The organism is Phaeodactylibacter sp. (assembly GCF_022763345.1).
GTDB lineage: Bacteria > Bacteroidota > Bacteroidia > Chitinophagales > Saprospiraceae > Phaeodactylibacter.
Map to the genome: position 1 here is coordinate 1 of NZ_JALEGS010000017.1, position 57671 is coordinate 57671.

Annotated in this window: 47 protein-coding genes (1 of these 47 running past the window's edge); 31 read left to right on the forward strand and 16 right to left on the reverse strand. The window is 53.7% G+C overall.

The annotated features are described in order from the left end of the window. Nucleotides 1-120: 120 nt before the first annotated feature. From MRY86_RS03950 to MRY86_RS03970, 5 genes are all read left to right on the forward strand, one after another. Nucleotides 121-1248, forward strand: a complete 1128-nt coding sequence (locus MRY86_RS03950) for a DUF3524 domain-containing protein (protein WP_293567016.1) — start codon at nt 121-123, stop codon at nt 1246-1248. A gap of 21 nt (nt 1249-1269) precedes the next feature. Then, on the forward strand, nt 1270-2079 hold the full coding sequence (locus MRY86_RS03955) for an alpha/beta fold hydrolase (RefSeq protein WP_293567015.1): 810 nt from the start codon (nt 1270-1272) through the stop codon (nt 2077-2079). Next, nucleotides 2079-2774 carry a PrsW family glutamic-type intramembrane protease gene (locus tag MRY86_RS03960; RefSeq protein ID WP_293567014.1) on the forward strand — a complete coding sequence of 232 codons (696 nt, stop codon included), beginning with the start codon at nt 2079-2081 and terminating at the stop codon, nt 2772-2774. Before MRY86_RS03955 ends, MRY86_RS03960 begins: the two co-directional genes overlap by 1 nt. Nucleotides 2775-3000: 226 nt before the next feature. After that, complete coding sequence (locus tag MRY86_RS03965; protein WP_293567013.1) at nt 3001-3783, forward strand: Rpn family recombination-promoting nuclease/putative transposase; 783 nt, start codon at nt 3001-3003, stop codon at nt 3781-3783. Nucleotides 3784-3900: 117 nt separating this feature from the next. Next, nucleotides 3901-4206, forward strand: coding sequence for a hypothetical protein (locus MRY86_RS03970; protein ID WP_293567012.1), 306 nt, complete (start codon nt 3901-3903; stop codon nt 4204-4206). A gap of 95 nt (nt 4207-4301) precedes the next feature. On the opposite strand, the gene MRY86_RS03975 is transcribed toward MRY86_RS03970, so the two are convergent. The 4 genes from MRY86_RS03975 to MRY86_RS03990 all read right to left on the reverse strand — a co-directional run bounded on the left by MRY86_RS03975 (nt 4302) and on the right by MRY86_RS03990 (nt 8496). Further along, complete coding sequence (locus tag MRY86_RS03975; RefSeq protein WP_282784545.1) at nt 4302-5129, reverse strand: DUF6089 family protein; 828 nt, start codon at nt 5127-5129, stop codon at nt 4302-4304. A gap of 191 nt (nt 5130-5320) precedes the next feature. Beyond that, a complete protein-coding gene (locus MRY86_RS03980; protein ID WP_293567011.1) occupies nt 5321-7204 on the reverse strand; it encodes a CocE/NonD family hydrolase in 1884 nt (627 codons plus the stop codon). Between the two features lie 41 nt (nt 7205-7245). Further along, nucleotides 7246-7914 carry an HAD family phosphatase gene (locus tag MRY86_RS03985; protein WP_293567010.1) on the reverse strand — a complete coding sequence of 223 codons (669 nt, stop codon included), beginning with the start codon at nt 7912-7914 and terminating at the stop codon, nt 7246-7248. 126 nt (nt 7915-8040) lie between these two features. Continuing rightward, on the reverse strand, nt 8041-8496 hold the full coding sequence (locus tag MRY86_RS03990; protein ID WP_282784538.1) for an excisionase family DNA-binding protein: 456 nt from the start codon (nt 8494-8496) through the stop codon (nt 8041-8043). A gap of 119 nt (nt 8497-8615) precedes the next feature. Between MRY86_RS03990 and MRY86_RS03995 the strand changes: the two genes are divergently transcribed. After that, a complete protein-coding gene (locus tag MRY86_RS03995) occupies nt 8616-9674 on the forward strand; it encodes an alkane 1-monooxygenase (RefSeq protein ID WP_293565633.1) in 1059 nt (352 codons plus the stop codon). A gap of 13 nt (nt 9675-9687) precedes the next feature. On the opposite strand, the gene MRY86_RS04000 is transcribed toward MRY86_RS03995, so the two are convergent. After that, nucleotides 9688-13101, reverse strand: coding sequence for a HAMP domain-containing sensor histidine kinase (locus MRY86_RS04000; RefSeq protein ID WP_293565631.1), 3414 nt, complete (start codon nt 13099-13101; stop codon nt 9688-9690). 59 nt (nt 13102-13160) lie between these two features. Beyond that, complete coding sequence (locus tag MRY86_RS04005; RefSeq protein WP_293565629.1) at nt 13161-14012, reverse strand: dienelactone hydrolase family protein; 852 nt, start codon at nt 14010-14012, stop codon at nt 13161-13163. 154 nt (nt 14013-14166) lie between these two features. Here MRY86_RS04005 and MRY86_RS04010 point away from each other — a divergent pair, with 154 nt between their 5' ends. From MRY86_RS04010 to atpG, 9 genes are all read left to right on the forward strand, one after another. Further along, the gene (locus tag MRY86_RS04010) at nt 14167-16167 is read left to right on the forward strand and encodes a dehydrogenase E1 component subunit alpha/beta (protein WP_293565627.1); all 2001 of its coding nucleotides are present in this window, start codon (nt 14167-14169) and stop codon (nt 16165-16167) included. Between the two features lie 202 nt (nt 16168-16369). Beyond that, nucleotides 16370-21013 carry a gliding motility-associated C-terminal domain-containing protein gene (locus tag MRY86_RS04015; protein ID WP_293565625.1) on the forward strand — a complete coding sequence of 1548 codons (4644 nt, stop codon included), beginning with the start codon at nt 16370-16372 and terminating at the stop codon, nt 21011-21013. A 245-nt stretch (nt 21014-21258) separates the two neighbouring features. Further along, nucleotides 21259-23862: a transglycosylase domain-containing protein gene (locus MRY86_RS04020; protein ID WP_293565623.1), complete on the forward strand. Its 2604-nt coding sequence runs from the start codon at nt 21259-21261 to the stop codon at nt 23860-23862. Between the two features lie 364 nt (nt 23863-24226). Next, complete coding sequence (atpB, locus tag MRY86_RS04025) at nt 24227-25510, forward strand: F0F1 ATP synthase subunit A (protein ID WP_293565621.1); 1284 nt, start codon at nt 24227-24229, stop codon at nt 25508-25510. Nucleotides 25511-25547: 37 nt separating this feature from the next. Beyond that, a complete protein-coding gene (gene atpE, locus MRY86_RS04030) occupies nt 25548-25739 on the forward strand; it encodes an ATP synthase F0 subunit C (protein ID WP_044217773.1) in 192 nt (63 codons plus the stop codon). 119 nt (nt 25740-25858) lie between these two features. Further along, nucleotides 25859-26380: a F0F1 ATP synthase subunit B gene (gene atpF, locus MRY86_RS04035; protein ID WP_282784062.1), complete on the forward strand. Its 522-nt coding sequence runs from the start codon at nt 25859-25861 to the stop codon at nt 26378-26380. Nucleotides 26381-26431: 51 nt separating this feature from the next. Then, on the forward strand, nt 26432-26998 hold the full coding sequence (atpH, locus tag MRY86_RS04040; RefSeq protein ID WP_293565617.1) for an ATP synthase F1 subunit delta: 567 nt from the start codon (nt 26432-26434) through the stop codon (nt 26996-26998). Between the two features lie 54 nt (nt 26999-27052). Continuing rightward, nucleotides 27053-28657, forward strand: coding sequence for a F0F1 ATP synthase subunit alpha (gene atpA, locus MRY86_RS04045; RefSeq protein ID WP_293565615.1), 1605 nt, complete (start codon nt 27053-27055; stop codon nt 28655-28657). A gap of 55 nt (nt 28658-28712) precedes the next feature. Continuing rightward, a complete protein-coding gene (gene atpG, locus MRY86_RS04050; protein WP_293565613.1) occupies nt 28713-29615 on the forward strand; it encodes an ATP synthase F1 subunit gamma in 903 nt (300 codons plus the stop codon). Nucleotides 29616-29743: 128 nt separating this feature from the next. Here atpG and MRY86_RS04055 read toward each other — a convergent pair whose 3' ends face one another. Further along, complete coding sequence (locus MRY86_RS04055; RefSeq protein WP_293565611.1) at nt 29744-30295, reverse strand: DUF192 domain-containing protein; 552 nt, start codon at nt 30293-30295, stop codon at nt 29744-29746. A gap of 213 nt (nt 30296-30508) precedes the next feature. Here MRY86_RS04055 and MRY86_RS04060 point away from each other — a divergent pair, with 213 nt between their 5' ends. Beyond that, nucleotides 30509-30730, forward strand: coding sequence for a hypothetical protein (locus MRY86_RS04060; protein ID WP_044217759.1), 222 nt, complete (start codon nt 30509-30511; stop codon nt 30728-30730). Then, nucleotides 30720-31118 (forward strand): hypothetical protein, encoded by a 399-nt coding sequence (locus MRY86_RS04065; protein WP_282784070.1) that lies wholly within the window; start codon nt 30720-30722, stop codon nt 31116-31118. The genes MRY86_RS04060 and MRY86_RS04065 overlap by 11 nt, the downstream gene beginning before the upstream one ends. 156 nt (nt 31119-31274) lie before the next feature. On the opposite strand, the gene MRY86_RS04070 is transcribed toward MRY86_RS04065, so the two are convergent. The 3 genes from MRY86_RS04070 to MRY86_RS04080 form a co-directional block, all read right to left on the reverse strand. Continuing rightward, complete coding sequence (locus tag MRY86_RS04070; protein WP_293565607.1) at nt 31275-32399, reverse strand: efflux RND transporter periplasmic adaptor subunit; 1125 nt, start codon at nt 32397-32399, stop codon at nt 31275-31277. A gap of 20 nt (nt 32400-32419) precedes the next feature. Next, nucleotides 32420-36706 (reverse strand): CusA/CzcA family heavy metal efflux RND transporter, encoded by a 4287-nt coding sequence (locus tag MRY86_RS04075; protein WP_293565606.1) that lies wholly within the window; start codon nt 36704-36706, stop codon nt 32420-32422. Nucleotides 36707-36772: 66 nt separating this feature from the next. Further along, the gene (locus tag MRY86_RS04080; protein WP_293565605.1) at nt 36773-37147 is read right to left on the reverse strand and encodes a hypothetical protein; all 375 of its coding nucleotides are present in this window, start codon (nt 37145-37147) and stop codon (nt 36773-36775) included. A 287-nt stretch (nt 37148-37434) separates the two neighbouring features. Between MRY86_RS04080 and ribA the strand changes: the two genes are divergently transcribed. The 7 genes from ribA (at nt 37435) to MRY86_RS04115 (ending at nt 42890) form a co-directional block, all read left to right on the forward strand. Continuing rightward, complete coding sequence (gene ribA / locus MRY86_RS04085; protein WP_293565604.1) at nt 37435-38019, forward strand: GTP cyclohydrolase II; 585 nt, start codon at nt 37435-37437, stop codon at nt 38017-38019. 3 nt (nt 38020-38022) lie between these two features. Further along, entirely contained in the window at nt 38023-39015 is a 993-nt protein-coding gene (locus tag MRY86_RS04090) for a RibD family protein (RefSeq protein WP_293565603.1), read from the forward strand. A 2-nt stretch (nt 39016-39017) separates the two neighbouring features. Further along, complete coding sequence (locus MRY86_RS04095; RefSeq protein WP_293565602.1) at nt 39018-39971, forward strand: zinc-binding alcohol dehydrogenase; 954 nt, start codon at nt 39018-39020, stop codon at nt 39969-39971. Between the two features lie 3 nt (nt 39972-39974). Beyond that, the gene (locus MRY86_RS04100; RefSeq protein ID WP_293565601.1) at nt 39975-40346 is read left to right on the forward strand and encodes a 6-carboxytetrahydropterin synthase; all 372 of its coding nucleotides are present in this window, start codon (nt 39975-39977) and stop codon (nt 40344-40346) included. Next, entirely contained in the window at nt 40336-41310 is a 975-nt protein-coding gene (locus tag MRY86_RS04105) for a glycosyltransferase family 4 protein (protein WP_293565600.1), read from the forward strand. The genes MRY86_RS04100 and MRY86_RS04105 overlap by 11 nt, the downstream gene beginning before the upstream one ends. Further along, entirely contained in the window at nt 41307-42290 is a 984-nt protein-coding gene (locus MRY86_RS04110) for an NAD(P)H-quinone oxidoreductase (protein WP_293565599.1), read from the forward strand. The genes MRY86_RS04105 and MRY86_RS04110 overlap by 4 nt, the downstream gene beginning before the upstream one ends. A gap of 249 nt (nt 42291-42539) precedes the next feature. Then, nucleotides 42540-42890, forward strand: coding sequence for a hypothetical protein (locus MRY86_RS04115; RefSeq protein ID WP_293565598.1), 351 nt, complete (start codon nt 42540-42542; stop codon nt 42888-42890). Between the two features lie 207 nt (nt 42891-43097). On the opposite strand, the gene MRY86_RS04120 is transcribed toward MRY86_RS04115, so the two are convergent. From MRY86_RS04120 to MRY86_RS04130, 3 genes are all read right to left on the reverse strand, one after another. Then, nucleotides 43098-46298: a S8 family serine peptidase gene (locus MRY86_RS04120; RefSeq protein WP_293565597.1), complete on the reverse strand. Its 3201-nt coding sequence runs from the start codon at nt 46296-46298 to the stop codon at nt 43098-43100. A 190-nt stretch (nt 46299-46488) separates the two neighbouring features. Then, the gene (locus tag MRY86_RS04125; RefSeq protein ID WP_293565596.1) at nt 46489-47487 is read right to left on the reverse strand and encodes a hypothetical protein; all 999 of its coding nucleotides are present in this window, start codon (nt 47485-47487) and stop codon (nt 46489-46491) included. 160 nt (nt 47488-47647) lie between these two features. Next, the gene (locus tag MRY86_RS04130; protein ID WP_293565595.1) at nt 47648-48535 is read right to left on the reverse strand and encodes a hypothetical protein; all 888 of its coding nucleotides are present in this window, start codon (nt 48533-48535) and stop codon (nt 47648-47650) included. Nucleotides 48536-48656: 121 nt separating this feature from the next. Here MRY86_RS04130 and MRY86_RS04135 point away from each other — a divergent pair, with 121 nt between their 5' ends. From MRY86_RS04135 to MRY86_RS04150, 4 genes are all read left to right on the forward strand, one after another. After that, on the forward strand, nt 48657-49091 hold the full coding sequence (locus MRY86_RS04135) for a DUF4174 domain-containing protein (protein WP_293565594.1): 435 nt from the start codon (nt 48657-48659) through the stop codon (nt 49089-49091). 126 nt (nt 49092-49217) lie between these two features. Continuing rightward, entirely contained in the window at nt 49218-50882 is a 1665-nt protein-coding gene (locus MRY86_RS04140; RefSeq protein ID WP_293565593.1) for a S41 family peptidase, read from the forward strand. 8 nt (nt 50883-50890) lie between these two features. Further along, on the forward strand, nt 50891-51517 hold the full coding sequence (locus tag MRY86_RS04145; protein WP_293565592.1) for an ATP-binding cassette domain-containing protein: 627 nt from the start codon (nt 50891-50893) through the stop codon (nt 51515-51517). Continuing rightward, nucleotides 51517-52311 (forward strand): ABC transporter permease, encoded by a 795-nt coding sequence (locus MRY86_RS04150; RefSeq protein WP_293565591.1) that lies wholly within the window; start codon nt 51517-51519, stop codon nt 52309-52311. The genes MRY86_RS04145 and MRY86_RS04150 overlap by 1 nt, the downstream gene beginning before the upstream one ends. 402 nt (nt 52312-52713) lie before the next feature. On the opposite strand, the gene MRY86_RS04155 is transcribed toward MRY86_RS04150, so the two are convergent. The 3 genes from MRY86_RS04155 to MRY86_RS04165 form a co-directional block, all read right to left on the reverse strand. Further along, complete coding sequence (locus tag MRY86_RS04155; RefSeq protein ID WP_293565590.1) at nt 52714-54339, reverse strand: S8/S53 family peptidase; 1626 nt, start codon at nt 54337-54339, stop codon at nt 52714-52716. 94 nt (nt 54340-54433) lie between these two features. Then, complete coding sequence (locus MRY86_RS04160) at nt 54434-55225, reverse strand: helical backbone metal receptor (protein ID WP_293565589.1); 792 nt, start codon at nt 55223-55225, stop codon at nt 54434-54436. Between the two features lie 3 nt (nt 55226-55228). Continuing rightward, nucleotides 55229-55735, reverse strand: a complete 507-nt coding sequence (locus MRY86_RS04165) for a peptidylprolyl isomerase (protein WP_293565588.1) — start codon at nt 55733-55735, stop codon at nt 55229-55231. A 129-nt stretch (nt 55736-55864) separates the two neighbouring features. Here MRY86_RS04165 and MRY86_RS04170 point away from each other — a divergent pair, with 129 nt between their 5' ends. The 3 genes from MRY86_RS04170 to MRY86_RS04180 all read left to right on the forward strand — a co-directional run. Continuing rightward, nucleotides 55865-56587 (forward strand): tetratricopeptide repeat protein, encoded by a 723-nt coding sequence (locus MRY86_RS04170; RefSeq protein ID WP_293565587.1) that lies wholly within the window; start codon nt 55865-55867, stop codon nt 56585-56587. A 65-nt stretch (nt 56588-56652) separates the two neighbouring features. After that, nucleotides 56653-57216 (forward strand): DUF4240 domain-containing protein, encoded by a 564-nt coding sequence (locus tag MRY86_RS04175; RefSeq protein WP_293565586.1) that lies wholly within the window; start codon nt 56653-56655, stop codon nt 57214-57216. Between the two features lie 5 nt (nt 57217-57221). After that, on the forward strand, nt 57222-57671 hold the start of the coding sequence (locus MRY86_RS04180; protein WP_293565584.1) for an HNH endonuclease. The gene runs 450 nt beyond the window's last position; only the first 450 of its 900 coding nucleotides appear in the window; it begins with the start codon at nt 57222-57224; its stop codon lies off the right edge, out of view.

Below are 57671 nucleotides of genomic sequence, written 5' to 3' on the forward strand. Positions count from 1 at the left end.
CCATCGCTGATTTGCGGTGCTATCGTAAAAGTGGAGCGTGGAGTACGATCCAGCAACTTGTCGCAGCGGCATAGCTGTGCAATTTGTTATACACACGGCCAGATTTAGCAACCCGTTAACATGAAAATTTTTCTTTTCGAACCTTTTTTTTCTGGTAGCCACCGGCAATGGGCGGAAGGGTATCAGGCCCACAGCGCTCATGAGGTCACTTTGATGGCCCTGCCCGGCCGGCATTGGAAGTGGCGGATGTTTGGTGGGGCACCGGCTTTGGCTGAGCAGTTGCGAAAGCAGGATGAGCGCCCCGATCTCATCCTGGCGACTGATATGCTGGACCTAGCAGGCTTTTTGGGCCAGGTGCGCCATCAGGTGCATGGAGTACCCGTAGCGCTTTACTTCCACGAAAATCAGCTCACCTATCCCTGGTCTCCCGCCGATGAGGACATCAGGGAACAGCGTGACCGGCACTATGCCTACCTCAATTTCACCTCAGCCCTGGCTGCTGATGCAGTGTTTTTCAACTCTCACTACCACCGCAAAGCTTTTCTGGAGGCTTTACCTGGCTTTCTGCGGGCTTTTCCGGATACCCGCGGCTTGTCTCATCTGCCCGGCCTGGCAGCCAAGAGCGAAGTGCTGCACCTTGGGCTGCCCCTCCGGGCTTTGAAGGGCGATGCCCGTCCGGTGGCAGGCCCGCCGGTCATTTTGTGGAACCACCGCTGGGAGTACGATAAAGACCCGGAGACATTTTTCCAGCTTCTCTTTCGCCTGCAGGCTGAAGGGAGACCCTTCCGGTTGATTGTACTTGGAGAAAACTACCGGGGTGCACCGCCCATTTTTGCGGAAGCGAAAGCGCGCCTGTCCGCCCACATCCTGCACTGGGGCTACGCAGAAAGCCGTCAGGATTACGCCCGTCTTTTGCAGCAAGCTGACCTGCTTCCCGTCACAAGCCGGCAGGACTTCTTTGGCGGGAGCGTGGCGGAGGCGATTCATGCCGGTTGCTATCCCATTCTGCCCGACCGTCTCGCTTTTCCGGAGCACTTGCCAGCCGCTGACCGACAGCAATATCTATACACCACGGCAGAAGAGCTTTACCAAAAGACCAAAACACTGCTACAGAAAGGCAGCATCAGCGTCCCATCTCAGCTCTCTGATTTTGTAGCCCGCTACGATTGGAGTATTTTAGCCGGGGCTTACGACAAGCGGTTCGTGCAGCTGAAAAAGCAACAATCAAAAAGGATCAGGGGCTTTTGAACACCCTACAACTCACTAGATATGAAAAAACTCCGGTACGAAGGGCAGGAAATGGCCTACCATACAGAAGGCAAAGGCACTCCGGTGGTGCTGTTGCACGGCTTCTGCGAAGACCACAAAATTTGGGAAGAATTTCAGAACGATCTGCGCGAAGAGCCCTGTCAGGTTATTGTGATCGACCTGCCTGGCTTTGGGGCTTCCGATGTGGTAGAGGGGATTACCATCGAAGGGATGGCCAGGCGGGTACACGCCTTGCTGCAGGAGCTGGGTGTAGGGCCAGCGGTGCTCATCGGGCATTCTATGGGCGGCTACGTAGGGCTGGCTTTTGCCCGGTTGTTCCCGGAAGCTCTGCTGGGGCTGGGGCTTTTCCATTCTCACCCCTATGCAGATGAGGAGGAAAAGAAAGCGACCCGGCAGAAGAGCGTCGAATTCATTCAGCGGCAGGGCCATATCCTGTTTGTGAAACAGCTGATACCTGGCCTCTTTGCCGACAACTTTGCCCGTAGCAACACCTTTTTGCTGGAAAAACTCATCTACCGGGCGGCCAAATTCCCCAGTGAAGGCATTATTGCGGCACAGCAGGCGATGATAAACCGGCAGGATGAAACGGAAACCCTGCGCCAAATTCAGGTACCAGTTCTGTTCATCGTAGGGAAAATGGACAGCGCTATCCCGGCGGAGAAAAGCATAGCCCAAACCCATCTGCCGGCGGTAGCTTCCATCCACATTCTGGAAAAAGCCGGTCATATGGGGCAGTTTGAAGCCCGGAAGGCCACGCAGCGCTACGTAAGGCAGTTCATAGCCTTTTGCGAAGAGAAAGCCAACAGCTGATGGGCTTTAGGGACGTGCTCCTCTTTCTGGCGGCCATCGCCCCCGGGCTGCTCATCTGCTGGTACATCTACAAAATGGATAAATACGAGCGGGAACAGCCCTTTCCGCTATTCGCCACCTTCTGGTTAGGGGCTTTTGCAACCCTGGGCGTGGTCAAGATTGAGACTTGGGCGACTTACTCGCCGATCCTGCAGGGGGAAGGAGTATTATTTACCCTCTTTTCCTCCTTCATTGTGGTGGCCCTGACGGAGGAACTGGTCAAATATCTTTGTTTATTCCTGTATCCTTACCGATCCCGTTTTTTCAATGAGCCCATGGACGGCATCGTTTATGCGGTGATGATCGGTATGGGCTTTGCGACGCTGGAAAACCTGATGTACGCCCTGCAGTACGGTTTGGAAACAGTTATTTTGCGCGCCTTTACAGCGGTGCCTGCCCACGCAGCCTTTGCCATCATCATGGGCTATTATTTTGGGAAAGCCAAGTTTGAGCCCGACCCGAAAATACGCCGGAAGCGGCTGCTCATGGCCTTGTTTGCGCCCCTTGTCATCCACGGATTGTACGACTTTCTCATTTTGCAGGAAATTTACGAAGGGCTCATTGCGCTCGCCATAGCCGTGCTTATAGCCAGTATTATTTTCGCCCGGCAGCTGCTGTTGGAGCAGCAGGAGAATTCGCCTTTTAAGGAGTCGTAGGGTTTTTCTGTAATGCTTGATGGGTGTGGAAGATTCTATGTCCCTTTTCCCGTCGAATCTTTACTTTCAGGTACGAATCCTGCGGCTTTGGATGTGCCAGATTGGGGGGTGAAATTTGGGATCAAAACACCTTTTAATAAGTTAGTCTTTTTTTGATAAGAATTGTGTTTTATTTACAAGATTTAAAATTTTTAGTATATTTATAACTGGATCTACTCTCTGTACCATGCCGCAAGACCTGCAAGTCCATCAACCGGATGATCGATTTTTTAAATCGGCTATGAGCGACCCGGAAGTTGCAATAAGTTACATAAAGTACTTTTTTCCGGAAGTCGCCCGGATAGCTGACTTTGAAAGCTTAAGCCTGGAGAATAGCATCGGCATTCGCCCGAGTCTCAAGCAGTTTGAAGCAGATGTTATTTACAGGTGCCGGTTTAAGGGAAAAGGTGATGACCATTTTTATTTCTGTTTATTATTTGAGCACAAGTCTAAGCCGGACCCTCACGTTGCAGTGCAAGTTGGGTTTTATATAATGGAACTGATGTTCAGGGCAGTCAGAAGGGGTGGGCAGAAGCCAGAGCCTGTGCTACCGTTAATATTTTACAACGGTAAGAAAAAGTGGGAACCTAAAACACTTATGGAACTTTTTAGTGATCACCCGCACTTGAGTACTTTAGAACCCTACATTCCCAACTTCGATTTTCTATATCAGGACGCTTCCAGCCTGAGCCCGGAGGAGCTGCTCCGGCTTGACCTGAGCTACTTTCGCAGTGCTATGATGGCGATGGCGTTCCGTTATCGGCAACACTTGATCTTTCAATATATAGAACCTATTTTTGGAGGGGCATTAGGAAAAGAAAAAATCATGGCGATCACGACCTACCTCCTTGGTGTAGGGGAGCGATCTGAAGAAACATTTTTAGAAAAACTCAAGACTATGTTGGGAATTCGCTTTTGGAGCGAATGCAGTCAAATTTTATTCTGGACAAGGCGCGATGAAGGAGCCTAGCCAAAGCTAAGCGACTGAAGAGCAACGAAGTGCAGGATGAAATTTGGCAAATGCAGCCCAAAGGGTGAAGTCCCAGCGTAGTCTAATGACACAGCGTTGAGCGTAAAACCTGAAGTGATGAGTACATTAGAGCAAATTTTAGAAAGAGGCAGAAGGGAGGGACTGGACAAAGGGGTTTTCAAAAACCGTGTATTCAACCTCCTCAAAACCGTCCTTCTCTTTCCGAACTGGACTGCCATCAAACTGTCCGACTTCACAGAGATAGAGCCCGGTACGGTCCGCACTTTTCTGGAGGTACTGGCGCAGGGCGATGCAGCCGCGCTGCACAAGTACGTGAGCGAAGATTTACTTTCCGATATTCCTTTGAGTAAAGAGGACGAGGAGAAACTGAACCGGCTTATTGGGCAGCTTGCTGGTAGCTAGATTGAAGTGTGCCTTTCTGTTTTGACGCCCTACTCAAATAAAAGATGAATCAGGCGTTTTTCTGCCTTTTCAAAGCAACCTAACTTACCTTTATCCTACCGGCTATACTCCGGGCAGCGCACATCCCCGAAGTAGTACAGCAAGCCTATCCCCAGTGTGATGAAGGTGTCATTGTTGTTGCTGTTGCCCCGCTGTGTGCCTTCCCGGCCAATTTGGCTGTTGGGCGCGCCTTCCACTTCGATGGAGCGGTCGGACAAGGCAACCGCAAGCTCATTGCGGAGTTGCAGGATGTCATCTTTGTCGGCATAAACGGTGCTAACATCATCGAGGTAGTCGGTGAAGAGGGTGCGGGCATTTAGCTCCAAGTTCAGGCTCCACTCGTAGCTGAGGTCTACCTTGAAGCCGAAGCCATAAGCCAGGCCGCCGCTCACACTGTAGTATTCCTCACCTTTGAACTGCCCCTCAGTGCCCAGCGGGCGGAGTTCTACCATTTCCCCCTGATACTCCGTCATGGGGTTGAAGTGGAAAACATTGAAGCCGGCAAACAGATAAGGGGTGAAGAATTCGTCCGGGTCACCGTGCTTGTAAGGCAGGAAATTGAACTCGAACTGAAAGGTCCCGTCGATGATGTTGCTTTCGAAACTCAGGTTACGTGCCCTTTCAAAGGCATTCGGGGAGTCCGCATCGGAGGCCGAGACTTGTGCAAAATTAGCGGAAGCCTTAAAGCACAACCGCTTGTTGAAATTGTAACGGGCAATCAGTCCGCCCGCCAGCCCGGGGTTACTGAAATCATAATCGGTATTCAAATCCCCAAGGTAGAAGGAGCTGCCGATCCAGCCACCGGCTTCCCAGCCCTTTTGAGCATGAGCAGTGGTGGTGCAAAGGATGGCGAAGGCCAGTACGGCCCAGGTATATGTTTTCACGATGTTCATGTTATCCAACGCTAAAGTTTGTCTTTCCTGTAAAGGAACGCAAAGGTAGGAAACATGGTATATTTAAATGGAGATTAAATCAATTATCAGCAGAGGAGCACTAGTGAACCTCCCAATGCCTTGGTCTGGCAAAATCAGCTGATCAGGGCATTGGGAGGCTAAGGTTAGAGGGGCTTCAGAGGCTACCGCACGATTGGCAGTCGTATCTGTGAGGGGTACGCTGCAGAATGGTGCACCTGATTGCGGGCTTTGACGCCTTCGGTCTCGTCCCAGTTGTTGCCACCGGTGTTGAGGTTGCGGGTAAAACGCGGGAAGTTGCTGCTCGATACTTCAATGCGGATGCGGTGCCCTTTCTCAAAGTAGTTGCTGGTGGACATAGGCGTGAGGTCGACTTTGTACACTTCTCCATCCTCCATGAGGACTTCCTTGTCGTAGCCCTCCCGGTAGCGCACGCGTTGGATGGTCTCGTCCAGGTTGTAAGCCCGCCCGTCCGGATAAACATCGATGAGCTTGACCGTGAAGTCGGTGTCTTTGGCATCAGAGGAGACGTAAAGGGTGGTCTCAATAAAGCCACTGATTTCCATACCTTCTTCCAGGGGCGGGGAGGTATACACCAAAATATCCTGCCTGGCTTCCAGTTCCTGCTGATCGAAGGCACCACCGTCTATGGCACCACCAGTACAGCAAACGTTGCCACCTACACTGGGCACCGGGTTCATCGGGTCGTAGGTGAAGGCATCGGGCTGATCCGCTGCATCGGGCATTTGGGTAGTCAGCACACCGTTGCCGAAAAGGCTGTTGGCTTGCCCCTCACTTTCGAGGTAGAAAGTGGTCATTTCCGCTGATTGAGGGGGCCAGGTTTCGGCGGTTTGCCACTGATTGCTACCCATAGTGTAGTAGCGCACCCTTGGCATTTGGGCAGGGTCCTTGCTTTTATCATCCTTCAGCCAGTAATCGAACCAGCCGTAGATCAGCTCATCGTAATTGAGGCGGGCGTCGCCTACACTTCGCTCTCCCACAATCGTGTTTTCGGTGGCGCGGGTGTAGGCACAGTGCAGCACAGGGGCGATGACCAGGTACTGGTCCGCGCCCACTTCCGGATTTTTACGCACGTGGTTGAACAAGGCGAGGTTGGGGCTGATGGACACATCATACCAGGAGGTAAACCAAAAGCTCGGCACGCCAAAGCCCATTGTATCGTGGTACAAGCCGCCCTCGAACCAGGCCGGATCATTAGGCTTACGCTGAATCATTTCACTGTAAATGCCGCGTGGCCCATCTACGTTTTCGATGATGTCCTTTACCGGCAGATGCCTGAACGCCTCCTTCCAGTCCACATCAGGCGGATCGGGCACAAGGTCGAAGAAGCGCGACATGCGGATGAGCTCTTCCTGCGTCGCATCCTTAGGAAACATCGGGCGGATACGGCCATTCTGAACCCAGTACAACCAGGAGGTAAAGAGCATCTGCTGAGCACCGCCCCGGTACCAGTTGCCCTGCTCGTAGTAGTCGCCCACCGTGCCAATACCGGCACCATAACCCTGTGGCACCATAGCAGCATGGGAAGGGTGGTCGAGGGCAGCCACGGCCATTTGCCACTCCGCCGTGGAGGAACAGCCGAGGGTGCCAATTTTCCCATTGCACCATTCCTGATCGGCCATCCAGCTAAAGGCATCGTAGCCATCAGTCAGTGGGAGGCCAAGGATGTCCCACTCCCCTTCGGAAAAATAGCGGTCGCGTTCATTTTGAACCACGTAGGCGTAGCCGCGCTTTACGGCTTCCATGGCTCGTTGGATTTGGCGCTTGTTGAGCTTGCCCTCCGAATAGAGGTTGAAATTATAAGGTGTGCGGGAAAAGATGACCGGTACGGGCTCGTCCGTTTTGGGCCGGTAGATATCGGTGGCCAGGCGTATGCCATCGCGCATAGGCATCATGACTTTTTGCTCCACGATGGCGATTTCCTGTACTTCTGCCCAGAGGGCGTCAGCTTCGTCCTGGCTAAATGCAGGCAGGGCAATAGCAAGCAGACCCAGAAATAGCAAGGCCTGTAGAATGTGTTTTTTCATACTAATCGAAAGTGTTATTGGTCAAAACAGAAGTTCGGCATCTATCGGATGTCGTACTCCAGGGCATTAAAGTCCTCAATATACGCCAATACATTGGGCAGGTGGCTAAACTCGGCTGGCTTGTGCGTTGTGGTGACGACAATTACCGGGCTGCCGGCGTTGTGGGCTGCTTCGGCGCCGGTGGGGCTGTCTTCAAAAATAACGCAGTTTTTGACCGGTATGCCCAGCCCGGCGGCGACCAGCTGATAGATTTCCGGATCGGGCTTGCCTTTGGTGACATCGCCGGCGTGTTTCACTGTGGCGAAGTAGTCGCGCAACTCCAGGTTGTCCAGCACAAAGTCCACGTTTGCCTGAGGTGCCGCCGTGCCAATGCCCATAGGCAGTTCCGCCTCCCAGGCTTCTTCCAGAAAGTCCGACAGCCCGTCGATCAGTTGCAATTGCTCCTGAAAGACCCGGCGGTATTCAGCTTCCTTGTCCTGCGCGTGGTATTGGCGCTCCTCGTCATTGAAGCGGTCTCCAAACAGGCGCAGCAGGATTTCCTCGTTCACCCCGTGGATTTCCCTGCGGACCTGCTCCAGCTCCATGTCCATGCCAAGGCTGCGGAGTTTACGCTGCCAGGCTTCGTGGTGCGCCATCATGTTGTCGACCATCGTGCCGTCCATATCAAAGATGAGGCCCTGAGCAGTGGTTTGGTATAAAGTGATTGGCATGCTTAGTTTTTGTGGTGAAGGTAGTGTTTTCTTAGAGCAAAGGTTTCAGTAGAGCTGGAAACTGCTTAATATCATTGACTTTCAAGGTATCTAAGAGCGCTCTTATCATTTATGCAAATCAAAAGTTTAGTATCCAAAATTGAGCTTTTGCGCTTGTTCAGCTAAGGCATCCAACGCTTCTGATTGTAATTCTTTTTGGTGTTGCTGGTACGCTATAATAGCACTCAGGCTGATCCTTCTATGGGTACCCACCTTCTTAAAAGGCATTGCTCCATCCTCTAATAGTTTAATGAGGTGTGGTCTTGATATCTGCAGTAAATCAGCCGCTTCCTGAGTGCTAAGCTCTACATCTGATGGCAAAAGTGAAAAAGGCTTGCCTTCAGAAATAAGGGAAAGCACCTCCTGAAGTACCTGCAAAGCTTGTTTGGGTAGCTTCAGTTGTAGGGATGGCAGGCCCTGTGCATCAATTGATAAGTCAGTCGGAGAATCTGCTTTTTTTTCCAGTGCTGATGTGATTGCTTTCGCAGAAAACGCTGCCATCTGACGTTCTTCCTTGGATAATACCGGATATGTTTTACTCATATTGAAATCATTTCTTCAATATAAACGAAATAATCGAAACATAGTTCCATTTCCATGACCGGACACTACTTTTTTGACTGAAAAACCGTATTTTTAAAAAGCCAACCAAATCTCAAATTATGAACCGCCGCGACACCAAATACCTGATCGCCTACCTGCTGCCCCTGTCCGCCTACGCTGCCATTTACATTGGGGGCATCTGGTCCTTTGCAGCCATTTACCTGGGCTTTATTGTCATTCCGGTTGTGGAGTTGTTTGTGCCGCAGTCGCCGGAAAACCACCCGCAGGCCGCAGAACCGGAGCGTGCCCGGGCCCGGTTGTTTGACTACCTGCTGTACTTCAATGTGCCTTTGGTGTACGGGTTGGTGGGCTACTACCTCTATACTCTGTCGCAGGGCGGGCTCGCCGGTTACGAAATCACGGGCATGACCTGCAGCGTGGGGCTCATTTTGGGCACGGCGGGCATCAACGTTGCCCATGAGCTGGGGCACCGTGCCGACCGCTTCGAGCGTTTTTTGGCGAAAGCCCTGCTGCTGCCGGCTTTGTACACCCACTTCATCATTGAGCACAACCTGGGGCACCACAAGCATGTGGCCACGCCCAAAGACCCGGCTACTTCCCGCCGGGGCGAGCTGATCTACACGTTCTGGTTCCGCTCGGTCATTGGGGGTTACTTCAGTGCGTGGCGGTTGGAAGCCGCACGGTTGGAAAGGCAGGGTAAGCCCGTTCTTAGCCTGCACAACGAGATGATCCGGTTTACGGGGCTGCAGCTGGCTTACCTGGCTACTGTTGGGTGGGTGTTTGGCTGGGTATGGGTTCCTTCCGCGATTGCGGTTGCCGTGTTTGGCTTCCTGATGCTGGAGTCGGTCAATTACATTGAGCACTACGGGCTGCAGCGCCGTCAGCTCGACAGTGGGCGCTACGAGCGAGTGGGGCCGCAGCATTCCTGGAATTCTGACCATGAGCTGGGGCGGATTTTTCTGTACGAACTGACCCGTCACTCTGACCACCACTACAAGGCATCACGCAAATACCAGATCCTAAGGCATCAGGACGAGAGCCCGCAGCTGCCTACCGGTTATCCGGGAGCGATTCTGTTGTCGCTTGTGCCTCCGCTTTGGTTCCGGGTGATGGATAAGCGGGTGGCTAAGCACAATCAGCAAGTCGGGGTAAACTAATTCCTCCACCTTATTAATTGGCTGCTGAAGCATCCGGCAGTGCCATAAAGAAGGTCGTGCCCTTGCCGGGTTCCGTTTCGAAGTAGATGTCGCCGCCCGCTGCGGTCATCATGTTCTTGCACATGGCCAACCCAAGCCCCATGCCTGAGGATTTGGTGGTGAAGTTGGGCTGGAATACCTTGGGCTGTACCTCCTCCGGAATGCCCGTCCCATTATCAGTAACGGTAATGAGGTGCTGCGCTGCGCCGGGCTGTACCCGGATGTGGATGTGCCCCTGCCGGTCCTCCGGAATGGCCTGCTGTGCATTTTTGATCAGGTTGTTGAGGACGCGCACCAGATGGCCCCGGTCGGCAAAGACGGGCACCGGCGTATCCGGTAAGGTAAGCTCAATGCGCTCTGCCGGTTCCTGATGTTCCGTAAACAATCGGTAAACGCTCTCCACCACTGTATTCAAATTCAGGGATTCCGGTTCCGCCTTTGGCATTTTGGCGAAGTTGGAAAACTCGGTGGCAATACGCGCCAGCCCGTCAATCTGCTCAATCAGGGTTTGAGCCACGCTGCTGATCATAGCGGCTGCCCGTTCGGGATCCGATTTGCGGGCGTGCTCCAGGTACTGAATGCTCAGTTTCATGGGCGTAAGCGGGTTCTTGATTTCATGCGCCACCTGCTTGGCCATCTCGCGCCAGGCCCCTTCCCGTTCTGATTGTCGTAGCTTTTCGGCACTTTCCTCCAGTTTTTGGATCATCAGGTTGTACTCGTTCACCAGTTTACCGATCTCGTCTTCGCTTTCCCATTCCAGCGGCTCATTTTGGCCAAGCTGGAAGCTGCGCAGTTTCTCGCCGATCTTCATCAGCGGGCGGGTAATGGAATTGGCGACGGTGATGGCGATGGCACCGGCAATGAGCAGGAGGAAAACATAGAGGTTGAGCAGGTTACCAATAAAGCCCAGCACATTCTGCTGCAGGTTGCGCGTACCGGAAGTGAAAGGGATTTGGAAAAAGTAACTCAGCCCCTGCGTGGGCTCAGCCACCGGTACATAGGCCGACAGGTAACGGAGCGCGCCGGCCTGTTCTTCCAGTAAAGCCGGCTTGAACCCCTGCCGGTAGTAGGCCCGTACAGCCTCCGGGTTGATGCGGGGCGATTGCCAGCCCTGGAAAAGAAAGAAGGGCACCGAAGTCCGGATCAGGCTGCCCCCGGCATTATAAACTGAAAGGTCGACCTGATGGATTTCTGACAGCTCCCGCAACGCATGCTGATCATGGGGGTCAAAGTCTTGTTTCTGCAAATCACGCAGCAGCACATCTACTTTTTCCAGCAGCCGTTCCCCGTGATAGCTGACCGAAGACTGCTGCAGGGAGGCTACCGTAACTGCACCGATAAACAGGAAAGCAAAGAGCGTAAGCCCAATGACCGAGAGTTGTATGCGGTGGCGTAGTGAAGGCGTACCGAAGAGCAGGCTGCCCGGTGTAGCCGGCAAAATGGGGTAGAGCCGGTTGAGCCCAAAGACCAGGAGCGACAGCACCGTGAGCAGGGCAAAGAGATAGGAAAACAGGGAAATTGGCTTCAGGTATCCGCCCAGGGCTTCCCCAACGATGATCGTGTAGCCATCCGGATGGGCATAGTAAAGATTGGCCCGTTTGCTGTTCAGGCGTTCCCGGCTTTCTCCCTTCACCGGCCAAAGGTCGGCAGACAGCCATTCCCGCAGAAAGTAGCCACGCTGGGCAATGCGCACGGAGTCTTTAAATAAGCTGATGGCATAACGGGCTTGCTGATGGGGAGCGGAAGGCACGAGCTCCTGCAGTACCCGGCGGTTGGGCTGCAGGGCAGGCTGAAAAACCAGCGCACTGTCCTGGCGCCATGGCAAGCTGTAGGTATAATAATGGCGGTTGGGGGCCAGCCGGAAAGCAGTGCCCGCTGTTTGGAGGTGGCGAATGTCGCTTTCCGGCAGAAGGTGCCAGTTGAAATTCTTATATAAATAAGGAGTGTAGAGCAGAAGCGTCTCCAGGCTATCCGCAGGAGGCCAGGCAGCGAGTTGTACCTGTAGTTCCAGCAGAGCTTGTTCTGCCATTTGATCATCCGGAGCTGTTAGTTGTTTGGCGAAAGCCAGGCGCTGTTCGTGCCCGTTGTCGAGGTTATACTTGAAGAGGAGCCCTGCGGCAAAACCCGAAAGCAAAGCCAGCCAGAGCATTAGCCAGGCCGGGCTGGCCGCTTCGATTTCCACGAAAAGGTCCAGCATAGCAATATAGAGCAGCGGCAGCAGCAAGACCGGCAGTAATCCCAGCCCAAGGTTTAGGAACAAGGCTATTGTTATGCCAGGCAGTATAGCAATGCCCATCGCTAGCAGCCGCTGATTTCGGTCAAGGGGCAGTCGGTGGATGCCCTTGACGGTCCAAAGGCTGAAAAGCAGAAAGGTCAGCATGAGCAGCACGATAGCCGCCAATGCAATCAGCTCCGCAGTGCCCAGCATGAGCACGTTGCTGAAGTCAAAATCCAGATCGGTCTCCAGTAGCAGTGCACGGAACAGGGCCCCGCCAAACAGCAAGCCCGTGACGATACTTCCGAAGCCCAACGCCGCCAGTGCACCGTTTTGCCAGGGATGCCGGTCGTGGAGTCCTATTTTCAGCGGCAGGCGTTGCCCCAGGCTTAGCAGCCAGAATAAAAGCAGCGGCAGCAGGGTGAATTGCGCCAGGTTACCAACAGGAAGGCGGATCGACAGTAGGTTTTGCGGAAATTCCAGGGAAGGGTAGTCCAGCATCCCTGTCATCCATAGCCATAGCGCTCCGACAAGGACTGCTGTCAGAAAAGCCGGAGTAGGGCTCAGGCGTCGGCTCAGCAACCGACTCCCTTTATCGACCAGGAAAAACAGCGCCAGCGAAAACAGGAGCCCGGCAGCTAGATGCACTTTTTGCCAAAAAGAAGGCAGGTGCTGCACCTGATCGGGCACGTAGCCAATAACTGTACCGACTGTATTGTGGACAGGATAAGGGGAGGTTGACCACTCGTCATTGACAACAGCCGGCAAAGGGATACCTACTGTAACCGAATAAGGCCCCGGAAGCTCACGGGGAATGAAGTACTGTGGTGCTCTGCCGGGGAACCGAAGCGCCTGAGGCTTCTGTAGAGGATCAGGGAAATAGATATGCGAATCAGTCCAAAATACCCGCTTTTTACCCTCATAGCACATAAAAGAAAAGCCATTCGGCAAGGGGCGGGTTGCCGGATGGCTAAAGGGCTGCCGGCACTGTTCCAGCCACAAGCTGTCTTGCTCCAGCCACCGCAGTGCCTGAGCTTCATTAGCCTGTAGCTGCACTTCGGCTGCCTCTGCCTGTGCCGCCGCCGGGTTGAGTTGCTGAACGTAAATTAGCAAAAGCCCGGACAACAGCAGCGTGGCAACAGCAAAAGCGATGATTCCATTTTGCCTGCTCATTGTGCTTTAATGTTACGTTGAAGATAGAGCAGGGTTGCAAGCTACGCAAGTTTTGGTGGCTAGAGATTCGCTTTCAGGAAGGCTTGTGCGGCCTGATTGGCCGTACGCGCTGCCTGCTGATCGTAGCGGGGGCTGCTGGGATTGGCAAAAGCGTGGTCGGCATCGTAAGACTGTACCTGTACCGTTTTATCAGCTTCTACTGCCAGGTCCTCAAAGCTTTGCGCGACCTCCGGTGTAATCCATTCGTCCTGACGGGCGAAGATGGCCAGCACGGGGGCTTGCAGCGGCATCAGGGCTTCCTTGTCCTGCACGGGCATGCCGTAGTACATCACACAGGCTTCTCCTCTGTCGCCCGCCTGTATGGAGGCTTTGAGGGACCATCCGCCGCCGAAGCACCAGCCAATTGTGCCAATCCGGGCGTTTGGGCCTGCCAGGTCGAGGGCGCCCTGTATGATGGCTTTGGCGCGGTCTTCCTTAACGTTCTTAGTTAGTTCTCCTGCCCGCTCACGGGTGGTGGCTACCTCGCCGTCGTACAGGTCGAGTGCCAGTACATTGACGGTATCGAGCTCATCGAAGTACCGCTCGGCTTCCTGCCGGATGTGGTCATTCAGGCCCCACCATTCGTGGAAAACGAGGAGGTACTCTTCGCTGGGCTTTGCCGTCATCAGGGCATAGGCGCTGCCCTTTTTGCCATCGGGCGTATCAAACTTGATGCGCTTGCCGGTATTGGCCGGGGTGGCTTCGCCGGGCATTTCGTGCTGATTTTTGAAGTTCTCATCGTCCACAAACTGCCCCATGCTGGTGGAGTCGGTGCCGTCGGCAGTGCTATCGCCTGTGTTGTTGGTGTTTTGGCAAGCTGTGAAAAACAGGCTTATTGCCATTAGAAATATGGGAAATGGGTGCTTAAGCATAGCTATTGTTGTTTGAACTTGGAAATCTCTCACTTTATTGAAGGCGGAAGACAGGGCTTTTGTTTGGTGAAAAGCTGTAAACAAAGCCTGATTTTCTTGCACAGACATTTAGAAACCACCTACCTTTGTGCCCGAATTTAACCAAATTAAAACCATGGCCGACGTCATCCCAACACCCGTCCTTACCTACGACCGTAGTGCCTTTTCTGATGAGGAACTCCTGAAATTATACCGTGGGCTCCTGCTGCCCCGCCTGATTGAAGAGAAGATGCTGATCCTGTTGCGGCAGGGTAAAATCAGCAAGTGGTTTTCCGGTATCGGGCAGGAGGCGATCTCGGTAGGCGCTACGCTGGCTCTCCACCCTGATGAACTGCTCTTTACCATGCACCGCAACCTTGGCGTATTCACCAGCCGGGAAGTGCCGTTGGAGCGCTTGTTTGCCCAATGGCAGGGCAAAGACCTTGGGTTTACCAAAGGCCGGGACCGGTCTTTTCACTTTGGGGCGATGGACTACTGCATTGTGGGTATGATTTCCCACCTCGGACCACAGTTATCGCTGGCTGCAGGTGTAGCGCTTGCCAATAAGCTAAGTAAAGCCGGCCAGGTCTCCCTGGCCTTTACCGGCGAAGGAGGCACAAGTGAGGGCGAATTCCACGAAGCACTCAATACGGCAGCGGTCTGGGAACTGCCGGTAATTTTTGTGATTGAGAATAATGGCTACGGCTTGTCCACACCTGCAAGCGAGCAGTACCGTTGTGAGCAGCTTGCCGACCGGGCTAAAGGCTACGGCATGCGGTCCGAGGTCATTGATGGCAATAATATCCTGGAGGTTTACGAAACCTTTACCCGCCTGTCTGCCGAACTACGTGAAAACCCAGAGCCTGTCCTGGTAGAGTGCCGGACCTTCCGTATGCGCGGGCATGAAGAGGCTTCCGGCACCAAGTATGTCCCGCAGGAGCTGATGGCCGAGTGGGCGCAGCGCGATCCCCTGGACAACTATGAGCGCTTTTTATTGCAGGAAGGCGTACTTGATGAAGCACAAGTCAATGCCCTCCGCAAATCATTCAAGCAGCAAATCAATGAAGGGCTGGACAAAGCCTACGCCGAGCCCGCTGTGACGGCTTCTTTGGAAACCGAATTGGGGGATGTCTATGCACCTGATGCACCAGTCCCAAAACCACCACAGGGGCCGTCCACCGAGCTACGCTTTGTAGATGCCATCTCCAAAGGACTGGAGGCTGCCATGGAAGCCCACGACAACCTCGTCCTCATGGGGCAGGATATTGCCGATTACGGCGGGGTGTTTAAAATTACGGATGGCTTTACAGAAAAATTTGGCCACGACCGGGTGCGCAATACGCCCCTCTGCGAGAGTGCCATCATCGGTATTGGACTGGGGCTCAGCCTCAAAGGATATAAATCGATGGTGGAAATGCAGTTTGCGGATTTTGTGAGCTGCGGGTTCAACCAGATTGTCAACAACCTGGCAAAGCTGCACTACCGCTGGGGGCAGAACGCCGATGTGGTCATCCGGATGCCCACAGGCGGGGGCGTAGGTGCCGGACCTTTCCATTCCCAGAGCAATGAAGCCTGGTTTTTCCACACTCCTGGACTGAAGATCGTCTACCCTTCCACCCCGGAAGATGCCAAAGGCCTGCTGCTGGCCAGTTTTGAAGACCCCAACCCGGTGCTGTACTTTGAGCATAAAGCCCTGTACCGCCGACTGACGGCGGCAGTGCCCGATGGGTATTATACCACGCCAATCGGCAAGGCCCGCCTGGCGGCGGAGGGCGATGAAGTCTCTATCATTACCTACGGTATGGGCGTGCACTGGGCGCTGGAAGTTTGTGCGGAAATGGGCGTCGATGCTGATATCCTGGACCTGCGTACCCTTTTGCCTCTGGATTACGACGCCATTCGGGCAACGGTGGAAAAAACCAACCGGGTGCTTATCCTGCACGAAGACACCCAAACGGGCGGTATTGGCGGAGAGCTTTCCGCTTACATCAGCGAGCACCTGTTTGAGCATTTAGATGCACCGGTGCTTCGGGCGGGCAGCCTGGATACCCCCGTGCCTTTTGCTACTATTTTGGAGGAGCAGTTTTTGCCCAAGACCCGCTTCCGGGCGCAGTTGGAGCGACTGTTGTCGTATTAAAGGAGCAGTTGTACACTTTTTGAGCAGCAACATCGTTCAATTCAGTATTGTGCGGGTACCTTTCCGTAAAGGAGCCGGGCAACAGACGATTAAACTTTTCGACAAATTACAATAGTCGGAGGGTGATGCCTATTTTTGTGCCTTTATTAAAAGGATGCCCTTACCCAAATCCCATTAACGATATTCAAATCAATCCGGAACAATGATTAGATTTTTCCTTCCAATTGCCTTACTGCTGTTCGCCAATATAGGGCTGTACGCGCAGGCACCGCAAAATATTTCTGTGAAAGGCTCCGCTGAAGGGGCCCTGCGGGTACCTTGCAATCAGAATGATGCGGGGACGATTCAGGGGTTTGGCCCTTTCGCCGGACAGTCCAACGACATCGATCCTGATACCATTTATCTTTGTTTGGGCGACACCCTGCGGTTGACTCACAACATGGATTTTTCCTTTGGTGGCGATCCTAACCCGGCTACCGCGGCCGGTGTTGCTTACGCCTTTTACGATGATATCCCAACTGTTGACGGGCCGGATTTGACCACCGTGCTGACCGATCCCTCTCTGAATACTACTTCGCCCATTATACTCAATGGTTTCGAGTTTGATCAGGAGAATGGCATCTGGCTGGCACCAACCATCAACAGCTTTGGCAATCTTGATCTGATCAACAACGGGAGTTTGCAGGAAGCTTATAACATGGGTGTGCCGGCACCAATTCAGTTTTGGTTTGCACCGATCACCGTGGACAACGCCTCGGCTTTGGAGTACGAGCAGGGCGGCCCCTGTGTGAGCGTCAGCATCGATGAGGCCTTTTCGGTGGTGTACCTCGAAAGCATCGCCATTACCGAAACCTTTGTCGACCCCGCCGGAGGGCTGGAAGGCAGTTTTGTGCTACAGGGCGGCCTGCCGGAGTTTGACCCTTCTACTTCCTACACCATTACCATCAATGAAATTGGAGGTGGAGGAATGGGTACGGTCCAAACCGTAACGCCCGGGCACAATGATACGATCACCTATACTGTACCGGAAACGGGCACCTATGAAGTCATCGTGGAAGATGGCAAAAGCTGCGGCCTGATCGATACCCTCGTGATGCCGGTACTCTTTGATGTGGGCGACCTGAATGGCGCTCCCGGCGATACCGTCTGTGTGCCGGTGACGACGACCAACTTCGTTAACCTGACCAATGCTCAGTTTTCCATGGCATGGGACCCTACGCTGCTTGATTTTATAGGCGTTGACAACCTGACTACTGACCTGCCCTCTTTCGATCAGGGCATCTTCAATATCTCCCCGGCTATTACAGATACCGGGCGGCTGACCATGGGGTGGGCAGATTTTCTGGCCACGCCCCGGACCCTGCCGGATGGCGCACTCCTTTTTGAGGTTTGCTTTGAAGTCATTGGTGACCTCGGCGATCAGGCAGCTGTGACCATTATTGATTCCCCTCTGGATATACAAGCCGGAAATGCCAATTCAGGGAATGCAGATATCCCGACCATTATTGATAACGGGCAGGTTAATATTACCAATGCCATTTTGCTGGTACAAGGCACCGTGGATAGTGTCTCCTGTGCCGGGTTCGATGACGGCTCCTTTACCGTAACGGCGACAGGTGGTGTACCTCCCTATACTTATGCCTGGAATGCAGTACCCCCTGCCGGTCCGGACAACACCGGGACGATTGCCGCCTCGGGCGACACCTTCACCGCATCAGGGCTGGGGGAAGGCGTATTCTCCATCACTGTTTCGGACAGCGATATGCCTGCCAATATTGACACCATAGAGTTGCAGGTGCTCGAAGGCCCGGCCCTTGGACTGAGCCTCCTGGAGACTCAGCCCACGTGTAACGGGGACAGCGATGGCAGCCTGACCGCTCAGATTACGCTGGATGGTGTGGCTCAACCCAACCCCGGGCCCGGCTTTACCTTTTCCTGGAATACCGGGGACTCCACCCAAACCATCACCGGGCTTTCTTTCCAGCCACAGGCTTACGCTGTTACGGTTACGGATGCGAATGGGTGTGTGGCTACAGCCAGTACGACCCTCAGCCAACCCGGCGAATTGCTGCTGTTGGCTCAAAATACCAATATTACGGATGCTACCTGTAGCGGTGCCATGGATGGTGCTATTACTGTCGGTGCTTCCGGGGGCGTGAATGATATGGGCAGCTACTACTATCAGTGGGAGGGGCAGCCGGTAGATACTGCTGCAACGGCACAACTGACGGACCTCGACCCTGGCATGTACAATCTGACCGTTACGGATGCAAATGGATGTGTGGTTATTGACAGCTTCCCGGTAGGGGCGACCAAGCTGCTGGGCGTAACCCTGGTGGACTCTTCCCACGTCAGCTGTAATGGTGCCGCCGATGCATTCCTTCAGGTGCAGGGCACTGCCACCGGCCAACCGCCATTCGGTGCCTTCACGTACAACTGGACCGCACTGCCTGGAGGAAGCAGCCTTGCCGGAGCCAACATCAATGACCTGGCGCCCGGTCTGTATGTCGTTACCGTAACCGATCAGGACCCGCTCGGTTGTTTCACCATAGACACCTTTAATATAGGACAGCCTGATTCGCTTCAGGTTGCTCTGCTGGACCTGGCCAACGAGAGCTGTACCGGCGGTGGTATGGATGGCGCTATTACCGTGGGCGTAGATGGTGGTACGGCTCCTTACACCTACGACTGGTCGAATATGGATACCGATTCCATCTTGACTGATCTCGTACAAGGCCTCTACATTCTCAATCTGGAGGATGCCAACGGCTGTACGTCGATCGACACCTTTGCGGTCACGGCACCGGCACCGCCCAATATTATTGAGTTTGAAAACGATACCCTGCTCTGCTCAGATGATACCGACGGTAGCCTGATGATTACGGCGACGCCCGGGGGCTCACCCATCGAGAGCTACACCTGGAGCAATAACGAGACCGGCCCTGCCATTGCCAACCTGGCACCGGGTACCTACTTCGTCACCATTACAGCTGAGGATGGCTGTGAGCTGGTGGATTCGGCACAGGTCGTTGCGCCGGCACCACTGGTCATCGACAGTATCGGTTCATCCTCGCCGCTCTGTGTGGGCCAAAGCAATGGCAGCCTTACGGTATTTGCCAGTGGTGGCACCGCGCCTTATCAGTATATCTGGGGCTCTGATACGCTTTCCACTGTGCTCAACCCGGGCCTGTCCGCTGGTCTTTACAATCTGACCGTCGTGGATGCGAATGGCTGTGCAGGCGTAACGGCAACAGCAGAGGTGGTTGACCCGCCGAGTATTGAGGTGTCCTTTACGGATGTCCTGCCGGTAAGTTGCTTTGAGGGCGTCTGCGATGGGCAGGCAACGGCAACGGCTATGTATGCTGATGGCAGTGCCGGCCTTTTCAACTTTAACTGGGAAAGTGGGGAGATTGATCTGGATGTACTGACGTCCTCTGCAACGCAGCTCTGCCGGGACTCTCAAACGGTAGTGGTGACGGATGAGAATGGATGTGTACAAACGTCTGAAGTCATCATTCCTAGCCCGGAACCAATTTTGCTCAACGTCTCTTCAGAAAGCGTGAGCTGTAATGGCGGTTCTGATGGCACTATTACCCTGACCCCGTCCGGTGGGGCAGGAGGCTATACCTTCCTGTGGCCTGATCTGAACGAAACGACGCCAACGGTTTCCGGTCTGATGGCTGGTGCCTACAACGTTATTGTTACCGATGCCAATGGCTGTGAGCAGGATGGCCTGCCCGAAATCGGCGAGCCAGATGCCCTGGAGCTGAGTATCGATCCTGTTAATACCCGCGATATTTCCTGCTTCGGTGAGGAAGACGGGCAAATAGCGGTGACTTACAACTTTAACGACAATATCAATCCCGTTGGTAACACCCCCTTCTCTTTCTCAGCCAATGTGCCGCAGGGGGCGGGCAATGCCGCAACGGGGTTTGCAAGTGGTCTTTCTGCCGGCACTTACGGCATCACCATTACCGACACGCAGGGTTGTCAGGATTCTGTGTCCATCAGCCTGATTGAGCCTTCTGAAATTATGGCGGTCATTCCTGATCCGGAGGACCCTCCTTGTTTTGATGCCACTACGCTGGTTTTTATTGACACCGTATTTGGAGGCGCAGGTACCACACCGGATGATTACCGGTACATGGTTGATGGAAATGGGGTGTTACTGACACCTGATGTCCCTGCAGATATCTTCGGTGACGGGGAGCACACCATTGAAATATTCGACCCCAATGGCTGTTCTGCGGCCTTCTTTGTGGAAATCGATCAGCCCGATGAGATCACCGTTACCTTCCCTCAGCCGGTGGTGGAAATTGAGCTCGGCGACAGTACCACAAGCCTCATGCCGATCATCAGCCCGGCGGGCACGCAGGTTGACTCCTTTATCTGGACCCCTGCTATTTACCTGTCCTCAGATACAGTGGAAAACCCCACGGTCTTCCCATTGGAATCGCAAGATTACACCCTGCGCATTGTGGATATAAATGGCTGTGATGCGGAAGGCTCGGTATTTGTGGAGCTTGATGCCAACCGGAATATCTATATCCCGGGCGCTTTCTCACCTAATGGTGACGGCACCAACGATGAGTTCCGGGTTTTCCCCTGCACCGGCGTCACGGCCATTCGAAGTGTGAATATCTTTGACCGCTGGGGCAATCAGGTTTATCAGAATGGTGGGTTTGATGTCAGCAATGGTCTGTTCTGTGCCGGAGGGCTGCCACTTTGGGACGGTTCCTTCAAAGGTGAGTTCATGAACATGGGCGTCTACGTTTATGTGATTGATGTTGAATTCCTGGATGGCATCCGGCTGGTCTACCGGGGCGATTTGTCTTTGATACGTTAACGGAGGCAATGCGCTGATAAGCTGCCGCTTTCCACTTGAGTGTGGGGAGCGGCAGCTTAGTTTATAGCGATCTTTTTGTTTTTGTTTTATTTATTTTAAAACAAATATTGTTTATTTTGCAGGGCAGATTGTCGATCGCTCCGTTTTCGGTCAGAAAAGGTCATTTTTTAGGCACAAAGGGAATAAAAGTGCAACGCCAGGCGTTAGACAAGGTCATTTGAAAACAAACAGATGCAGTGATTTAGATGCAGCAGTCCAATTCCAATCTTTTTGAACAAGCGAAGTCCTGGTCCGCCGCGCAGTGGCAGCAAATCCGTCAATGGTCCCTGGACTTCTACGGGCGGTATCCTCGTTGGGCCATCGCTGGGTTGATAACGGGCGGGCTCGGTATTCTGGGCTTTTTGTCCGTCCTTGTGATCGCAGCGCTGGTGTACTTTGAAGCACTGGGGCCCGTTCCTGGTTACCCTGAGCTGGAGGCCATCAGCAACCACAATGCGTCTGAGGTATACGCGGAAGACGGCGTGCTGCTGGGCAAGTACTATGTGGAAAACCGCATCAATGCCGACTTTGAGGAGATCTCTCCTGATTTGATCAATGCCCTCGTCGCCACCGAGGACGCCCGTTTTTTTGAGCACAGCGGTATTGATGTGCGGGCTGCGGCCCGGGTACTGGTGAAGTCGATATTGCTGATGGACGAATCTTCCGGAGGGGGCAGCACTTTGAGTCAGCAGCTGGCCAAGAACCTTTATCCGAGGGAGGATTACCTTATGCTGTCGATGGTGGTGAATAAAATGCGGGAAATGCTGATTGCCCGCCGACTGGAAAAGGTCTATGCCAAGGAGGAGCTGCTGCGGCTGTATCTAAACACCGTATCTTTTGGCGAAGGAATTTTCGGAATCAAAGTCGCAGCGCAACGCTTTTTCAATAAATCCCCGGAAGCCTTAAATCTGGAGGAAGCCGCCGTTTTGGTCGGCATGCTCAAAGCCACGACTTACTACAGTCCGGTGCGCCATCCCGAAAATGCCGAACGCCGCCGCAATATCGTTTTGGGGCAGATGGTGCGCTATGGTTATTTGGATGCGGAAGTCAAAGACTCGCTGATACAGTTGCCTCTGGAAACGGACTACCGGCCCGAAGGCCACAACAAAGGTTTAGCGACCTACTTCCGGGAACATCTGCGGCATGAACTGGATGATATTCTGAAAGATTACACCAAGCCCGATGGCACACCTTATAATTTATATACAGATGGGCTGCGCATTTACACCTCAATTGATGCCCGTCTGCAGCGCTATGCCGAAGAGGCCGTACAGGAAGAAATGACCAAAGTCCAGGAAAATTTTTACGAAGACTGGAAAAAAGGGACACCCTGGGGCAGCAGTGAAGTGCTGGAACGAGCCGTGCGGAAGTCGGAGCGCTATCAGAAACTAAAAGACAAAGGCCTCTCAGAGGAAGCAATCGATGCTATCTTTCAGCAGCCCGTCCCTATGACGGTTTTCAGTTGGGAAAAGGGAGAGGAGGAACGGGAAATGAGCCCGCTCGACTCTGTGAAGTATTACCTCACCCTGCTGAATGCGGGTTTTCTGGCGGCTGATCCCTCCACAGGGCTGATCAAAGCCTGGGTAGGCGGTATCGATCATAAGTACTTTCAGTATGACCATGTTTTTGCCAAGCGGCAGGTCGGCTCCACCTTCAAGCCGGTGGTGTATGCCACAGCCCTGCAAAGCGGTATGCTGCCCTGTGAGTACACTTACAACCGGCAGGTGGCATACGCCAAATATGACAACTGGTCGCCCCGCAATGCAGATGGGGAGTACGATGGCGTCTACTCTATGGAAGGAGCACTGAGCAATTCCGTCAATACCGTCACGGTCGAAATCATGATGCGAACGGGCATGGATTCGGTCCGGCAGCTGGGGCAGGCGATGGGAATAGAGAGCCGAATTCCGGCGGTGCCTTCTATTGCACTGGGCGCCGTGGAGGCTTCCCTTTACGAAATGACCAAAGTCTACGGCACCTTTGCCAACCGTGGCCGCCGCCCGGAGTGGCACTATCTGGACCGCATTGAGACTGCTGACGGCACGGTTTTAGCCGAATTTGACCGGCCTAACCCGCGCCGTTTTCCGCGGGTACTGGAGAAGCCACAAGCCGACATGATGATAAGAATGCTGGAGTCGGTGGTCGATAGCGGTACGGCCCGTAAGCTCCGTTATCGCTACGGGCTTTACAACGACCTGGCTGGTAAGACCGGGACGACCCAAAATCAGTCCGATGGCTGGTTCATGGGCTTTAACCCCCGGCTGGTGGCTGGTGCCTGGGTAGGGGGTTCCTGGCCGCAGGTGCACTTCCGCACCCTCTACCGCGGGCAGGCCTCGTCCACAGCCCTGCCGATTTATGGCGCGTTTATGAGAAAGGTGTATCAGGACAAGGCTTTCAAGTCTGTGCGCTACGCCAAATTTGAAGCGGCGGCGGACACGGTCACAGCGCTCATGCAGTGCCCGCCCTACCTTGAGGAAATGCCTATTCTTGCTGCGCATGAGGACGGCTACTACTACTTTGAAGACAACCGAAGTTTGTTCGGCCGGTTGACCGATCAGCCCTACAAAGATGAACAGGGCCGGGTCATCAACGTACCGCCCCGGCAGGCCGGCGAATCAGATGAAGCTTATGTGCAGCGCATACGGGCCTATCAGGCGCGGCTGGAGGAGCGCGAGGAAAGACGCGAAAAGCGGAAAGCTTTCTGGAGCAATCTTTTATTCGGTGAAGAAGGCAAAGGCGAAAATCAGGGAGAAGGCGGAAATGACCAAAAACCGACCACCGGCTACAAATACTACGACCGAAATAACTAGACTTAATACCGGAATCCCTAAAGATTTTGGAATCAAACCACTACGCAAAAGCCATGCGGCCGTTTAGCGCTCCTAAAAAATACCGCTAAGGTCAAGGGGGAGTGGTATAAATAATTATTCCGCGAGTCTCGTATTTCGGGAAACAAAAAACGCCCCGGAGTACCTTGTTTGCAATCCCACCTTATTTTATTGGAGAATAACGACTATAACTCGCTGTTTCTCAACCCCTGTAAATCAAAAGTCCATTTGAAAAAAAAGGTTGTACGTTTCACTAATATGCCAAAGTGCCTTACTTTTGTGCCGATTTCTAAAGGTCCTGGTTTTTGCACCTCTATTAAGCAAAGCCTACTAAAGCATAAGAATAGTGAAAGTGGACATCAAGAAGTTCTGCATACTGACACTGGCCCTGGCCCTCTCCGGCTTTATGAGCCCTGCATTTGCGCAACATGACGATCACGGCCATGACGACCATACCGGGCACGAACAGGCCGAAGGGCACGAAGAGCACAATCAGAACGAAGAGCACGGCGAAGGCTACGATCCGGTAGCGACGGTCATGCACCATATTGCCGATGCCAATGAGTTCCATATCTGGAAAGGCGTGCACATCCCACTTCCTGTTTTCCTTTATGCACCGGACCATGGCTGGACGACCGGTACTTCTGCCATGTTTGAGCACGGCCACACCGCCGTTGATGGCTACGTACTCAACCACGGGCGTATCAACCGCGTCGCCGATGCTTCCTTCCCTAAAGGCGAAGTACACGTTGGACACATCGATCACAAGGTTGAAGCGGACGAAGAAGGAAAAGAAAAAGACGTTTACTACGTCAACTACGAAAATGAATCTTACAAGCTTGACGCACCCAGTACCCTCGACGGTGGCATGATGGGTGGCGGCATCACTTCATTTTACGACTTCTCTATTACCAAGAATGTCTTTACCATGCTCCTGGCAGCCCTGCTGCTGATCTTCATCTTCAATGCGGTAGCCCGCGGGTACAAGAAGAACGAAGGAAAGGCACCATCGGGCATTCAGTCGTTCTTTGAAGTGTTCTTTGTATTCATGCGTGATGAAGTCACGAAGCCTATGATCGGCGAGAAGCACTACGAGCGCTTCCAGCCTTTCGTGATGACGCTGTTTTTCTTCATCCTGTTCTGCAACCTGCTGGGCTTGGTTCCTTTCTTCCCGGGCAGTGCAAACGTTACCGGCAATATCGCCGTGACGCTGGTACTGGCGGTATTCACCTTCATCGTGGTGAACCTGAACGGTAAGAAGGACTACTGGCAGCATATATTCTGGATGCCGGGCATTCCGGGCTGGGTGAAAATTATCCTGACGCCTGTGGAAATCCTTGGCCTGTTTATCCGCCCTTTCTCCCTGATGATTCGTTTGTTTGCGAACATCTCGGCTGGGCACATTATCATCCTGAGCCTTATCGGTTTGATCTTCCTCTTTGGCGACAACGGCGCCAATACCGGAGGAGCAGCAGCAGGTGCAGTGGTAGGTGGTTTGTTCACTGCCTTCATGAACCTGATTGAGCTGTTGGTGGCCGCGCTGCAAGCCTTCGTGTTTGCCATCCTGTCTGCCTCCTACATCGGAGCAGCGGTAGAGGAGCACCACCACGATGAGGCACACGCACACTAAGCATTTTATTTACTCACTCATATAAAATCTCATAACAATGGGACCAATTGGAGCTGGATTAGCAGCACTCGGCGCAGGTATCGGTATCGGTTTGATCGGTAGCAAAGCAATGGAAGCTATCGCTCGTCAGCCTGAGGCTGCCGGTGATATCCGAAGCAACATGATCCTTGTAGCAGCACTCGTTGAGGGTGCGGCACTGTTCGCGATCGTTGTAGGCCTGTTGGGCTAAGCCCTACGCCACGGAATTAAAGCACAGGGTGGTTGCAGCAGCGGTTGGCTGTCTGCGCCTCCTGTCTTGAGTGAGCTGGTTGGATTAACAAAAATTACCTTCTAAACTTTTTCGATACAATGGCTAACGTATTGTTTTTGGCTGACTTCTCCGTTATCAAGCCCGATCCGGGCCTGATCTTCTGGACGACTCTGATCTTCCTGCTGGTTTGGGCCTTGCTCGGCCGCATGGCTTTTGGCCCTATCCAAAATGCCCTGAAAAAACGGGAAAATGATATTCAGGATGCCCTCGATGAGGCCCGCAATGCCCGTGAAGAAATGGCAGCGCTGCAGTCTAAGAATGAAGAACTGCTGCGTCAGGCTCAGGAAGAGCGCGCTAAAATCCTGAAAGAGGCTAAGGAAACCAAAGAGGCGATCGTCAAAGAAGCTAAGGAAAAAGCACAGGACGAAGCCCGCAAAATCGTCAATAATGCCAAGCAGGATATCGAAAATCAGCGCCTGGCTGCTATGACGGACCTGAAAAATCAGGTAGGTGTGCTGTCTATCGAAATCGCTGAGAAGCTGCTGCGCCGCCAACTGGACGACAAGAAGGGTCAGGAGCAGTTTGTCAGCTCACTGGTCGATGACATCAAAATGAACTAAGCCATCGGTAAGCGTTGCCCCGGCATTTCTTATCGAAAACTATAAATTGATATGTCTGTACAAAGAATAGCTTCCCGCTACGCAAAGTCGCTCATTGAGCTGGCTCAGGAGCAAAATAAGCTCGAAGCCGTCACGAAGGACATGGAAACCTTCAAAGAATTGCTCAGCAACCGCGACCTGTACCTGTTGCTCAAAAGCCCGGTAGTGGGGACCGACAAGAAGAAGCAGATTTTCAAAACCCTCTTCGAAGGGAAATTTGATCAACTGACCTCTTCTTTCCTTGACGTGCTGACCACCAAAGTGCGTGAAAGCTACATGCCGGAAATCGTGACGGAATACCTGGCACAGTACAAACGCCTCATGCACATCTCCACCGTTACGGTCACTACGGCGACCGAGCTGGATGAGAAAACGCTGGAGGCGATCAAGGTCAAATTGCTGGAAAGCAAAGCTACAGACGAGAAGGTAGAAATCGTTTCCGTTGTGGACCCCGACCTGATCGGCGGCTTCGTACTGGAATTTGACGATAAAATTTATGACGCCAGCCTAGCCAGCAAACTGGATGGGCTCAAGCGTCAGTTTAGGGATAACCTCTACGTTTCGCAGGTATCCAATTAACGACTTTAATACTAGAAAACCCGCTGCACCGCGCAGTGATAAAATTTTTCAGACATGGTTGATGTAAAACCTGATGAGATCTCAGCAATACTCAAACAACAACTCTCCGGTTTCAGCTCCGCAACCGAACTTGAAGAGTACGGTACCGTACTTCAGGTAGGTGACGGTATTGCGCGTGTGTACGGTTTGACCAAAGCACAGGCTGGTGAACTGGTGGAATTTGATAACGGCACACAGGCGATCGTTCTGAACCTGGAAGAAGACAACGTAGGTGTGGTACTCATGGGCCCAAGTGATGGCATCCGTGAGGGCAGCCGTGTACAGCGTACCAACCGCATCGCTTCTATCAAAGTAGGGGAAGGCTTCGTTGGCCGCGTAGTGAACGCGCTGGGTGAGCCAATCGACGGTAAGGGTGCTATCGAAGGCACGACTTACGAAATGCCTCTGGAGCGCAAAGCACCGGGTGTAATCTACCGTCAGCCGGTAAACGAGCCGCTGCAAACTGGTATCAAGTCTATCGATGCCATGATTCCAATCGGCCGTGGACAGCGGGAGCTGATCATCGGTGACCGTCAGACGGGTAAGACGGCGATTGCGATCGATACCATCATCAATCAGCGTGAGTTCTATGAGCGCGGCGAGCCGGTTTTCTGTATCTATGTAGCTTCTGGCCAGAAGGCCTCTACCGTTGCCAACGTAGCGAAGACCCTCGAAGATAACGGAGCGATGGACTACACGGTTATCGTTTCTGCTTCAGCTGCTGACCCTGCGCCGCTTCAGTTCTACGCACCATTTGCTGGTGCTGCTGTGGGCGAGTATTTCCGTGATACAGGCCGCCCAGCCCTGATCATTTATGATGACCTGTCCAAGCAGGCGGTAGCTTACCGTGAGGTATCCCTGTTGCTGCGCCGTCCTCCGGGCCGTGAGGCCTACCCTGGTGACGTATTCTACCTGCACTCGCGCCTTCTGGAGCGTGCAGCGAAGATCATCAGCAACGACGAGATTGCCCGTAATATGAACGACCTGCCGGATACCCTGGCCAACGCCAAAGACGAAAAAGGCGAGCCATTGGTGAAAGGTGGTGGTTCACTGACGGCCCTGCCGATCATCGAGACGCAGGCGGGTGACGTTTCTGCCTATATCCCGACCAACGTAATTTCCATTACCGACGGTCAGATCTTCCTCGAGTCCAACCTCTTCAACGCCGGTGTACGCCCTGCGATCAACGTAGGTATCTCCGTATCCCGTGTGGGTGGTTCGGCTCAGATCAAGTCCATGAAGAAAGTAGCCGGTACCCTGAAGCTTGATCAGGCACAGTACCGCGAACTGGAGGCATTCTCTAAGTTTGGTTCTGACCTCGATGCTGCAACCACAGCCGTACTGGATAAGGGTAAGCGTAACGTGGAAATCCTGAAGCAGCCACAGTACTCTCCGGTATCGGTTGAGAAGCAGGTAGCGATTATCTACCTGGGTACCAAAGGCAAACTGCGTAATGTACCGGTAGACAAGGTGAAGGAGTTCGAAGAGCTCTTCCTGACCACATTGGAGAAGCAGCATCCTGATGTACTCGATACATTCCGGGCTGGCAAGCTGGATAAGGAAGCTACGGACAAGGTAGAAGCACTGGCAGCCGAACTGTCTGCACAGTACAAGAAGTAAGACAATACATTATTTGATCGGCAGCCCCTGGCGGCTGCCGGCAAAATTGCTATAGATGGCTAACTTAAAAGAGGTACGGGACCGTATTAAGTCGGTTCAGAATACTCAGCAGATTACCAAGGCGATGAAAATGGTGTCAGCGGCTAAGCTGCGCCGTGCGCAGGACGCGATCCTGCAAATGCGCCCCTATGCTGATAAACTGAATCAGGTACTGCGCAACATCCTTTCCAATCTGGAAGGAGATGCCGGCAGCAGCCTTGGCGCAGAGCGCGAGGTAAAGAAAGCCTGCATCGTCGTGGTGACTTCCAACCGTGGTCTTTGCGGTGCGTTCAACTCCAACATCTCCAAAGCTGCAGCTCATTTGGTGAACACCAAGTATGCTGCGGTGCGCGAAAGCGGTAACCTGAGCATGCTATGCATCGGTAAGAAAGGAGCGGAGTACTTTAAAAAGCGCTATCCGGATCTGGACTTCATCCCGGGCTATGTCAATCTCTTTGATAACCTGAGCTTCGACAACGTTTCTGAGGTGCCTAAGATGCTCATTCAGTGTTTCGAGGATGGTGACTTTGATGCAGTGGATGTGACCTATGGCAAGTTCAAAAATGCTGCCACTCAAATTACCCAGGTGGAGCAGTTCCTCCCTGTCCCTAAGATTGAGGCGGAAGCTGGTGAAGAAGAAACGGAAGGCATGCTGGCTGACTATATCTTCGAGCCCGGTAAGGAAGCATTGCTGGAATACCTTATTCCGACCATCCTTCAAACGCAGTTCCAAAAGTACGTCCTTGACACCCACGCTTCTGAGCACGGTGCCCGTATGACGGCTATGGACAAAGCAACGGAGAACGCTCAGGAACTGCTGCGCGACCTCAAGATTTCCTATAACAAAGCGCGTCAGGAAGCCATTACAAACGAAATTCTCGAAATCGTGGGCGGTGCTGCTGCCCTCGAGAATGGGTAATATTGATCCCGCTCAGCGGGTTTTCTAGTACAATTGTTATAATCCCCCCGGCACGGCAAGACCGCGTCGGGGGGATTTTTTTAGACTATGCTGGGAATTCGCTTCTGAAGCGAATTCCCAGCATAGTCTTATTGGCGCTCAAATTCAATCCGGTCGCCCGGCTTTACCCCCAGCTTATCAGACAGGCCTCCAATTACCTCCAGTACATATTTGGCATCTCCCTGACTCGTCTGCGGGCTCAGCGTTTGGGGCTGTGCATTCTTACGGATATTCAGAATGCGCTGCTCTTCACTGATGAACATAATGTCTAGGGGGACATAAGTATTGCGCATCCAAAAGGACTGCGGCTCTGCCCGCTCCATAATGAAAAGCATGCCCTGATCCTCTTCCATGGACTTGCGCCACATCATGCCTTCTGCCCGGCCCATATCATCAGCTTTGATTTCGATATCGATAGTGCTGATCGCCTGATCGCCCTGCTCTGCATAAAACGTAAGCGTACCCTGTTTGGTAAACTGTGGCCCCGAAGCCTGGGGTGTGGATTTTGGCATAGACATATAGATTAGCCCCCCGACAACGGGGAGTGCGAGAATAGCCATCAAAAGGATAAGGTTGCGTTGTTTGCGCTGCTGAGCTTTTCTGCGCTCCGCGCGGTTGGGAAGGTTGGATTTTGCGGTCATGGGTGGTCAGGTCGTTTATGATAGTTAGCCGTAAAAATAACATACTTCGGCAAAAGATGGGAAAGGGGCGGCCTGTTTCCCGGCCTAACAGACCTGAATATTGACTTTATGATTTAGTCACACACTAGTCCGGACTCAGACCAGAAAAACAATGGAGAATTGAACTAAAATGGGTAGAGGTTTTTTGTATTATTGGATACAAACAGTTAAAAAATGGGAAAAATGAATCTTGAATTTGTGGTAGATGAAAGCGGCAACAAGAAGGCGGTAATGATCCCATTTGCAGAATGGGAAGACTTTCAAAATGAGCTGAGCGAATTCTTTGAATATAAAAAGCTTAAAGAGCGTTTAAGGAAAGCCTTCGATGAGGTACAGCAGATCCAATCCGGTGAGTTACCAAGACGCACGATGCAAAACTTTTTAGATGAGTGTTAATGTTATATTGACCCCGAACTTTGAAAGAGAAGCGAAAAAATTAATCAAAAAATACCGCTCTTTGAGGCGGGAGCTTCTGGATTTTACGGCAGAACTAGAGGGGGAACCAAGAATTGGAGTCCAAATCAGTGAAAATGTTTACAAGGTAAGGCTCGCGGTTAGAAGCAAAGGCAAAGGCAAAAGTGGTGGCATGAGGATAATTACTTACGTTGAGACTAAACTAGTCCAAAAACCAAAAGATACCGATATTTATTTATTATCTATTTACGATAAATCAGAACAAGACAATATTTCAAACCGAATGATAGCGCAAATAGTAGGAGAATTACAAGAAGAATTGAAGCAAGCTCTTTCCAGTACTTCAAGGCTAGCAAGTGAAGAAGAGTAGACTTAGCACATCAAGGGAGGTATCCAGCTATAGTTCCTTTTCGAAGACAAGGAAAAAGGCTTTTGGAATAAGAAAGTCTGCGGATGGATCAATCTACCGTGTAATACCACATAAAAGAAGGCACCCGTAATTCACAGGTGCCTCCCCACGTTCGATTTACTCTGTACCATTAATATAATACGCACCCTTAAGCGCCACCGGCGTCCGATCGGTGATATTGTTTCCACTAATCTCTACATACCCATCGGCAGCGGTGCCCGGCTTTACCGGTATTCGCTGAAAGCCATTCCCGGTTTCCTGAAAGACAAAGGCTTCTTCACCGGAGCGGATCAGCGCTTCTTCCGGCACGGTCAGTGCCATGCGGCTGTCTGTCTGTATTTTGGCAAACAGGAAGCTGCCGATCGCCAGTTTGGAGGTGCCTTCATCCAGGTGGACATGCACACGTGCGGTCTTTTGCTCCATATCAATGCTTTGGTTCACCAGGTGCACTGTACCGGTTATCGGTGCCTCTTCGCCCGGCAGGTTGGCGATCACCGGCTGTCCTTTTTTCACGCGGTGCAGGTCTTTGGCATAGACTTGCAGCTCCAGGTGGAGGTGGCTATCGTCGGTGACCTGGAAAAGCATGGTCTCCGGCTGTACGAGCTGACCAGAACGGACTTCCACGTGTGTGAGCTGACCACCGGCGGGTGCATAAATGCCGATTGCAGACTGAATTTTCTTCGTTTCCTCCACATTTTTAGCATCGATACCGATGAGTTCCAGCTCGGCTTTCAGGCCTTCGTACCGGGCCTGCATGATGGACAGTTCCGATATCGCCAGTTCATAGTCTCTCTGAGAAGCGGCATCCGACTGCGCCAGTTCCGCCTTACGGTCCCTATCTTTTTGAAGGTAAGGCAGCTGTGCAGCCGTTTCCAGGAAAGTCCGCTGAAGCCGCACCAAGTCAGGGTGGTCAATGCTGGCCAGGCGTTCGCCCCGCCGGATCTGCTCTCCGGGCAGATGGCGGATGTTGCGCACAAAACCCATCACCGGGCTGTGCACCGCCTGCTGATAAGCCGGGGGCACATCAATGGTGCCAGAGCAGGAAAGGTAAGTCGGAATTTCCCGCTGCTCGGGCTGTCCGGTTTGGATGCCTGCCTCCTTCAGTTGGGCGGCAGATAAGTGGATGAGGCCATCAGCAGTTTCGGTAGCTGCCGCCGTTTCAGTGCCGTCGGCCGGTGCGGCTTCGTTTTGGCAAGCCATTAGGCTCGCGGAAAGGATGAAGATGAAAAATACGTATTTCATGGTGGTTGTTTTAAAGTGGATTACTGAGATAGAAATTCGAGGTACAGCATCGCCTGATTGTAGCGGACCGTGAGGTTAATGCGTTCGAGCTCGCTGCTTAGGGCCGCATTTAGGCTCTGAGCGTACTGAAAGTAGTTGACTTCCCCCTGCTCCAGTTGCAGTTGGGCAAGCTGCCGCAGCTGCCGGGCCTGAGCCAGTAGTGCCGGGCCCTGTTCTTCCAGTTGCCGGGCCAGTTGCTGCCATTGCACCTGAGCCATCTGCCGTTCCTGTTCGAGCTGCTGCCGCTGCCCTTGCAGTTGCTGCGCGGCTTTGGTCGCCTCCAGTTCTGCCTGAGCGATGCGGGCGCGCTGACTCTTTTGGAAAATCGGTGCCCGCAGCCCGATCTGAACGGCATTCAGTGGTAGGTCGGGGCGAATGCTTTGTTGCATGTACCCAAACGATAACTGTGGCTGCAGGCGTTGGGCTTCCACCTCGGCCTTTGCAGCAGCGGCCTGCATTTCCTGCTCCAGCGGGCGGAGAAAAGCCTGTAGGGCAGCCGTGGTGTCTGCCGTTCCTGAAATGAGCGCCTGTAGGGAATCTGACGGCCGGACCGATGCCGGACTATAGGCCAGCTGCTGGAAACGGCGGAACGCTTGTTCCTCCTGTTGCAGGGCTTGGCGGGTAGCGCTTTGGGCTTGTGTCAGTTGCTGTTGAGCCAGGGTGTACGACAAGCGGTCGATGGCACCGGCCCGCAGCTGAAGCGCTGCCCGGTCGGCCAGATTTTGGAACACCAGCTCCTGCCGTTGGTACAATTGCAGGCGGGCCTGTTCGGCCAGCCAGTTTTGCCGGGCCTGCCTGATGCCAAAGGTGACCTGATGCTCCAGCAACGCCTGTTGGCTACCAGACAGTGCCAGTTGAGCGCGGGCCGCCGCCTCCTGTTTTTTATTCAACCCGAATGGAGACAAGGGCTGCGTAATCGAAACCTGATAATCCCCCATCGTGGTATTGTACTGCCCGAAGCCGGCCATGAACTCCGTTTGGGGGATCTCGCGGGCCGCGGTAATGCCCAGTTGGGCCTGTTGGATGCTCAGCGTACTGTTTTGCAGGTCCGGATTAAGCTCCAGCGCCTGCTGTGTGGCGTAGTCGAGTGTGAGTGGCTGTTGAGCCATAGCCGGTGTGGCCAGGAGCAGCATTGCAATCACTGCTGCACCAGGGACAGCCGGTTTCAGGTTCTTATTCGCCAGGTAGTAAAGCACCGGTAAGACGAGCAAGGTAAGCAGGGTCGCTGTGATCAGTCCGCCGATAACGACCGTCGCCAGCGGCTTTTGCACTTCCGCGCCATTAGAGGTGGAAAGCGCCATCGGTAAAAAGCCCAGTGCTGCCACCGTGGCCGTCATGATCACCGGGCGCATCCGTGCCAGCCCGCCGTCAATGACGACTTTCCGGATATCCGTGTACCCCTCTTCGTACCGCAACCGGTTGAAGTGGCTGATGAGTACGATACCATTCAGCACCGCAACGCCAAAGAGGGCGATAAACCCAACGCCTGCCGAAATACTGAACGGCATGCCCCTGGCCCAGAGCCCCAGAATGCCTCCAACGGCGGCAGTAGGCACGGCCGTGAAGATCATCAGCGCGTACTTCAGTTTGCCAAAGGTGAAGTAAAGCAAAACGAAGATCAGCGCCAGGGCTGCCGGTACGGCGACTCCCAGCCGGGCTTTGGCCGCCTCCAGGTTCTCAAACTGCCCACCGTACTTAATGTAATAACCGGCAGGCAAATCGAGCCCGGATTTGAGCTGCGCTTCGATATCAGCCACCAGGCTCGCTACGTCCCGGTCGCGCACATTCACTCCGATGTTGATGCGGCGGCGGGTGCCTTCCCGGGAAATCTGCATCGGGCCCTCTGTGTAATGCACCCGGGCTATCTCGCTCATCGGCAAAGACCGACCGTCGGGCAGATGGACGAACAACTGCTGTAGGTCAAGCTCCTGCCGGCTTGGTTGATCAAGACGGACCACGAGGTCGAACTTTCGCTCATTCTCAAAGACCACTCCTGCCGTTTCCCCGGCAAAAGCAGTGCGCACCAGGGTGTTGAGCTGTTCAATATCCAGCCCGTACTCTGCAATCTTTGGCCGGTTGAATTCGACCATCAGTTGGGGCAGGCCCTCGGTTTGTTCCACTTTGACGTCGCCGGCACCAGGAATGCCTTTGATAATGTCCGCCGCCTGGTCAGCCTGCTGTTTAAGCACGGTGGTATTCTCGCCAAAAATCTTCACGGCGATATCCGTCTTGGCGCCGGTCAGGAGCTCATTGAAGCGCAACTGAATGGGCTGGGTAAACTCAAAAGAAGCACCGGCAATGACGTCCAGTTTTTCCTTCATGGCATTGACCAGCCCTTCGCGGTCCGTAGCGCTCACCCATTCTCCCTGCGGTTTGAGGATGATCATGATGTCGGCATCCTCAATAGCCATAGGGTCGGTGGGGACTTCGGCCGTACCGATTTTAGAAACGACGTGCTCCACTTCCGGGAAATTGTCGAGGAGGATCTTTTCGGCTTTGCCAGCGGTTTTTACACTCTCCTGCAGGGAGCTGCCCGGCTGAATAGCCATCTGCATGGCCAGGTCGCCTTCTTCCAGGGTAGGGAGGAATTCAGCGCCCAGGGTGCGGAACAGGAGCACGGAGCCAATCAGGACTGCAAGTGTGGCACCCAGCACCAGTTGTGGCAGGCGTAGCGCACCCTCAAGTGTGGGGCGGTAGAGCTTGCGTAAAAAGTTAACGATACGGTCTGCAAAAGTTTTATGGGCTTTTATATTTCGCGGCATCACCCAGGCGGTCATCATCGGTACATAGGTGAGCGAAAGGATAAGCGCACCCAGCACCGCAAAGCTGAACGTCATCGCCATAGGCCGGAACATCTTTCCCTCAATACCCGTGAGCGTCATGATCGGGATAAACACCGTGAGTATGATAAATACCCCAAATACGGCTGAGCGGAAGAGCTTGGCAGACTCGTCGATGATAAGGTCATCCATCTGAGCTTGCGTCAGTTGTTTGCCTACATGATAGGTGAAAACGGCATGCAATACCCCTTCCACAATAATCACGGCTCCATCCACCACGATACCAAAGTCGATCGCGCCGAGGCTCATAAGGTTGGCTGACAGTCCGAAGTAGCTCATCAGGATAAGGGCAAAAAGCATAGCAAGGGGGATAACCGAAGCTACGATCAGCCCCGCCCGCAGGTTGCCCAGCAGGAGCACCAGGACGAAGACCACGATCAGCCCGCCTTCCAGCAGGTTGTTTTTGACGGTGTTGATGGTTTTGCCGACGAGTACAGAGCGGTCGAGATAGGGATAAAGCTCAATGCCTTCCGGCAGGGATTCCCGGACCTGTTCCACCCGGTCGTGCACATTGGCGATGGCTTCCGAGGAGTTGGCGCCTTTGAACATGAGGGTAATGCCCCCAACGGCTTCGCCTTTCCCATCCATCGTCATCGCCCCAAAGCGTTTTGGGCTGCCGAGCTGCACCTCGCCCACATCGCGGATCAGAACCGGCGTGCCGTTGCGGGTCGCCACCACGATTTGCTCGATATCTTCAAAGCTTTGTACCATACCTTCGGTACGGATGTAGTAGGCATTGGTGTTTTTTTCGATGTAGCTGCCACCGCTGTTCTGATTATTACGGGCCAGGGCATCGAAGACTTCACTAATGGCAATGTCGTAGCCCTGTAGGGTGACCGGGTTCAGGGCGACCTCGTACTGCTTGAGGTAGCCCCCGAAGCTGCTGATTTCAATGATCCCCTTAGTGCCCGCCATTTGGCGCTTGACGATCCAGTCCTGAATGGTGCGCAGCTCCATAGGGCTGTACTGATCCTCATAGCCAGGCTTCACGCGCAGGACATACTGGTAAATTTCGCCCAGCCCGGTGGTAATCGGCATCAGCTCCGGTGTGCCCAGTCCGGGCGGGATTTCCTGCTCGGCCATGCCTAGCTGTTCTTTGACATACTGCCGGGCCTGTAATATAGGTACACCGGGCTCGAATACTACGGTTACGACCGATAACCCGAAGCGGGAAATAGAGCGGATTTCGGTAACGTCCGGTATATTCGCTACAGCGATTTCGACCGGGTAGGTGATAAACTGCTCGACTTCCTGAGGGGCCAGAGAGCCGGAGACGGTTACAATTTGCACCTGATTGTTGGTGATGTCAGGTACAGCATCAATGGGGAGACGGGACAGGCTGTAAATACCTGCGCTGATCAACCCCGCTATCAACAGGAGAATGATGAGTTTATTCCGTACGGAAAACTCAATGATTGCTTTGATCATGTGTGGTTCAATTCAGACTTGAAAAAGAATAGCGGAGATCGCTCCGCCGGTAAAGCAGAATACTAATCAGGCCTGAATGGGTGGTCGGAAAACATTGGTGAGGTGGTGGTGCGGCAGAAAGCTGAGGGGCCTCTCAGTAAGGAAATGTCTGTTTTCTGCCGGTGCAGGAGAGATGACATAAGGAAACTGCAAGACGAGGTGGTCGAAAGAATGCACATGCTTCAGCGGCAGGTCTTTATGACTTTGACCTCCGTCACCATGGTCATGATGGTCAGGATTCCAGAAATGCGCACCCATGAAGTGGTGGAATGACACGGTGTCGCCCTGATCGGCAGCCAGTTCTTTATGCAACTGAAAGTGCCGGAGTGCCGAGGGGAGTTTGCTCAACTGGCTAAAGTCCGCTCCGGGCAGGAAACTGCCGAGCAGGAAATAAAATGCCATAAATTGAGCAATGTTTTTCATGGTGACTATCTCAAATACACTTCAAAAGTAGGATTAGTTTTTGTAAAGTAAAATGATATTCGTCACAGAAGGTGAAAGCAGCCCTCCTCTTTTCCAGGATGAGAAGCCCGAAGCCTGCATTCTCCGCTCATCAAAACTTTTCGCGTGAAATAAGGTTTGAAAAGAAATAAAAGAATGATCAGGTGCCTGCCCCAACAACGGGCAGCCACTGCGCTAATGATACAAAGGGGATGGTAAAGCAGATTCAGCAAAAAAACGCAACAGCAATGAAACGGCAGGCAGAAGCCATGATCCCAACGCCCTGGGGCGAGTTCAATATGGTCGCCTTTTCAGAAAGTGATGAGGATTGGATGCCGCACCTGGCGCTCATCCATAAAGACGCTGACCCCTCCGGACCTATTCTGGTGCGCCTGCACTCTGAATGCATCACCGGTGATCTTTTTGGTTCCAAACGCTGCGACTGCGGGGAGCAACTGGCAGAAGCCCTGCGCCTGGCCGCTGAGCATGGGGGCGTGGTCCTGTACCTGCGGCAGGAAGGCCGGGGCATCGGCATCATCAACAAGCTGAAAGCCTATAACCTACAGGATAAAGGCATGAATACCGTGGATGCGAATATCCACCTGGGGCTGGAAGTAGACGCCCGGCAGTACAACATCGCTATCGAAATGCTACAGGAACTGGGGATCGACAAAATCAACCTGCTGACCAATAACCCCGAAAAAATCAGTGCTTTTGACGATGCGGAAATCGATGTGCTCGCCCGCGTGCCACTGATCATCAAGCCGCAGAAAGAGAACTTTAAATACCTTAAGACAAAGCAGGACGAAATGGGGCATTTATTTAAGCTGTAAACAATGACAGATGGGCTATGGAATGGGATTTTAGCATTGCGTGCGGCTCTGTCACGCACCACCCCGCCTGTCCATTTTGCCTGCCTTTCCGCATCCGGCGAAGTTTCTCTTAACAAGCCGCTTTCCGCAGATAAAGTCGTTTATATCGCGCTTGACACAGGCGCCCACGATCCCCTTCCCGGTCAGGCCCACCTCCAGAGAATAGATACTTTACGTTTTAGCATACGCAAGCACGGAGACTTCGATGCCGTTGTTCTTCAATACCTTCGAACTTACCTGCCCTACCTTTTTTTGCCCCAAATGGCGGATCAAATGCAGCGCGCCTGCACGGTAGCCCACTTTGCACAGTCGCTCGATGGTAAAATCGCCACCGAATCCGGCCACTCCAAATGGATTGGCAATGACGAAAACCTGGTGCACGCCCACCGCATGCGTGCACTATGCGATGCCGTACTGATTGGTGGCGGCACTCTGGCCTGCGACCGGCCCCGGCTGACGGTCCGGCATGTAGCCGGCGAGCATCCCATCCGCGTGGTGGTGGGCCGTCCTGATGCGGATTACGATTCCCTGCTAAAAGCCTGTGATCAGCCCATCTTTGTGTATGGCACTACAAAAGCCTGTGTGGATGCCCCCGTGGATTACACGCAATTGCCAGACTCACCGGAGGGCAGAGCATGTTCCCTTCGGGTACTGCAGGCGCTGTATAGCCGGGGCATTCGGACCGTTTATCTGGAAGGGGGCCCCACCACCACTTCCCGTTTCCTGAAAGACGGAGCAGTAGATATCCTGCAGTTGCATATTTCGCCCATGCTGTTTGGCTCGGGCATGGGAGCTGTGCAGTTCGCGCCAATCGCTAAAGTAGACGAAGCCATTGCTTTCCATAGCTTCACTTTTGAGCCGGTGGGCGATACGATGATGTTCGTGGGCATACCCGAAAATATACAACAGTCGGTCCCGGTTACTCCGGAAGTCACCGCCACGCCAAAAAGTCAGTAAATATGTCTCATGCCCTATGGCACCTTTCGGATATTCAATCCGCTATTCAGCCCGCTGAGCATTCCGATGAAGGCCTGCGTGTACGGGCGCATTACTCCTTGGTCAGCACCGGTACAGAACGCCTCGTTGCCACCGGTGGGGTGCCCCGTTCCCTGCATACCGATATGCGGGTACCGGGTATGATTGGCACTTTCAGCTTCCCGCTGACCTATGGCTATAGCTGGGTAGGGCAAGTGGAAGCGCCTGGCCATCCGTTGCATGAACAAATGGTGCATACCCTCTGGCCCCATCAAACGGAAATCTGTGCCCCTGCTGAAGCGCTATTTCCTATTCCTCCTGAAGTCCCTGTGCTGCGGGCAACCCTGGCCAGCAATATGGAGACAGTGGTGAATGCCATCTGGGACAGCGGTGTCAGCCTGGGCGACCGGGTGCTGGTGGTGGGTTTCGGGATGATCGGGGGCTTACTGGCCCGGACCCTGTCGCGCATGCCGGGCGTACAGGTGCAGGTGGCAGAAACAAATGAACAACGCCGGTCGCAGCACCTGGAAATGGGGTTTGAAGCATGGGATGGACAGCCGACAGACCTCGCTTTTCATACCACCGCCACAGGTGATGGGCTGCAACAAGCTATAGATGCTGTGGGGCAGGAAGCCAAGATCATCGAACTAAGCTGGTACGGCGAGCAGGAAGCAAAAGTGCAGTTGGGCGGCGATTTCCACTACGGGCGCAAGCAAATCATCAGCTCGCAGGTGGCCAATCTTCCGTCAGGCCACCAGGTACGCTGGGATTTTCACCGCCGTAAAGCCCTGGTGATGAAATTGCTGGGGGACCCGGGCTACGATGCTCATATCACCCAACTGCTGCCATTCGCACAGGCGCCGGCTTTTTTTGAGGAACTGCGCTCAGGCGTTATACCCTCTCTGGGTACTGCCTTCGATTATTCATCCAAAATATAAGATATGTTCAGCGTTACCATCCGACAGCACATTATGATTGCGCACTCCCTGCCACACCCGGACTTTGGGCCGGCACAGCGGCTGCACGGCGCGACCTACGTTACCGATGTGACCTTCTACAGCGGTCAACTCACGGAAATGGGCATCGTCATCGATATCGCCCTGGCTCACGATGCGCTAAAGAAAGCCCTTGCTCCTTTGGATTATCAAAACCTGGACGAGCTGCCGCAATTCAAGGGCAAGCTGACGACTACCGAGTTTTTGGCTCTGTATATTCACGGGCAGGTAAAGGCAGCTGTGGCTGATCAGTTTGACGGACGGATCAAAGTCGTCCTCGGTGAGTCGCACGAAGCCTGGGCGGCCTATGAAGCCTAAGGAGCAAGCGTATGCCTTTCTCATTCCGGATACCGGAGCCTTTGTGTCCGGCGGCAACCTTTACAACCGCCACCTGATCGATGCCCTGCGCGAGCGGGGGCACACCATTTACGAAAGTGCCCAATCGGAGGGCCTGCCGGAAGGGGTGCCGATGCTCACAGACACCCTACTTGCCCCAACGCTGCCACCTGCACTTGCGAAGCAATCCGGGCTGATCGTGCACCACCTGCAAAGCCTGCACCCACCGGCGGGATGGAAGGGGGCAGACTGGTTTCGGGAAAAGGAATGGCCCTGGCTGCAGCGCTTTGGCTGGTATTTGGCGACAAGCCCCTACACGTCGGATTACCTGCGGGACCGGGGTGTTTCCAAACCGATTGAGGTGATTGAGCCCGCCCTGGAACTGCTGCCGGTGGTGCAGGACAAAATAGCCCACCCCATTCAAGCCATGGTGGTCGCTAATGTAGTGGAACGCAAAGGCATACTGCCCCTGCTGAACGCCTGGGCAGCCGCGCCACCCGAAGGCGTAGTGCTCAGTTTGGCTGGTAATCAGGACATGGAACCCGCATACGCCAAACAGTGCCTGTCGGTTGCGGAAAAGCTGGAAGGCGTACACTACCTGGGCACGCTGACACAGGAAGCCCTTAGGGCGGCCTACACCCACTCCAACCTGTTGATCTCAGCTGCTTACATGGAGACCTACGGTATGGCCCTGCAGGAAGCAGCAGCGGCAGGGTTGCCTATTTTGGCGTATGCCGGGGGCAATGTGCCCAACCACGTGGAGGCCGGCCGGAACGGGGAGCTTTGCCTGTCTCATGCCGAAATCGTATCTTGGTTGGACAGATGGGCAACGCAGCCTGAAACTTTCAAGCCTTATCTTGAACACGCCCGCGCCCTCGCACCTGGCCGTCAGCGTCTTTGGGCCGATGCTGCAGCTCAGTTTGAAGCCATTAAAATACAACGATGAAAGCCATACAAATTAAAGATTTTGGAGGCCCGGAAGAACTCTATCTGGGCGATTATGAGACCCCTACCCCTGCCGCGAACGAAATACTGGTCAAAGTGGAAGCCACAGCCCTCAACCGGGCCGATACCCTTCAGCGTATGGGCCGATACCCCCCGCCGGAAGGTGATAGCCCGATTATGGGACTGGAGATGGCCGGTGAGGTGGTGGAAGTCGGCGAGCAGGTCATTCACTGGAAGATTGGCGATAAAGTCTGCGGGCTGCTGGGCGGCGGTGGCTATGCCGAGTATGCGGTGATTCCCGAGCGCCTGGCCCTGCCCTGGCCCGAAGGTTTTGATGCCGTGCAGGCCGCAGCGGTCCCAGAGGTATTTCTTACCGCTTTTCAAGCCCTGCGCTGGCTGGCCCACCTGCAGGAAGGCGAGCGGGTACTAATTCATGCGGGCGCAAGCGGGGTGGGCACTGCTGCCATCCAACTGGCCAAAGTCATGGGCGCACATCCGGTGGTCACTGCATCGGCGGGCAAGCATGGCCTTTGTCAGGAACTGGGCGCGGAACTGGCCATTGACTACAAGACAGAAAATTTTGCCGAAAGGCTAAAGGACTATACCAAGGGGGAAGGCGTGAATGTGGTTGTGGACTTCATCGGCGGGCCTTATCTGCAGCAAAACCTCGACGTTATGGGGCTGGAAGGGCGTATGGTGCTCCTGGCTTTTCTGGGCGGGGTGAAAGTGGATAACCTCAATATCGCACCGGTTTTGCGCAAGCGGCTTCAGGTTATTGGCTCCACCCTGCGCGCCCGGGACTTGGAGTACAAAATCCGCCTCTCCAGCGATTTGCAACTTTTTGCCTGGCCCTTGTTTGCGAACGGACAGTTGCGCCCGATTGTCGATAAGGTCTACGATTGGTCAGAAGTGGCGGAGGCCCACCGGTATATGGAAAGCAATCAGAGCAAAGGGAAGATTGTGCTGCGGGTGGGGACATAAGCTTTGCAGTTAGTGATAGCAAGATGGTGTAACCTGGAGTTTAGGCATAAAGCCTGAACTGAGTATTGGTTTGAAGCCCCAATTGGTGGATCCTCTTGACAGATGGGCGCAAAAAACTTAAATTGAGAAGGTATGCGCTTCCTCTAAAGCCACTCAGAACGGTCTTTTTGTGTCAACCTCAGCGTTTGGTCAAACTGGGCTTTAAGGGAATGTTTTTCACAGAGTAAGTCTTGCTTAAAAAACAGTCAGATGAGGTACTTATTGATCGTAGTATTATGCGCCATGCAGCTAGCAAGCTGTAACGCCACCAGGGATGTCAAACTTTATAAGGTAAGTATGGGCATGACCAAGAAGGAAGTGCAAAAAGCCGTTGGCAAAAAGCCGGATAATTCCATTTGTGCGAAAAGCTATCCGGATGGGCATGTGGAGGTGGTACAGTATAGCCGGTTTGAACTGGATGGAAGCTTCAACCCGAGACTGAGAGAACAATACTGGTTATTCTTTTACAATGGGAAGCTGGTCAAATGGCAGCGATCTGGCAGAGATTGCGAACTAGAAGCTGACAGGGCTTATGATGTTTCTATTGTGAGTAGAGGCTGATTCGCAAAACGTTGGATTCCCAGGATTTGAAGGATAGCTTTTTGCGGTGGGCTCAAAGTACTTGTGTTGTTTGATAGCATCATATGATAGTATCATTGCTGGTAAATTGATGTTTTGCTTTAATGATGCTATCAAATGAGGTTATAATAAAACGGCCGGCATCTCCATTGGAAATGCCGGCCGCTGCAGGTCAGTCCGTCAAACGGGCTATTGCTTAATCACCTTAATAGTAGCGACGCCGCGTTCCGTACGCACGCTCAGCCAGTACAGTCCGGCAGGCAGGGTAGCGGTAGACAGGCTGCTTTGCTGAATGCCCTGTGCCAGTGCTTCCTCCTCCTGCAGGAGCAGTTGGCCGGCGGCATTGTAAAGCAGGTATTGCACCGTTTGCGCCCCCTCCAGTTCCAATTGAATGCCGAGGGTTTCCCGGAAGGGGTTGGGCGCGACTTCCAGGCGCAGTTGGCGGGCCAGGTTTTCGGTCCCGGTCAGGCAGGTCGTTTGGAAGTTCATGATGGCGGAGGGCTGACTGATGTTGTTGACGCCCTCGCAGGTGACCCAGATGCGGGCATCGTAGACCGAGCAGGAGTCGAGGTTCTCCAATTGCAGTTCCAGGTCAGTGGTCGGGTAAGTATCCCAGGCCACTGTACCGTTTCTGCGTACTTGAAGCTCATAGCCCAATGCAGCATTGGGTGCCTGCCAGTTTAGCATCGCGGTGGTATCTGTAAGGGCACCTGCGGAAAGCATAGCTGCATCACTGTCGCAGGACGGATTGCAGAGGGTGGAGAACAAGAAAGTCTCCGTCCATGCGCTTGGGAAATCACCGCAAAAGCCAGACACTTGCACTTCATAATCGGTGCAAACCTCCAATCCCTGCAGGATAAGCATTTGGGCACCAATGTCCCCAACGCTTAACCACTCCGCTGCACCTTCCGGGCGGAAGCGCAGCTGATACATATCGTTATTGCCTTCCCAACTCAGGAAGACACGCTGATAACTGATGGAGTCCGTAGTGATAGCGCCCGGGGCAGGGCAGGGCGGTATCTCGTCGGTAATCTCGAGGCAGTAATCTTCTGTTTCCCCCTCAATATTGTTGCCGCATTCGGGTACAGAGCTCGTTTCGTAAGCCATTGCCACTCGCATCCGGGTGCTGCCGATCAGGGCATCGTCTGGGATGAAGATCGGAATTTCGATACTTGTCTCCTCTGAATCGGTTACACTGCCCACCACTTCGGTGCTCAGGTCGAAAGTGCCATCCTGATTGAGGTCAATGAGGACCCAGTAGTTCTCTGAATAGGGAGTGGATGTCCAGCCGGGTGTAATGGTCAGGGTGTAGCCTGCGCCGGTTTCCATGCTTGTGCTCAGGCCAGTGTAATCCCCGTAGCCGCCATCGTTGCCTGAGGCATTTTCAAGGTCGTTGATGGATACGGCATTGATGAATTCAAAATCAGTATCACCTTCCACCATACAATAGTCGAGGTCTATACAATTGCCACAGCCTGGTACGTCAAAGAGGATATCCGTACCCAGGGAGTCGGGTGAAAGGTCATCACTGCACAAGCTTTGGATATTGGCTACACAGGTTTGACAAGAGTCGAGCCCGGTAATGGTCAGTGTGTTGGCGAAGACGCTGTCGTAAGTCAGGGTATCCATCAGGCAGGTAACGGTCACCTGATAGGCACTTGCAGCCGATACCAGACGCCAGGATAGCACGGTACTGTCCACCGTGGATTCGGCGAACAAGTCCTGCGGCGCATCACAGCAGCCATTGGTCAGGAAGGTGGCGATGGTGGAGAAAGCGGTGGTATCTGCACAGGTTTCCTCCACGGCAAACTCATAAGCGTTGCAAGACATTAAGCCACTCAGCTCAACTGGCGCTACTGTATCCGGAATAATCTGCCAGGTCGTGTCCCCGCTTTCCCGCCAGTAGAGGCTGGATTGCAAAGTGGAGTCTGTGGATACCCAGCTAATGGTCGCGCTGCTGTCTGTTACCGCCGTGGCTTCCAGGCCGAATGCGCCCGGGCAGGGGCCGCAGTTTTGGAGCAGCATCTGCAGGCTGTTGTAAAGGTTGAGCGTGCCGCCGGTCACCGTTATACCTTCCAGGCTCGGATTGGGCTTTACGCCGTCGAAGATGGCCTGCCGGACCAGTAGTGCTGCTTCTGCCGGCGCATCCAGCGCCAGTTGAGTAAGTTGGCCGCAGGGAGCAGAGTAAAGCAGGGCAATCGCACCCGCTACATGAGGCGTCGCGCCGGAAGTCCCGCCAAATCCACCATAGGTATTGCCCTCGGCGGCTGTCCAGGTGCCCTGACCGGGCGCACCGAGGTCTATCGTCTCTATACCAAAGCCTGCACCATTGACCTTATTGCCGGTGCAGTTGAGGTTGGTCACGCTGATCATGAAGTCACTGCTACAGGCGGTGGGGAGGTCGCCAACTTCATCCACATTCTGCTCACCGTTGATCGTAGCACCGGCATTGAGAATACCGTGTACGCCGAGGGTGTCGTAGAATGCACACCAAAGGGGCGCGTCCTCCGGCTGCCCGAAGTTGACACCCCAGGAGGAGTTGGTAGCTACCACAAAAGAGCCTTCTGCTCCTCCGGTTTCGTTGTAGCGCATGCGGTGGGCAAGCGGGAAGCTGTAGGCCTCCAATACTTCCGACTCTATACCGGAACCGCCAACTACGATCATGAGTTTAACATCCCAGTTGACACCCGCCACGCCGATGCCGTTATTGCCTTGCGCGCCAACGATGCCCGCAACGGGGGTGCCATGCCCGTTGGATGCATCAATGTCATCATCATCTGAGCCGGTATTCCAGCCAGCGTAGTCATCAATAAATCCGTTATTGTCATCATCAATGCCGTTACCGGGAATTTCTGCGACATTTACCCAGACGTTGTCGCCAAAGTCCTGATGATTGGGGTCAAGCCCGTCGTCCACGATGCAAACCACGATGTCATCGCCCAGGGCATTGGTGCCACCCGTAGTGATGTCCCAGGCCAGGTCCGCATCAATGTCAGCCCCTTCCACGCAGTTGCCCAGGCCGCCATTGATGTATTGCCACTGATTTTGGAATTCCGGGTCGTCTGGCACAGTGCTCCGCAGCTCCAACAGGTGGTTGAACTGAGCGACCGATATGCCCGGCATGCGGTTGAGGTGGGCCAGGAAGTCAATTTCCGAGACCGCCGTATGGTCAAACCCCACACGCCAGATGCGCATGTAGGGTGCTACTTCCTCTATGACTTTGAAATTGGTAGACCGCCCGTTGAAGGTTTGCAGGCGGCCGGTAAGGGATTGGATGCTGGCTTTTGGCTCCAGCCGGATCAGGGCTTCTCCAAGGACATGATTGAGCTGCTGACCGGCAAGCAGTACCGGAAGTACCAGGGCCAGCAACAGGGGTAAGCATTTTTTCATATTTCCATTTCACAAGGTTAATAATGGCCTGAAAATAAGGTAATTTGAATAGCTGTAGCCTGCAAAAGCGATAAACTTACGTCATTTGATATACACAAAAAGCTGATCTGACCCCAATCAGGGGCGATCAGCTTTTCGCGGGACAGGAATAGCTCTAGTGCGCTATTCCTTTACATGGAAGCAAGTTGGTCTATCGAATGTCGTACTTTTCGTAACTATCCATTGCAATATTTTTGGACAAGGCGTTCATCGCTCTTTGCGCATGATCAAAAAAGGCATAGACTTTTTCTTCCTGATCAGTCATTAACTGACTTGGGTTGATCGCACTTGCTGCTTTATTGAGGTGCTTGATTTGATTGTTGGAAAGCACAACGTTAGCTTCTTCTTTAATATCAGCTACCAATGCAGCTGTGTGTTCGAAAGCTTTTTTTGCTTTGTCCGCGTGTTCTGTGGAGGTCCAGTTTTTAGTCAGGTCCTTCGCCAGACTCATAATGTCGGATTTACGTTGTTCAAAGTTATCTACATCAATTCCCTCCATCATGACCATGGACTCCGCATAATTCATCAGTTTTTTTAACCCATTGTAGGTATATTCATGATCGAGACTTACTTCTCCATCAACATTTATGGCTTTCCAGTTGTCAAAAGCTTCTTTTTCCACATCGTAGGCAATCTTGATGGGTTCAAGTTCCACCATTACCGGCATAACTTCTACAAGTTGAGCACGGGCTATACGGCTGCGATAGGATTCCTCGATGTCGAAAAAGCGCATCGCTTTCTCATAGGGAATCAGGTCTTCCAGTTTGTCGAAGTAATTATTTTTCAACTGCATTTCATCAATATCGATTTGCCAGTAATCTTCGACAAATTCAGCACGTTCTTCATTCTTGTCTTCTTCGGAGTCATTTTCAGCAAGTTCCTTCCTGTATTTTTCAACCATCTCGCGGCGGTCTTCCATCAGCTCAGCTTGCTCCTCCATGTAGTCCATGTATACTGGAGTAAAGTCAATGATTTGTTCTTCGGTAAGACCAAGGGTGTTAATGGCTAAAGCCCTGAGGTTGACTTCATAGGCATTCTTGATCATCCTTTCATAAGTTTCTGCTGAAACTTCCTCATCGTTGTTTTTCTGACCAAATGCCAGGGTACTGAGTCCAAGCACTAAAACAAATGTGATTGATAAGTATCTCATTTTCAATTGGTTGTTTAGAATTATCTAATGCGCCTTTTGAACTGATGAGGGCTACAGATGTTTGGCCTAAATCAAAAAAAATAAAAAAAAACGCAGCCTTCCGCTTAGGAGGACTGCGTTGTACTTCGTTTTTTGGGTAGCCGGAATAGTAGCGGATAAGCTATTTAGCGTTTGCGTTTCGGGTCGGTTCCATAACTATTTCCGCCCGGTCGTTTTGGCTGTCTAGCGGTCGGCATTTCCAGACGGGAGCGTAGTCTTTGCCTTCATGGCTGTACTGGCAGACTTGTGCGGAAGCGCCCTGATTAACGATGAAAGATTCGCTGGCAATTTCGTGATCAGTGGTGTACTCCGCATGGTAGACGCGGTTAAAGTTAGCACCATCGTAGAAGTAATAGGCTTTTTCAATGCCTGCCCAGCATCCCACTGTCATGGTACTGGCTTCGATGACCGGGAAGCCCTGTGGGGTGTTGATGACCCGGAGGAGGGAGCTCGAAGCACAATCCTCAAACAGGCAGAGCCCGGGCACTGTGCTTGCGGTCAATAGTCTGCCATCCTGCACCAGGCGCAGTTCACCGTTGATATCTCTCAATTTTTTCCGCTCATGCGAGGAAATGCCCAGCAGGAGGTACTCAGGCGTTTGGTCCTTGTTCAGGTCGGCGCGGTGGTAGCTTTTGGCAATGTCAGCGCCCCAGACGTAGCCACGGAAGGGCTTTCCGTTGGCATCCCGGCCCGTCACCTGATACCAGAAATCACCGTATCCGTTAATCTCGTCTTCCGGGAGGAAGTAGTCGTCATTGTAGCTAAGGTTCGTTACCGGAAAAGCCAGCGGCAGGGTGGTCAGTACTTCAGCATCCCGGCAGGGGCCTTCGTGTACTTTAGTGTCGGCGGTAAAGGTATAAAGCGTCGTATTCGATTCGTAGTGGTCAGCCACCTGCGACTGCTCGTGGAACCAGTCGTAGTAGCCTTCGAGGTCATGGCTGACGAAGCGTTCCTGTGCGGGGGTAGCCTGTACGGCAAAAAGGGCGGAGAGGAGGAGGAAGTTCTTCATGGGTGAAAGGGATTTGAGACGTTTTAGTAAACAATTACGGGCATTCAGTTATTGCCTTGACTAGCAGGAAATTCTGATTTTTCAGAAAAGCAATGCAGTCATTTGAAGTAAAGCGAGAATTATGAAGAAGTTCGTTTGGTTTATTGGGTCTTTATTGTTCGCTCATTTGGGGAGTGCACAGCCCCTGCAACAGCACCTTTGGGCGCACCGGGTCGTTTTGCTGCTGGCTCCTGACAAGGAGGAGCCCGCATTCCGGCAGCAAATTGACCTTTGGACGGCAACTCCCGAAGAAGTCACAGACCGCGACCTGGTTTTGTACCAGCTTTTCTCAGATGCCGGCATTGCCCCTGAGGGAGCCTCCCTGCGCCCCGAAATACGCGCCTCGCTATTGGACAAATACGGACCGGTACCGGAAAGCGGATTAAAATTTGTGTTGATTGGAAAGGACGGTACAATCAAAACAGAACAGGATGATGTCGTGCTAATGTCAGAACTTTTCGGCCGCATCGATCAAATGCCCATGCGCCGCGCGGAAATGCGCCGACGTAAAAACTAGCGGATTTGAGCAACATTAAATCCCCTATTTTTGTATTAACCTGGTAATTTACGAACTACCGCCTCAGTCCGCCGAAGCCATTGCATTTGACTTTTTTTTGCGAAATCATTACACCCTGTCCCGAACATGCATCAAGATCGACCTTCAGCTCCGAATAAACTCAGTATCTGGCTCCCTCTGTTGTTTGCCATTGTGCTTGTCACCGGTATGCTCTTGGGCATGCGTATGCAGTCCAATATGCCCAAGCTTGTGGTGGAGCAGGAAGCCCCCGGCCCCGAAGGCATCGGGCAGGGCAAAATAGAGGAAATACTGCGCTATGTGGAGGCTAAATACGTGGACGCCATTGATAAGGAAGCGCTCACACAGGAAGTTATTGACGACCTCCTCTCCCGCCTCGATCCTCATTCCAACTACATTTCCGCGGAAGAACTGCAAGCCGTCAACGAACAGCTCAAAGGCAATTTTGATGGCATAGGCGTGGAATTTATGGTTTTGGATGACACCATCGTAGTCGTTACTCCCCTCGCCGGCGGGCCCTCCGAAACGGCGGGCATCCTCTCCGGCGACCGCATTGTGCAAATTGCTGACTCCACCATCGCCGGGGTAGGCATGGACTCCGATGATATTATCAAAATGCTGAGGGGCGAAAAGGGAACAGACGTGCAAATCGGTATCCTGCGCGGCAAGGAAACCAAGTTGCGGCAGTTTACGGTGACCCGGGATGAAATCCCTATGAATAGCGTGGACGTGGCCTACATGCTGGACACCAATACCGGTTACATTAAGGTCAACCGCTTTAGCGCAACGACCTATGAAGAATTTATGAAAGCACTGGAAGAGCTGGTGGAGAATCAGGGCATGGAAGATCTCGTGCTCGACCTCCGGCACAATCCCGGGGGCTACCTTCAGCAGGCCACCAATATGCTCAGTCAGCTGTTCAAGGAAAAAGACCAACTTCTGGTCTACACCGAAGGCGATGCCGTCAGCCGCAGCGAGTATACATCCACCGGGCGCAACTTCTTCGATGTGGAGGACATCGTTGTGTTGATTGATGAGGGCTCCGCTTCGGCCAGTGAGATTGTAGCGGGGGCGATTCAGGACCACGACCGGGGCGTAATTATTGGCCGGCGTTCCTTTGGGAAGGGGCTGGTGCAGGAACAGTACAAACTCCGCGATGGAGCTGCTCTGCGCCTTACCGTTGCCCGCTACTACACACCCTCTGGCCGTTCCATCCAAAAGCCCTACGATGACCCTGAGGCTTACGAGCATGAGATGTACGACCGCTACGAGACTGGAGAAATGGAAGCTGCCCGGAATATGCTGATACAGGACTCCACCGAATACTATACCGACAACGGGCGGATCGTCTACGGCGGTGGTGGCATCATGCCCGATGTATTCGTGCCCATTGACACCCTCAGCCTGGATGAAGACTACCTGACGCTCCGGCAATACGTACCGCAGTACGTTTTCCGCTACCTGGGCGAAGCAGCAGACCCCGCTGCCCTTGCAGAACAAGGGCTGGACCGTTTCATTGCCACCTTCACCGTCGATGATGCTATGTTGCAGGGACTGATTACTTACGCTGAGGAACATGGGGACCCTCTTGCCGCAGCCGAACTGAGTGAGCCCGTCAGGCACGCCGCCAGGCATATGCTCAAAGCCCGCATTGCCAAACAGCTCTTCGAGGATGAGGGCTACTACAAAGTGTGGAATATGGAAGATGCGATGGTAAAGGAAGCCCTGAAAGCCATTGCCCGCTCCACTTCCCTTACCGCCAGTCAGCAATAACTCAGGATATGGAAGTCCGGCTGGAGCACATCACGGTAAGCTTTGGTCAAAAGACGGTGTTTGATGACTTTTCCCTGCACCTTACAGCCGGTACTCACCTACTTGTTCAGGGGCCTTCCGGGAGCGGAAAGAGTACGCTGCTTCGCTTGCTTCTGGGGTTTTGTATCCCTGACAAAGGGAGTATCCACATTGGTGGGAAGCCGCTGAATGCACAAACGGTCTGGTTGCTCCGGCAATCGGTAGCCTATGTGCCGCAGCAGCTGCCAAGGGTGGAAGGTACTGCCTGGCAATTGCTGGAGCAGGTCCATCAGTTTGAGGCTAATCAGCGTGCAGATTTTTCTGAACAAACGATACTAAGCTACTTCGAACGCTTCGGGCTGCAGCCCGGACAACTGAAACAGCCGGTTCGGGAGTTATCCGGGGGTGAGCAACAGCGCCTGGCGCTCATCGGCGCCTTGCTGCTGGACCGCCCGCTGTTGTTACTGGACGAAGCTACCTCAGCAGTGGATTCAGACCGCAAAACACAGATGATGGACTACATCTCCAACCTGAAAGAAAAGACCGCGATCATCGTTGCCCACGACCCGGGTTGGCAGGCTGACCAAACCCTTGACCTCACCTCAACGCATTCCTGATGGACCAATCTGTACCCATATCGCTGTGGGCGATGGCTGCCTTTTACGCCCTGCTGCTGATCCCGGCCGGGCTGATCTGGTATTTCCGTTTGGGCATGCTTCGGCGCATGGCCGTGGCGGTGGTGCGCATGACGGTGCAGCTGACTCTGGTCGGCGTCCTGCTGATCTACTGGTTCCGCTGGGACAATATGTGGCTGAATTTGCTCTGGGTGGTGGCTATGGTGGGCTTTGCTGCGAGCTCGGCGGTTCAGAACAGCGCGCTCCAATTGCGTGTCTTTTTTGTGCCGGTCTTTCTGGCACTGCTGGTCAGTGGGCTTGGGGTGCTGCTGTTGTTCAATGCGCTTGTCCTGCCGGTATCGGATATCTTTTCGGCTCAGTACCTGATCATTATCGGGGGGATGTTGCTGGGCAATGCCCTCAAGGGTATCGTGATTGGGCTTTCTGATTTTTACCAGCGTCTGCAGGATCAGCAGGATACTTACCGGTACTACCTGGCTGCGGGGGCGTCTCGCTGGGAAGCGCTGATCCCTTTCTTCCGCAACAGCCTGCAGGCGGCGCTGAACCCTTCGGTGGCGAGTATGGCGACGATGGGGGTGGTCTTTCTGCCGGGGATGATGACGGGGCAGATCATCGGCGGGGCGACACCGGATACGGCTATTCGTTATCAGCTGGCGATTATGGTCGTGATTTTTGTCTGTATTGCGCTGAGTGTGGTGCTGGGGGTGGCTTTCAGCCTGGGGCGCAGCTTTGATGCGTATGGCAATTTGCGGGGGGAGGTGTTTCGGCCGGCTTAGGGTCTCGGCTGCCTGGGGTTAACCTGCGACTTCTACGAAGTCGGGTAAGGTGTGGTGTTTGGAGGTTAGTAAAATAGAACTTCTACGAAGTCCTGCTGTGGTGGAAAGTGGTGCCTGCACGTTGAAGCACAGCAGTTTCATGACAGGCATGAAATGCTTTCGCGGAAGTCAGTCTACCAGTTGTAACTTGGGAGAGTTACACCCTGCTAATCCTCTCAATACCCGGGGTAACCGACTTCTTGGAAGTCGCATCTTTCTAACCCCGGCAACACCTACACAGCCGACTTCGTAGAAGTCACATGTTACTAACTCCGGCGACACCTGCGTGATCGACTTCGTAGAAGTCGCACCCAGCCCGTATCACCCGAGCCAGCTACTAATAGAGATGCTAACATAGCAATTCTAATACTGCAGAATAATAACCGGCTTCGTCTCCACACTATTTCCCCTGAAGACTTCCACCACGTACATCCCCGCCTGCCAGCGGCTGACATCCACTTCCAGACGCTTTTCGCGGAAGCGCGCCGGCGTATCGTTATTGCGGTACACCAGTTGCCCGAGCGCATTGTAGATGCGGAACTCGTAAGTCTCAAAGTCCGGCGATTCGTACTGAATGGTCAGTTGGTCCCGCGCCGGGTTAGGGTAGATGTTGAGCAGGCCCAGGTCGCCCGTACTGCCCCCGCAGGCATCGCTAAGCAGGTTCATGGCACTGCGCACATTGAGGCGGCCGCCCGTAGCGGTAATGTCTTCGAAAGCAGGGAAAAGGTCCACGCTTTCAATCAGGATGGAACGTATGAAAAGAGCGGTTTCCTTCGGCTTGGTCAGGGCATCAGTAGACAGGAACTCGCAAGGCATGCTGTAAAGCAGCCCAATCGCACCCGAAAGGTGGGGCGCAGCCGCTGAATTGCCGTTAAAAATGGCATAGCGGTTGAACGGCGCAAGGCTGTAGGAGTTGTCACCGGGTGCCGCCATGTCAATAGCGACCTTGCCGTAGCCCGACCGGGTAGACTTTTCCTCATCTTCCGTGCCGTTGAGCACTGTAATGATGAAGTCACTTTCGCAGGAAGTCGGCATATCGCCCACCACGTCAATATCCCTGTTCTCATTGGTTGTGCCGGCACCAGTCAGGACGCCCGCTTCGCCCAGCAGGTCATACATATTGCCCCAAATGGGGTATTCCGAACAAAAGAAGGGATCGAAAAGGCCAAAAGACGCATTGGTAGCCACCACGAAAGCACCTTCCGCGCCCAGGGTTTCGTTGTAGCGCTGCCGCTGTTCCAGGACATACTCATAGGCAGAGACGATCCCATCCACCGTGCCGATGCTGAGGTACATGATCTTCGCATTCCAGCACACACCGGCCACACCCTTGTCGTTGTTGGCGGTAGCTGCCAGCACCCCTGAGACCTGCAAGCCGTGGTCGTCGAAGGCAATTTCAGGGCTGTTGCCGCGAAAATCCCAGCCATTGATGTCATCAACGTATCCGTTACCGTCATTGTCCACGCCATCACCGGGGATCTCGTGCGGGTTAGTCCAGGTATTGCCAATGATATCTTCGTGGGAAAGGTCAAAGCCACTATCGACGATCGCAATAACGATGGTATCCCCGTTGGCAGTGACGCCGCCCTGACCGAAATTCCACACCTCCGGCAGCCCGATGCGCTCCGCCCCCCACTGCCGGTCATATTCGGGATCATTTGGGGTAGTCCGGAAATCGACCTTGTAGTTGGCGTGTTGGTAAAGAACTTCGGGCTGTTCCTCCAGCCATTGCGACAGCGCATCCGCGGGGCAGCGGGCAGGGTCGAACTCCAGCAGGTGGATGTTCAGGCTGCGGGCCACTGCTCTCTTTTGGAAAACAGCGCCTTCAAACTTCGCATTGGCGCGTTTGAGCAGAGGTTGGAGTGCGGTGCCCTCCTTCAGCTGCAGCAGGCGCTGATTTTCAATCTTTCCGGTTTGAGCATCTGCCGGCTGCGCCTGAGCGGTCAGGCTGAACAGGCTGAGGGCAAGGATAAGGTACAAGTATTTCATGGGCCGTCTGTCTTTGAATCATGTGCAGGGCAATGCACGCCCCGCACCACAAAGATAACGGATTCTGCTCAACCGCATTGCCGTGAAATGGACATTAACGCCCCCGCAGCGCCCTGAAGTAGTCCGGGCTTTGCAGCAAACGGCTGCCGTACCAGGAGAAAAGCTCCCCGTCGATCAGCTGAATGTCCGAAGTCGGGCAGGCCGCCTGTAGCTCCGCGATGTGTTTTTCCTTGAACGGATAGGGCTCGGAAGACAGTAAAATGACCTCCGGCTCCCGGGCAGCAATCGCATCCAGGCTGACCTCCGGGTAGCGGCGCTCCCGTGAGAAAACATTGCTAAAGCCAGCCCGCTGCAACATCTCATCAATAAAGGTCTCCCGGCCCGCCACCATGTAGGGGTCGCGCCAAATCAGATAAGCTGCGCTCACCTGTGGCAGGCGCTGTACCTGCTGCCCAAGAGCAATGAAGGCCCCGTTGATTTTCCCGGCCAGCTCCTCGGCTGCCGGTTGGCGGTCGGTGAGCAGCCCGATCGTGCGGATCATTTCCAGGGCATCTTCCAGGTCCTCAATATCGCTCATCCACACCGGGTAGTCTTTTTCCAGTGCGCGGATATCTTCCGGGCTGTTCTCTTCCTTGTTGCCGATGATCAGGTTGGGGGACAGGTCGGCGATGACCTTCATTTTGACTTCCTTGGTGCCGCCCACGCGGGTTTTGCTGCGGAACCAGTCTTCCGGGTGCACACAAAACTTCGTAATGCCTACTACCTCCTTGTCCAGGTTCAGTTCGGCCAGCAGCTCCGTTTGGGAAGGCACAAGAGAGACGATCCGCAGCGGGGGCGCCGGCAGTTGCACCTTGCGCCCCATTTGGTCAGTGATAATAGGTGGCATAGCTTAATGCTCTACGCCCCCTTTGCCATGCACGTGGCCGTGCTCCACTTCTTCCTTGGTGGCCTCGCGCACCTCCTCAATACGGCCGGAGAAGTACAGGTCGACGCCCGCCATCGGGTGGTTAAAATTCATTTGTACCTGCTCTTCGCCCACTTCCATGACCGTACCCAGCAGCTGATTACCTTCGTTATCGCGCATGGGGATGACACGGCCCACCTGCAGCAGGTCTTCCGCCAGCTGTCCATCGACCACAAAGGCCTCCGTAGGCACAGGTGCAATCGCCTCCGGGTTGTAGTCGCCGTAGGCTTCCGCACTTGGGATGCCAAAAGCGAAGGTGTCGCCCTTTTCCATACCGGAAAGCTCCTGCTCGAACTTCGGGATCATAGCGCCTGTGCCGTACAGAAATACGAGGGGCTCACTTCCGAAGGTTTCTTCCACCAAATCGCCTTCCGCGCTCTTTTCCTGTAATTTATAATGCAAGGTTACGACCTTGTGCTTGTCAATTTTCATATCAAAAACGAATAAATTAGGTAATTGCGGAAAGGTAATTAAATTATAGAAGCTTTTGAAAAACTAGGTGGGCTACCCCCGAAAAGTCTGTATTTTAGCTCCGATCATGCATTAAAGCGATAACCAACCATGAATACGGATACCCCGAATGTGCGCAAAGAAGCCTATCAGCTGAGGCAGGCCTTTCAGTTTGATAAAGCCCGGGCCCTGCTGCAGGAAGCCCTGAGCACCGACCTGCCCCCTGCCGAGCGGTGGGCCCTGCATTATGACCTTGGCAAAGTGCATCAGGACCAGTTTGATATGGAACAGGCCCTGCACCACTATCACAAGGCTATCAATGGATTGGAAGCCTCCGGGGAAGGTCCTTCCCTCTTCCTCGCCCGCCTGTACGGCGCCTGCGGGCTGATCCATCAGGATGAAGGCCGGGAGGAAGAGGCATTGGAGTGTCACCACCGGGCAGTGGTCCTGCTGCAGCAGCTCCCGGAAAACGAATCGGCGTTCTTCCTGGCCTCCAACCACAAATACCTCGGGGAACTGTATCAGGAACAGGAGGAGCTGCCAAAATCCAGAGAACACTACCGGTCGGCCCTGCCCCTCCTGCAACAGCGCCTGGGCGAAGGCGAAGGCTTTCTCTACCTCGAAGCCGCCACCGTCGCCCTGCAGCTCGCTGCTGTGGAGCTGGAACTCTACCTGCAGGGCAAAGGCCGCACCACCGCCGCCGCTATCCGGCAACTGCTCACCGGCGCACAATTGTGGCTGGAGCACCTCGATGCCGAAGACTCCATCGTGGAGCAGCGCACGGCGGACTTGCAGCGGCTGAGTTTTATGGTGGATAAGGTGGGGGAGGCTTAGGTGGCGGGGCAACTTGCAAAAAGGGCCGGATTTACCTAAATTACCCATTCATACCATTAATGCTTATGAGCACTGCCGAACGCAAACTGCGCCTGACCAAAATACTCCTGGAAACGGACGATGAAGCCACCCTGCAGGCGGTGGAGCACACCCTGGCTGAGCAACACGAGCGCCTGGCCCGGTACTGGGATGTGATCCACGCGCTCGACTGGTCGAAGGAAGGCGATGATGCAGCAGTCCTCGCTCCTGCCATAGCTCAGCTCAGCCAATTCCCGGAAGCCGACCTTCTCGACTTTTACGACTGGTTTGCCGGGCAACTCTACCACCTCGATGGGCGGGACTACGCCGAAGCCTCTGTGGCAGAGGACGAATCCCTGTCTGCCGACCTCTTTCTGTACGCCCGCTGCGCTGTGCTCGCCAACGGCCGTACCTTCTACGAGCGGGTCCGGGCCAACCCTGGCCTCTTCCCAAAGGACCTTTACTTCGATGCCCTGCTTCGCCTTCCCGAAGCGGCCTACGAACAGCGGGCCGGGCAGCCGCTGCCAAGAGCGCCGAACTATATTTATGAGACGGGGTTTAATGTGGAGGGGTGGGGAGATGAAGCGGTATCCGTGTCCAGATTGAACTGAAACTAATGCAAGACCTACTTGAAAAATTCCAGAGCCTCGGGCGCTACAAAGACAGCGCTCCGCACAAACCACTTCTGGTGCTGGCGCTCTTGGACTGGACGGAAACGCTGAAGCTGGAGGAGAACCGCATTCCGATCAATGGTGGGCTGTTTGAGCGCTTTGACTATTACTGGGACGAGTTGCATGGCAATAAAGGCAGCAAACGAATACACTACCCACTGCTGTATTTGAAATCGGACGGGCTGGGATGGCAGGTCATTGTGAATGGCGGACAACTGTCTGAAGAAAAAAGTAAAACCTATCTGGAAAAGCAGGGAGCAACGGGGCACTTCTCCGAAGAAGTATGGAGCTTCCTTCAAAAGCAGGAGCACCGCGACCTGGTCCGGCTGGCTATCCTGGAAACGTACTTCCCGAAAAAGCAGGCAGTGATCTTCCCAAGTCATAAACCTTATTCT

What these genes read in the sequence shown, in the direction of transcription:
- MRY86_RS04070 (WP_293565607.1), bottom strand. Translation starts at nt 32,399, where the DNA reads ATGAAATACGTATTTTTCATCTTCATCCTTTCCGCGAGCCTAATGGCT.
- MRY86_RS04150 (WP_293565591.1), top strand. Translation starts at nt 51,517, where the DNA reads ATGGACCAATCTGTACCCATATCGCTGTGGGCGATGGCTGCCTTTTAC.
- MRY86_RS04055 (WP_293565611.1), bottom strand. Translation starts at nt 30,295, where the DNA reads ATGACCGCAAAATCCAACCTTCCCAACCGCGCGGAGCGCAGAAAAGCT.
- MRY86_RS03960 (WP_293567014.1), top strand. Translation starts at nt 2,079, where the DNA reads ATGGGCTTTAGGGACGTGCTCCTCTTTCTGGCGGCCATCGCCCCCGGG.
- MRY86_RS04105 (WP_293565600.1), top strand. Translation starts at nt 40,336, where the DNA reads ATGAAGCCTAAGGAGCAAGCGTATGCCTTTCTCATTCCGGATACCGGA.
- MRY86_RS04015 (WP_293565625.1), top strand. Translation starts at nt 16,370, where the DNA reads ATGATTAGATTTTTCCTTCCAATTGCCTTACTGCTGTTCGCCAATATA.
- atpG (WP_293565613.1), top strand. Translation starts at nt 28,713, where the DNA reads ATGGCTAACTTAAAAGAGGTACGGGACCGTATTAAGTCGGTTCAGAAT.
- atpE (WP_044217773.1), top strand. Translation starts at nt 25,548, where the DNA reads ATGGGACCAATTGGAGCTGGATTAGCAGCACTCGGCGCAGGTATCGGT.
- MRY86_RS04090 (WP_293565603.1), top strand. Translation starts at nt 38,023, where the DNA reads ATGACAGATGGGCTATGGAATGGGATTTTAGCATTGCGTGCGGCTCTG.
- MRY86_RS03955 (WP_293567015.1), top strand. Translation starts at nt 1,270, where the DNA reads ATGAAAAAACTCCGGTACGAAGGGCAGGAAATGGCCTACCATACAGAA.
- MRY86_RS04135 (WP_293565594.1), top strand. Translation starts at nt 48,657, where the DNA reads ATGAAGAAGTTCGTTTGGTTTATTGGGTCTTTATTGTTCGCTCATTTG.
- MRY86_RS04000 (WP_293565631.1), bottom strand. Translation starts at nt 13,101, where the DNA reads ATGAGCAGGCAAAATGGAATCATCGCTTTTGCTGTTGCCACGCTGCTG.
- MRY86_RS04140 (WP_293565593.1), top strand. Translation starts at nt 49,218, where the DNA reads ATGCATCAAGATCGACCTTCAGCTCCGAATAAACTCAGTATCTGGCTC.
- MRY86_RS04060 (WP_044217759.1), top strand. Translation starts at nt 30,509, where the DNA reads ATGGGAAAAATGAATCTTGAATTTGTGGTAGATGAAAGCGGCAACAAG.
- MRY86_RS03970 (WP_293567012.1), top strand. Translation starts at nt 3,901, where the DNA reads ATGAGTACATTAGAGCAAATTTTAGAAAGAGGCAGAAGGGAGGGACTG.
- MRY86_RS04160 (WP_293565589.1), bottom strand. Translation starts at nt 55,225, where the DNA reads ATGCCACCTATTATCACTGACCAAATGGGGCGCAAGGTGCAACTGCCG.
- MRY86_RS04120 (WP_293565597.1), bottom strand. Translation starts at nt 46,298, where the DNA reads ATGAAAAAATGCTTACCCCTGTTGCTGGCCCTGGTACTTCCGGTACTG.
- MRY86_RS04165 (WP_293565588.1), bottom strand. Translation starts at nt 55,735, where the DNA reads ATGAAAATTGACAAGCACAAGGTCGTAACCTTGCATTATAAATTACAG.
- MRY86_RS04155 (WP_293565590.1), bottom strand. Translation starts at nt 54,339, where the DNA reads ATGAAATACTTGTACCTTATCCTTGCCCTCAGCCTGTTCAGCCTGACC.
- MRY86_RS03985 (WP_293567010.1), bottom strand. Translation starts at nt 7,914, where the DNA reads ATGCCAATCACTTTATACCAAACCACTGCTCAGGGCCTCATCTTTGAT.
- MRY86_RS03995 (WP_293565633.1), top strand. Translation starts at nt 8,616, where the DNA reads ATGAACCGCCGCGACACCAAATACCTGATCGCCTACCTGCTGCCCCTG.
- MRY86_RS04175 (WP_293565586.1), top strand. Translation starts at nt 56,653, where the DNA reads ATGAGCACTGCCGAACGCAAACTGCGCCTGACCAAAATACTCCTGGAA.
- MRY86_RS03990 (WP_282784538.1), bottom strand. Translation starts at nt 8,496, where the DNA reads ATGAGTAAAACATATCCGGTATTATCCAAGGAAGAACGTCAGATGGCA.
- MRY86_RS04010 (WP_293565627.1), top strand. Translation starts at nt 14,167, where the DNA reads ATGGCCGACGTCATCCCAACACCCGTCCTTACCTACGACCGTAGTGCC.
- MRY86_RS04020 (WP_293565623.1), top strand. Translation starts at nt 21,259, where the DNA reads ATGCAGCAGTCCAATTCCAATCTTTTTGAACAAGCGAAGTCCTGGTCC.
- MRY86_RS03950 (WP_293567016.1), top strand. Translation starts at nt 121, where the DNA reads ATGAAAATTTTTCTTTTCGAACCTTTTTTTTCTGGTAGCCACCGGCAA.
- MRY86_RS04170 (WP_293565587.1), top strand. Translation starts at nt 55,865, where the DNA reads ATGAATACGGATACCCCGAATGTGCGCAAAGAAGCCTATCAGCTGAGG.
- MRY86_RS04095 (WP_293565602.1), top strand. Translation starts at nt 39,018, where the DNA reads ATGTCTCATGCCCTATGGCACCTTTCGGATATTCAATCCGCTATTCAG.
- MRY86_RS04100 (WP_293565601.1), top strand. Translation starts at nt 39,975, where the DNA reads ATGTTCAGCGTTACCATCCGACAGCACATTATGATTGCGCACTCCCTG.
- MRY86_RS04110 (WP_293565599.1), top strand. Translation starts at nt 41,307, where the DNA reads ATGAAAGCCATACAAATTAAAGATTTTGGAGGCCCGGAAGAACTCTAT.
- MRY86_RS04115 (WP_293565598.1), top strand. Translation starts at nt 42,540, where the DNA reads ATGAGGTACTTATTGATCGTAGTATTATGCGCCATGCAGCTAGCAAGC.
- MRY86_RS04065 (WP_282784070.1), top strand. Translation starts at nt 30,720, where the DNA reads ATGAGTGTTAATGTTATATTGACCCCGAACTTTGAAAGAGAAGCGAAA.
- MRY86_RS04125 (WP_293565596.1), bottom strand. Translation starts at nt 47,487, where the DNA reads ATGAGATACTTATCAATCACATTTGTTTTAGTGCTTGGACTCAGTACC.
- MRY86_RS04005 (WP_293565629.1), bottom strand. Translation starts at nt 14,012, where the DNA reads ATGCTTAAGCACCCATTTCCCATATTTCTAATGGCAATAAGCCTGTTT.
- atpA (WP_293565615.1), top strand. Translation starts at nt 27,053, where the DNA reads ATGGTTGATGTAAAACCTGATGAGATCTCAGCAATACTCAAACAACAA.
- MRY86_RS03980 (WP_293567011.1), bottom strand. Translation starts at nt 7,204, where the DNA reads ATGAAAAAACACATTCTACAGGCCTTGCTATTTCTGGGTCTGCTTGCT.
- MRY86_RS04075 (WP_293565606.1), bottom strand. Translation starts at nt 36,706, where the DNA reads ATGATCAAAGCAATCATTGAGTTTTCCGTACGGAATAAACTCATCATT.
- atpF (WP_282784062.1), top strand. Translation starts at nt 25,859, where the DNA reads ATGGCTAACGTATTGTTTTTGGCTGACTTCTCCGTTATCAAGCCCGAT.
- MRY86_RS04130 (WP_293565595.1), bottom strand. Translation starts at nt 48,535, where the DNA reads ATGAAGAACTTCCTCCTCCTCTCCGCCCTTTTTGCCGTACAGGCTACC.
- MRY86_RS03965 (WP_293567013.1), top strand. Translation starts at nt 3,001, where the DNA reads ATGCCGCAAGACCTGCAAGTCCATCAACCGGATGATCGATTTTTTAAA.
- MRY86_RS04080 (WP_293565605.1), bottom strand. Translation starts at nt 37,147, where the DNA reads ATGGCATTTTATTTCCTGCTCGGCAGTTTCCTGCCCGGAGCGGACTTT.
- MRY86_RS04145 (WP_293565592.1), top strand. Translation starts at nt 50,891, where the DNA reads ATGGAAGTCCGGCTGGAGCACATCACGGTAAGCTTTGGTCAAAAGACG.
- ribA (WP_293565604.1), top strand. Translation starts at nt 37,435, where the DNA reads ATGAAACGGCAGGCAGAAGCCATGATCCCAACGCCCTGGGGCGAGTTC.
- atpH (WP_293565617.1), top strand. Translation starts at nt 26,432, where the DNA reads ATGTCTGTACAAAGAATAGCTTCCCGCTACGCAAAGTCGCTCATTGAG.